General features: G+C 62.2%; 53 protein-coding genes (2 of these 53 running past the window's edge). 14 read left to right on the top strand and 39 right to left on the bottom strand.

Features of this window, described 5'->3' with window-relative positions; all coding sequences use genetic code 11:
• Nucleotides 1-391, top strand: partial view of an MFS transporter gene (locus tag KFK14_RS04695; RefSeq protein WP_212610048.1) — the final stretch only. 920 nt of this gene lie to the left of the window's left edge; the window shows 391 of its 1,311 coding nt (coding positions 921-1,311); its start codon lies beyond the left edge, outside the window; its stop codon occupies nt 389-391.
• A 10-nt stretch (nt 392-401) separates the two neighbouring features.
• Nucleotides 402-2,507 (top strand): PQQ-dependent dehydrogenase, methanol/ethanol family, encoded by a 2,106-nt coding sequence (locus tag KFK14_RS04690; protein ID WP_212610047.1) that lies wholly within the window; start codon nt 402-404, stop codon nt 2,505-2,507.
• 59 nt (nt 2,508-2,566) lie between these two features.
• Here the strand turns inward: KFK14_RS04690 and KFK14_RS04685 are convergent, their stop codons facing one another.
• Genes KFK14_RS04685 through KFK14_RS04675 form a run of 3 tightly spaced genes read right to left on the bottom strand, consistent with a single transcriptional unit; the run spans nt 2,567 to nt 5,365 of the window.
• Nucleotides 2,567-3,373, bottom strand: a complete 807-nt coding sequence (locus KFK14_RS04685) for an SDR family NAD(P)-dependent oxidoreductase (protein WP_212610046.1) — start codon at nt 3,371-3,373, stop codon at nt 2,567-2,569.
• Nucleotides 3,370-3,831 carry a nuclear transport factor 2 family protein gene (locus tag KFK14_RS04680; protein ID WP_212610045.1) on the bottom strand — a complete coding sequence of 154 codons (462 nt, stop codon included), beginning with the start codon at nt 3,829-3,831 and terminating at the stop codon, nt 3,370-3,372. Before KFK14_RS04680 ends, KFK14_RS04685 begins: the two co-directional genes overlap by 4 nt.
• 43 nt (nt 3,832-3,874) lie before the next feature.
• Complete coding sequence (locus KFK14_RS04675) at nt 3,875-5,365, bottom strand: aldehyde dehydrogenase family protein (RefSeq protein WP_246524882.1); 1,491 nt, start codon at nt 5,363-5,365, stop codon at nt 3,875-3,877.
• 175 nt (nt 5,366-5,540) lie between these two features.
• Here KFK14_RS04675 and KFK14_RS04670 point away from each other — a divergent pair, with 175 nt between their 5' ends.
• The gene (locus tag KFK14_RS04670; protein ID WP_212610044.1) at nt 5,541-5,936 is read left to right on the top strand and encodes a nuclear transport factor 2 family protein; all 396 of its coding nucleotides are present in this window, start codon (nt 5,541-5,543) and stop codon (nt 5,934-5,936) included.
• Between the two features lie 400 nt (nt 5,937-6,336).
• Here the strand turns inward: KFK14_RS04670 and KFK14_RS04665 are convergent, their stop codons facing one another.
• From KFK14_RS04665 to KFK14_RS04610, 12 genes are all read right to left on the bottom strand, one after another.
• The gene (locus KFK14_RS04665; RefSeq protein ID WP_212610043.1) at nt 6,337-7,524 is read right to left on the bottom strand and encodes a cytochrome P450; all 1,188 of its coding nucleotides are present in this window, start codon (nt 7,522-7,524) and stop codon (nt 6,337-6,339) included.
• Between the two features lie 70 nt (nt 7,525-7,594).
• Nucleotides 7,595-9,973 (bottom strand): TonB-dependent receptor, encoded by a 2,379-nt coding sequence (locus tag KFK14_RS04660; protein ID WP_212610042.1) that lies wholly within the window; start codon nt 9,971-9,973, stop codon nt 7,595-7,597.
• A 157-nt stretch (nt 9,974-10,130) separates the two neighbouring features.
• Complete coding sequence (locus tag KFK14_RS04655; protein ID WP_212610041.1) at nt 10,131-12,542, bottom strand: TonB-dependent receptor; 2,412 nt, start codon at nt 12,540-12,542, stop codon at nt 10,131-10,133.
• A gap of 174 nt (nt 12,543-12,716) precedes the next feature.
• Nucleotides 12,717-13,487 carry an SDR family NAD(P)-dependent oxidoreductase gene (locus KFK14_RS04650; RefSeq protein WP_070153723.1) on the bottom strand — a complete coding sequence of 257 codons (771 nt, stop codon included), beginning with the start codon at nt 13,485-13,487 and terminating at the stop codon, nt 12,717-12,719.
• A gap of 32 nt (nt 13,488-13,519) precedes the next feature.
• Entirely contained in the window at nt 13,520-14,290 is a 771-nt protein-coding gene (locus KFK14_RS04645; RefSeq protein ID WP_212610040.1) for an SDR family NAD(P)-dependent oxidoreductase, read from the bottom strand.
• A gap of 43 nt (nt 14,291-14,333) precedes the next feature.
• The gene (locus tag KFK14_RS04640; RefSeq protein ID WP_212610039.1) at nt 14,334-14,822 is read right to left on the bottom strand and encodes a PaaI family thioesterase; all 489 of its coding nucleotides are present in this window, start codon (nt 14,820-14,822) and stop codon (nt 14,334-14,336) included.
• Nucleotides 14,819-15,712, bottom strand: coding sequence for an isocitrate lyase/PEP mutase family protein (locus KFK14_RS04635; protein WP_212610038.1), 894 nt, complete (start codon nt 15,710-15,712; stop codon nt 14,819-14,821). The genes KFK14_RS04640 and KFK14_RS04635 overlap by 4 nt, the downstream gene beginning before the upstream one ends.
• An 18-nt stretch (nt 15,713-15,730) precedes the next feature.
• Nucleotides 15,731-16,186 carry a nuclear transport factor 2 family protein gene (locus KFK14_RS04630; RefSeq protein WP_070153728.1) on the bottom strand — a complete coding sequence of 152 codons (456 nt, stop codon included), beginning with the start codon at nt 16,184-16,186 and terminating at the stop codon, nt 15,731-15,733.
• A 1-nt stretch (nt 16,187) separates the two neighbouring features.
• Nucleotides 16,188-17,813: an AMP-binding protein gene (locus KFK14_RS04625; RefSeq protein ID WP_139139198.1), complete on the bottom strand. Its 1,626-nt coding sequence runs from the start codon at nt 17,811-17,813 to the stop codon at nt 16,188-16,190.
• 62 nt (nt 17,814-17,875) lie between these two features.
• Entirely contained in the window at nt 17,876-18,661 is a 786-nt protein-coding gene (locus tag KFK14_RS04620; RefSeq protein ID WP_212610037.1) for an enoyl-CoA hydratase/isomerase family protein, read from the bottom strand.
• The gene (gene leuD / locus KFK14_RS04615; RefSeq protein ID WP_070153734.1) at nt 18,658-19,314 is read right to left on the bottom strand and encodes a 3-isopropylmalate dehydratase small subunit; all 657 of its coding nucleotides are present in this window, start codon (nt 19,312-19,314) and stop codon (nt 18,658-18,660) included. Before leuD ends, KFK14_RS04620 begins: the two co-directional genes overlap by 4 nt.
• Nucleotides 19,314-20,735, bottom strand: a complete 1,422-nt coding sequence (locus KFK14_RS04610; RefSeq protein ID WP_212610036.1) for a 3-isopropylmalate dehydratase large subunit — start codon at nt 20,733-20,735, stop codon at nt 19,314-19,316. Before KFK14_RS04610 ends, leuD begins: the two co-directional genes overlap by 1 nt.
• 385 nt (nt 20,736-21,120) lie before the next feature.
• Between KFK14_RS04610 and KFK14_RS04605 the strand changes: the two genes are divergently transcribed.
• Genes KFK14_RS04605 through KFK14_RS04585 form a run of 5 tightly spaced genes read left to right on the top strand, consistent with a single transcriptional unit; the run spans nt 21,121 to nt 25,634 of the window.
• On the top strand, nt 21,121-22,455 hold the full coding sequence (locus KFK14_RS04605) for a sugar MFS transporter (RefSeq protein ID WP_212610035.1): 1,335 nt from the start codon (nt 21,121-21,123) through the stop codon (nt 22,453-22,455).
• Entirely contained in the window at nt 22,452-23,198 is a 747-nt protein-coding gene (locus KFK14_RS04600; protein WP_212610034.1) for an SDR family NAD(P)-dependent oxidoreductase, read from the top strand. Before KFK14_RS04605 ends, KFK14_RS04600 begins: the two co-directional genes overlap by 4 nt.
• A gap of 11 nt (nt 23,199-23,209) precedes the next feature.
• Nucleotides 23,210-23,962: an SDR family oxidoreductase gene (locus tag KFK14_RS04595; RefSeq protein ID WP_070153745.1), complete on the top strand. Its 753-nt coding sequence runs from the start codon at nt 23,210-23,212 to the stop codon at nt 23,960-23,962.
• Between the two features lie 17 nt (nt 23,963-23,979).
• Nucleotides 23,980-24,375: a nuclear transport factor 2 family protein gene (locus tag KFK14_RS04590; protein ID WP_070153748.1), complete on the top strand. Its 396-nt coding sequence runs from the start codon at nt 23,980-23,982 to the stop codon at nt 24,373-24,375.
• Between the two features lie 26 nt (nt 24,376-24,401).
• Nucleotides 24,402-25,634, top strand: a complete 1,233-nt coding sequence (locus KFK14_RS04585; protein WP_212610033.1) for a cytochrome P450 — start codon at nt 24,402-24,404, stop codon at nt 25,632-25,634.
• 41 nt (nt 25,635-25,675) lie between these two features.
• Here KFK14_RS04585 and KFK14_RS04580 read toward each other — a convergent pair whose 3' ends face one another.
• From KFK14_RS04580 to KFK14_RS04555, 6 genes are all read right to left on the bottom strand, one after another.
• On the bottom strand, nt 25,676-26,146 hold the full coding sequence (locus KFK14_RS04580) for a nuclear transport factor 2 family protein (protein WP_212610032.1): 471 nt from the start codon (nt 26,144-26,146) through the stop codon (nt 25,676-25,678).
• A 22-nt stretch (nt 26,147-26,168) separates the two neighbouring features.
• Nucleotides 26,169-26,942: an SDR family NAD(P)-dependent oxidoreductase gene (locus tag KFK14_RS04575; RefSeq protein WP_212610031.1), complete on the bottom strand. Its 774-nt coding sequence runs from the start codon at nt 26,940-26,942 to the stop codon at nt 26,169-26,171.
• A 26-nt stretch (nt 26,943-26,968) separates the two neighbouring features.
• A complete protein-coding gene (locus KFK14_RS04570) occupies nt 26,969-28,048 on the bottom strand; it encodes a phosphotransferase family protein (protein WP_212610030.1) in 1,080 nt (359 codons plus the stop codon).
• Nucleotides 28,038-29,396 (bottom strand): acyl-CoA dehydrogenase family protein, encoded by a 1,359-nt coding sequence (locus tag KFK14_RS04565; RefSeq protein ID WP_212610029.1) that lies wholly within the window; start codon nt 29,394-29,396, stop codon nt 28,038-28,040. Before KFK14_RS04565 ends, KFK14_RS04570 begins: the two co-directional genes overlap by 11 nt.
• Before the next feature lie 67 nt (nt 29,397-29,463).
• On the bottom strand, nt 29,464-31,629 hold the full coding sequence (locus KFK14_RS04560; RefSeq protein ID WP_246525018.1) for a CoA transferase: 2,166 nt from the start codon (nt 31,627-31,629) through the stop codon (nt 29,464-29,466).
• 131 nt (nt 31,630-31,760) lie between these two features.
• Nucleotides 31,761-32,513, bottom strand: a complete 753-nt coding sequence (locus tag KFK14_RS04555) for an SDR family oxidoreductase (protein WP_212610027.1) — start codon at nt 32,511-32,513, stop codon at nt 31,761-31,763.
• Nucleotides 32,514-32,659: 146 nt separating this feature from the next.
• On the opposite strand from KFK14_RS04555, the gene KFK14_RS04550 reads away from it, so the two are divergent.
• On the top strand, nt 32,660-32,857 hold the full coding sequence (locus tag KFK14_RS04550) for a ferredoxin (protein ID WP_246524880.1): 198 nt from the start codon (nt 32,660-32,662) through the stop codon (nt 32,855-32,857).
• 23 nt (nt 32,858-32,880) lie between these two features.
• Nucleotides 32,881-33,279 (top strand): nuclear transport factor 2 family protein, encoded by a 399-nt coding sequence (locus tag KFK14_RS04545; RefSeq protein WP_212610026.1) that lies wholly within the window; start codon nt 32,881-32,883, stop codon nt 33,277-33,279.
• A gap of 52 nt (nt 33,280-33,331) precedes the next feature.
• Here KFK14_RS04545 and KFK14_RS04540 read toward each other — a convergent pair whose 3' ends face one another.
• From KFK14_RS04540 to KFK14_RS04530, 3 genes are all read right to left on the bottom strand, one after another.
• Nucleotides 33,332-34,108, bottom strand: a complete 777-nt coding sequence (locus KFK14_RS04540) for an enoyl-CoA hydratase-related protein (RefSeq protein ID WP_212610025.1) — start codon at nt 34,106-34,108, stop codon at nt 33,332-33,334.
• Between the two features lie 32 nt (nt 34,109-34,140).
• Entirely contained in the window at nt 34,141-34,890 is a 750-nt protein-coding gene (locus tag KFK14_RS04535) for an SDR family oxidoreductase (RefSeq protein WP_212610024.1), read from the bottom strand.
• Nucleotides 34,891-35,008: 118 nt separating this feature from the next.
• Nucleotides 35,009-35,488 carry a MarR family winged helix-turn-helix transcriptional regulator gene (locus tag KFK14_RS04530; protein WP_171905774.1) on the bottom strand — a complete coding sequence of 160 codons (480 nt, stop codon included), beginning with the start codon at nt 35,486-35,488 and terminating at the stop codon, nt 35,009-35,011.
• A gap of 204 nt (nt 35,489-35,692) precedes the next feature.
• On the opposite strand from KFK14_RS04530, the gene KFK14_RS04525 reads away from it, so the two are divergent.
• The gene (locus KFK14_RS04525; RefSeq protein WP_070153781.1) at nt 35,693-36,925 is read left to right on the top strand and encodes a cytochrome P450; all 1,233 of its coding nucleotides are present in this window, start codon (nt 35,693-35,695) and stop codon (nt 36,923-36,925) included.
• Between the two features lie 54 nt (nt 36,926-36,979).
• Nucleotides 36,980-37,450 (top strand): VOC family protein, encoded by a 471-nt coding sequence (locus KFK14_RS04520; RefSeq protein WP_212610023.1) that lies wholly within the window; start codon nt 36,980-36,982, stop codon nt 37,448-37,450.
• A gap of 24 nt (nt 37,451-37,474) precedes the next feature.
• Here KFK14_RS04520 and KFK14_RS04515 read toward each other — a convergent pair whose 3' ends face one another.
• The 11 genes from KFK14_RS04515 to KFK14_RS04465 form a co-directional block, all read right to left on the bottom strand.
• The gene (locus KFK14_RS04515) at nt 37,475-38,524 is read right to left on the bottom strand and encodes an NADPH:quinone oxidoreductase family protein (protein WP_212610022.1); all 1,050 of its coding nucleotides are present in this window, start codon (nt 38,522-38,524) and stop codon (nt 37,475-37,477) included.
• Complete coding sequence (locus tag KFK14_RS04510) at nt 38,496-39,815, bottom strand: amidohydrolase family protein (protein ID WP_070153791.1); 1,320 nt, start codon at nt 39,813-39,815, stop codon at nt 38,496-38,498. The genes KFK14_RS04515 and KFK14_RS04510 overlap by 29 nt, the downstream gene beginning before the upstream one ends.
• Before the next feature lie 224 nt (nt 39,816-40,039).
• The gene (locus tag KFK14_RS04505; protein WP_212610021.1) at nt 40,040-41,305 is read right to left on the bottom strand and encodes a spinster family MFS transporter; all 1,266 of its coding nucleotides are present in this window, start codon (nt 41,303-41,305) and stop codon (nt 40,040-40,042) included.
• A gap of 44 nt (nt 41,306-41,349) precedes the next feature.
• Nucleotides 41,350-43,731, bottom strand: coding sequence for a TonB-dependent receptor (locus KFK14_RS04500; RefSeq protein ID WP_070153797.1), 2,382 nt, complete (start codon nt 43,729-43,731; stop codon nt 41,350-41,352).
• A gap of 96 nt (nt 43,732-43,827) precedes the next feature.
• Nucleotides 43,828-44,829 carry an acyl-CoA dehydrogenase family protein gene (locus KFK14_RS04495; RefSeq protein ID WP_070153800.1) on the bottom strand — a complete coding sequence of 334 codons (1,002 nt, stop codon included), beginning with the start codon at nt 44,827-44,829 and terminating at the stop codon, nt 43,828-43,830.
• A gap of 7 nt (nt 44,830-44,836) precedes the next feature.
• The gene (locus tag KFK14_RS04490) at nt 44,837-45,991 is read right to left on the bottom strand and encodes an acyl-CoA dehydrogenase family protein (protein WP_070153803.1); all 1,155 of its coding nucleotides are present in this window, start codon (nt 45,989-45,991) and stop codon (nt 44,837-44,839) included.
• Nucleotides 45,992-46,000: 9 nt separating this feature from the next.
• Complete coding sequence (locus KFK14_RS04485; protein WP_212610020.1) at nt 46,001-47,224, bottom strand: acyl-CoA dehydrogenase family protein; 1,224 nt, start codon at nt 47,222-47,224, stop codon at nt 46,001-46,003.
• On the bottom strand, nt 47,224-48,297 hold the full coding sequence (locus KFK14_RS04480) for an acyl-CoA dehydrogenase family protein (protein ID WP_212610019.1): 1,074 nt from the start codon (nt 48,295-48,297) through the stop codon (nt 47,224-47,226). Before KFK14_RS04480 ends, KFK14_RS04485 begins: the two co-directional genes overlap by 1 nt.
• Before the next feature lie 10 nt (nt 48,298-48,307).
• Nucleotides 48,308-49,066 carry an SDR family NAD(P)-dependent oxidoreductase gene (locus KFK14_RS04475; RefSeq protein ID WP_212610018.1) on the bottom strand — a complete coding sequence of 253 codons (759 nt, stop codon included), beginning with the start codon at nt 49,064-49,066 and terminating at the stop codon, nt 48,308-48,310.
• 13 nt (nt 49,067-49,079) lie between these two features.
• Nucleotides 49,080-49,658, bottom strand: coding sequence for a hydrolase (locus KFK14_RS04470; RefSeq protein WP_212610017.1), 579 nt, complete (start codon nt 49,656-49,658; stop codon nt 49,080-49,082).
• 27 nt (nt 49,659-49,685) lie between these two features.
• The gene (locus KFK14_RS04465; protein ID WP_212610016.1) at nt 49,686-50,840 is read right to left on the bottom strand and encodes an oxidoreductase; all 1,155 of its coding nucleotides are present in this window, start codon (nt 50,838-50,840) and stop codon (nt 49,686-49,688) included.
• A 268-nt stretch (nt 50,841-51,108) separates the two neighbouring features.
• Between KFK14_RS04465 and KFK14_RS04460 the strand changes: the two genes are divergently transcribed.
• Nucleotides 51,109-51,891: an SDR family NAD(P)-dependent oxidoreductase gene (locus tag KFK14_RS04460; protein ID WP_246524878.1), complete on the top strand. Its 783-nt coding sequence runs from the start codon at nt 51,109-51,111 to the stop codon at nt 51,889-51,891.
• Between the two features lie 92 nt (nt 51,892-51,983).
• Here KFK14_RS04460 and KFK14_RS04455 read toward each other — a convergent pair whose 3' ends face one another.
• Both KFK14_RS04455 and KFK14_RS04450 read right to left on the bottom strand, forming a co-directional pair.
• The gene (locus tag KFK14_RS04455; protein WP_212610014.1) at nt 51,984-52,754 is read right to left on the bottom strand and encodes an SDR family NAD(P)-dependent oxidoreductase; all 771 of its coding nucleotides are present in this window, start codon (nt 52,752-52,754) and stop codon (nt 51,984-51,986) included.
• 72 nt (nt 52,755-52,826) lie between these two features.
• The gene (locus tag KFK14_RS04450) at nt 52,827-55,049 is read right to left on the bottom strand and encodes a TonB-dependent receptor (protein WP_212610013.1); all 2,223 of its coding nucleotides are present in this window, start codon (nt 55,047-55,049) and stop codon (nt 52,827-52,829) included.
• A 329-nt stretch (nt 55,050-55,378) separates the two neighbouring features.
• Between KFK14_RS04450 and KFK14_RS04445 the strand changes: the two genes are divergently transcribed.
• Nucleotides 55,379-56,197: a phytanoyl-CoA dioxygenase family protein gene (locus KFK14_RS04445; RefSeq protein ID WP_212610012.1), complete on the top strand. Its 819-nt coding sequence runs from the start codon at nt 55,379-55,381 to the stop codon at nt 56,195-56,197.
• Nucleotides 56,198-56,215: 18 nt separating this feature from the next.
• Here the strand turns inward: KFK14_RS04445 and pldA are convergent, their stop codons facing one another.
• Together pldA and KFK14_RS04435 are read right to left on the bottom strand one after the other, a co-directional pair.
• Nucleotides 56,216-57,001, bottom strand: a complete 786-nt coding sequence (gene pldA, locus KFK14_RS04440) for a 4-pyridoxolactonase (protein WP_212610011.1) — start codon at nt 56,999-57,001, stop codon at nt 56,216-56,218.
• On the bottom strand, nt 56,994-57,671 hold the 3' portion of the coding sequence (locus KFK14_RS04435; protein WP_212610010.1) for a cytochrome P450. The gene runs 564 nt beyond the window's last position; 678 of the gene's 1,242 nt are visible here — the last part of the coding sequence; its start codon lies beyond the right edge, outside the window; its stop codon occupies nt 56,994-56,996. The genes pldA and KFK14_RS04435 overlap by 8 nt, the downstream gene beginning before the upstream one ends.

The following is a 57,671-nucleotide window of genomic DNA, read 5'->3' as shown; positions in this document are numbered from 1 at the left end:
CATAGGCAGGCGGCGTTCGCTCATCATGTCGTTCGGCGCGACGGCCCTGTGCACTGTCCCCGTGATGCAGGCGCTGAGCACGGCGCGCCATCCGGCGGAAGCATTCGCGCTCATCCTTGTGCCGTTGCTGCTTTTCTCCGGCTACACCGCGATTGGCGCGGTCGTGAAGGCCGAACTCTACCCGGCCCATATCCGCGCACTGGGGGTCGGCCTTCCCTATGCGCTGGCCAACGCAATGTTCGGCGGAACGGGCGAGTTTCTCGCTTTATGGTTCAAGCGCGTCGGGCGTGAGGACATGTTCTTTTACTATCTGGCCGCCGTGATGCTGGCGGGTCTCATCGTGGCGCTGCTCCTGCCGGAGACGCGCGACCACGGCCTTATCGAGGATTGAGGATATGCTGATGAAAGCAGATCGGTTGGGGCGGTTCCTGCCCGGCGTGGCGGCGATGGCGATGGCCATTGCGGCTCTGGGCGGATGCAGCGGCAGCCCTGCAATCGACCCCGCCGGTGATGGCGGCATTGGCCTTTCGCCGAATGACTGGCCTTCCTATGGCCGGACGGCAGGCGAACAGCATTACAGCCCACTGGAACAGATCAACACCGGCACCGTGGACAAACTCGGTCTGGCCTGGTCATTCGACCTGCCCGCCGCGCACAGCCTGTCTCAGCCTATAGAGGCTGACGGCATTGTCTACACCGCGACCGGCCACAGCTACCTCCGCGCCTTTGAGGCTACGACCGGCAAGCTGCTGTGGGAATATGACAGCAAGGCCGCGGAAAAGTCGGGCAAGAAACTGCGCCAGGGTTATGGCAGCCGCGGGATCGCCTATTGGGGCGGCATGGTCTATCTGCCGACCCATGACGGCCGCCTGATAGCGCTCAATGGCAAGACCGGTGCGGTCATGTGGACAGCGATGACGACCGACCCCGCCGACAACCGTTTCATCACGGGCGCGCCGCGCGCATTCGACGGCCGCGTTATCATCGGCCATGGCGGCGCGGACGGCGGCGGCGCGCGGGGTTATGTCACCTGCTATGACGCCAAGACGGGCAAACAGCTTTGGCGGTTCTTCCTGGTGCCCGGCAATCCGGCGGTGGACCATGACGAAACCACCCAGATCGCGGCCCGCACCTGGAAGGGCGAATGGTGGAAGGAAGGCGGCGGCGGCACCGCATGGAATTCCATGATCTACGACCCGGAGCTGAAGCGCTTCTATATCGGATCGGGCAACGGCTATCCCTATAATCATGCGCTGCGCAGTCCGGGTGGCGGCGACAATCTGTTCCTTGCCTCAATCGTCGCGGTGGACGCGGCGACCGGCAAATATATCTGGCACTATCAGATCAATCCCGGCGAACAGTGGGATTACAAGACCACGCAGGACATCACGATGGCCACGCTGTCCATCGATGGGAAGCCGCGCAAAGTGCTGATGCAGGCGCCCACCAACGGCTTCTTCTATGTTCTGGACCGGACCACCGGGAAACTGATCTCTGCAGAACCCTATACCAAGGTCACCTGGGCGTCGCGCATCGACCTGAAATCAGGTCGTCCGGTGGAGAATCCCGGCGCGCGCTATCATGAATATGGCAAGCTGTTCGAAATGTGGCCAAGCATCACCGGCGGCCATAGCTGGCTGCCCCAAAGCTACAGCCCCAAGACTGGCCTTGTCTATCTGCCAGTCCTGGAACGCGGCATGATCATCGGCGACCAGGGCGTCGATCTGACGAAAGAGAAGCGCTCTACCCAGCCGGAGAATATCAGCGCGGGCATGGGTATCACGGGCGATTTCCAGCCCAAGCTGAAAGAGGGCAAGAAAGCCTTCCTGAAAGCATGGGACCCGGTAACGCAAAAAGCGCGCTGGACGGTGGCATTGCCCGGCGACTGGCCCGGCGGGACTATGGCGACGGCAGGCGATCTGGTGTTTCAGGGGCGGATCGACAATCGTTTCGCGGCTTATGACGCTGCGAAGGGCACGTTGCTCTGGGCATTCAATACCGAAAGTCCGGTTGTCGCCCCGCCCATCACCTATTCCGTCAATGGCAAGCAATATGTCACGGTGATCACGGGCAGCGGCGGCGCTGGCGGGGGGTATTTCGGCGAGGGCACGAAGTCCTTCAACATCGATTATCGGATGACGCCGCGCCGGGTCCTTACCTTCGCTATCGGGGGCAAGGAGAAGCTGCCCGCCACGCCGCCGCCAACGCCTCCCATCGCGCCGAGCGACCCGGATTTCGTGCCGAATGCCGCCGTCGCGCTACGCGGGAACATCATGTATCACGCCGCCTGCGGCATCTGCCATGGCGGCCGGGGCCTGGCTTCCGGCACGGCGCCGGATCTGCGCGCATCCTCGGTTCCCGCCCAGAAGGAGGCTTTCGACGCAATCCTGCGAGACGGCGCGCTGGTGCCGCAGGGCATGCCGCGTTTCGAGGACATGTCCGATGCGGATCGCGAGGCGGTGCGGCAATATCTGCGCACGATCGGTCAGGAATTGCCGAAGAAATAAGGCTTTAGCGAACGGACCAACCGGCAGGATGTGCTGGCTGGTCCGTCGCAAAGGCCATTTCAGGGAAGGACGTCCGGCCGGTCGTCCAGCCAGTCCGGTTCCCCCACGATGGTTGCGCCACCGTCAACGGGCATGGATATGCCGGTAATCAGGGACGCAGCGTCAGACGCCAGGAAAGCCACGGCTTCGGCCGTTTCGTCCGGCTGTCCGACACGCAATATCGGCATGCGCCGGGCGCAGATGTCGACATAGGATTGCGGAACCTGCGCGAACGCGGCGGTGATCGTCGGGCCGGGCAGCACCGCGTTCACCCGGATATTCTCCCGCCCATAATCCATCGCCATCTGCCGGGTCAGGGCGCATACGCCGCCCTTTGCGGCCTGATAGGCGGCGAAACCCCGGAAGCCCGTTATCGCATGCATGGACGCCGTGTTGACGATCGCGCCGCCGCCGGATGCGCGGATATGCGGGATCGCATATTTCGAGCCGAGATAGACGGATTTAAGCGTGACGTTCTGCGTCCTGTCCCAATCCTCCTCCGCCAGTTGCTCGACCGACCCAAGCACCTGAAAGAAGGCGTTGTTGAACAGGATGTGCAGGCCACCAAAATGATCGGCGGCCTTGTCCATCAGGGCCTGCAATTCGCCGGACTTGCCCACGTCTACGGACAGGGCCAGCGCGCTGCCGCCGTTGTCCCTAATCCGTTTCTCCACGGCCTGGGCCGCGGGAAGGTTGATGTCGGCGACAATGACATCGGCCCCGCGCGCCGCCATCAGTACGGCGGATTCAGCACCGATGCCGTTGCCGCCCCCTGTAATGACGGCGACCTTGCCGGTCAGCGAGAGGCGGTCAAAGCCGCCTGTCACTGAGCCTCGGCCAGCGCGTTGAACTGGTCGCTGATGGTCATCTTGCGGAACACCTCATTGGTGTCGAGGTCCAGCTCCACCCGGCGGCGATGATAGCGCCAGCCCTCATCGGTGCGGCGCAGTTCGTCGATGTACCAGCCGGTCGCGACGAAATCATTCTTCGCCTTGTCCGGCGCGCGGTAGCAGGAGATGAAACGCACTTTCTGAAATGCGGTATCACCCTGAATATCGAGTTCCGTCTCGGTCGTCACATGCACCGTGACACTCGTCGCGGCGGCCGCAGACGCGATCTCCGCCCGCCCCCGATAAATGCGGTTGCCGACGATATTGAATTCGGCGTCCACGGTGTAGAGGCTGGAATAAGCCTGACCGTCGCCAATGTCCGCATAGCGGTTATACAGGGCGTTGAGCTGCCGGATATCGACATAGTCCGACAGATACTGGATGTCATGCGCCACAATTTCTCTCCATATCGCTGTTCTTGATCGGCAGGACGATGGATCAGCCCGCGCGGAACACGATCGATTTCAGATCGGTATAGGCGTCCAGTCCCTCGGTTCCGCTCTCCCGGCCGTAGCCGGACCGCTTGAAGCCGCCGAACGGCGCCGCCGGATGCTTGGCGCCGGGGCCTTCATTATTGACGATGAAGCCCGCATCGAGCTGCAGCGCCATTTCAAAGGCGCGGCCGCGATCCGAGGAGATGACGCCGCCGCCAAGGCCAAATTCGGAATCATTGGCGATCGCCAGCGCCTCCTCATCGGTGTCGAAGCCCATGACGATGCCAACCGGGCCGAATATCTCCTTCCGTGCGATCACCGCGCTATTGTCGACATTGGTCAGAAGCGTCGGCTCGTAGAAAAAGCCCTTGTCCAGATGCGCCGGACGCTTGCCGCCGAATACGACCTTCGCGCCGTCAGCGACCGCCGCATCGACCATGCCCGCGACGCGATCGCGCTCCTTGGCGCGGATCAGCGGACCGACGGTGACGGCGGGATCGCTGGGATCGCCGACATTTGCGGTCGAGGCCATAGCCGTCATCTTCTCAATGAAGGCGTCTTTGATCTTGTTGTGGACGATATGCCGCGTGAACAGGCAGCAGCCCTGGCCTGTTTCGCAGGTGATGTTCCAGAAGGCGGAACCCGCCGCGACGTCGAGATCCGCGTCCTCCCGCACGATCAGCGCCGACTTGCCGCCCAGTTCCAGTAGCAACCGCTTCAGCGTGGGCGCGGCCTGCGCCATGATGGCGGAGCCAACGGCGTCCGACCCGGTGAAGCTCACCATGTCGACGCGGGGATCGGTCGTCAGCAACTGCGCAACATCGACCCCGCCCGTCACCACGTTGAACACGCCCGGCGGGAAATCCAGTTCGCGGATGGTTTCGGCCAATATCCACGCCTGGAACGGCGTGTAGGGGGACGGCTTCAGCACGACGCTGTTGCCAGTGATGAGCGCCGCGGAGCTTTTCACGACATTCAGAAAGAAACCCGCATTGAAGGGCGTGATGGCGGCGACGACGCCGACAGGCACGCGCTGCTTGACGCCAGCGCCAAGCACCTTGTCCCCTCCCCAGCCCGGATTGACCATATAGGGCAAGGGCTGCACTTCCTCACGGCGATACGCCTCCTCTATGTCGGCGGCGAGCTGCTGCAGCGGAATGGCGAACAGCAGGCCGGCGGCCTCTGCGCGGGCGCATCCCGCCTCCGCAATGATCATGTCGATGATCTCGTCGCTGCGCGCCATCAGCGCCGTGTGGAGCTGCTCCATCTTGCGCGCGCGGTCGCGGAAGGACATGCGCCGCCAGGGACCGGTGTCGAACGCCTTGCGCGCCGCCGCGATCGCCTTGTCGCAATCCTTGACGCTGCCGACGGTTGCGACGCCATAGACGGCCTCGGTCGCTGGATTGATGATGTCCTCAAACTGCCCGTCAACAGGTTCGGCCCAGTCATTGCCGATGAACGAGCCGGTCATCCGGCGCAGCGTTGGCATATCCATAATCATCCTATCCCAGATTGCGGGGCAGACAGCGGCCTGCCTTCTCGAAGCTGTTTCGAATCCACCATATTACATGCAATAATATGCGTCTAGAGCGAGTTACTCTTGAGGAACCGGATAAAGCAAGCTAGTTTTGCATGCAAAATAGGATTGCAGCACCAAGAGAGGAAATATCATGAGCCATCCCAGCCCCCGTGACGTCGCAACGGGCTTTTTCGAGGATGTCAGCGCGGGCCGCGTCGCCGAAGCATGGGACCGGCTGGCGCCCGATGTCATATATGATGTCATCGCTCCCGCTCCGGTCGGCCGCCGGGTGGACCGCGACGGTCTGGGCGCCATGTATGCCGACGGCGTGATGGCGGCGCTCGCCGAACCGCTGCGGCTGGAGATCAAGGGCGTCACCGCCGAGGGCGAACGGGTCGCGGTCGAAGTGGAATCCCATTCCGTCAACAAGCGCGGCATGATCTACAATAACCGCTACCATTTCCTGTTCGTAATCCGCGACGGCAAGATCGTCGAGGGCCGCGAATATCTCGATTCAGCGCATCTGATCGACATTCTTGACGTATAGTCCAACGGGCCAGCACAGGCTGGCCCTCCTCCAAAACCCCACCGAAAATCCAACGAAGTTGCGGAAGTTGCGGGTTGCCATTGCATCCCGCAACTTTGCGTTTGAGAGGGTGTGCGGCCGGTGAGTCCGGGCGTGCAAAATCAACCGTCATGGCGTGACGAAAATATGCCATTTTGTTGAAACGCAGCATCGCCGATGTCCCCGCGCATCGTTGTACCGAGCGGAGACTAGCGGCCGCGGAGGGGTGTAGGACAGGCCGCGCCAGTATCTCGTCACCCCGGCCCTGAGCCGGGGTCCCGCTGCCTTTTTCATCGTCTAACTGGAAGGGGAAAGCGGGACCCCGGATCAAGTCCGGGGTGACGAAAATCAGAAGTCCGCCTCCCCCCAATACCGGCCGCCCCTACCAGGCCAATGGCAGATGCGTGACAGCGTTGGCCCGGCCCGACTGGACTATCGTATCCTTGCCCGGCGCAATGCCGAAATCGGGAATCCGCGCGAGCCATTCCTGCAGCAGAACCTTGATCTGCACCCGCGCGAAATTTGATCCCAGGCAGCGGTGAATGCCCGCTGCGAAGGTCAGGTGGTTCTTGTCCGGCCGGCGGAAATCGACGGACAGGGAATCCGGGAAACGGCGCTCGTCCAGATTGTAGAGCGCGGTCGGGATCATCACCAGGTCGCGCTCCCGGAATACGACATCGCCGAACGCCATCTCTTTCTTCACCAGCCGGGCGGTGTTGAAGATGCCATGGCGGCGCAGCAATTCCTCCATCGCCTCATCGATCAGCTCAGGATCGTCGACCAGTTGCTGCCGGTGGCCGGGATTGCGGGCGAGGAAGTTCATGAAGAAGCCCATCGACGCCGTGACCGTATCGAGACCGCCGAGCAGCACATTGAGGGAGCAGACGCGCGCTTCGTGCGGCGTGATTTTCCGATCGCCAATATCGGCGTTGACCAGACGGCCCAGGAAATCGTCAACCGGCGTCTGCCGCCGCTCCTCCAGCCGCGCATCGAGATAGGCCTGGACAGCGCCCAGCGCTTTCGAGAATGCCTCAAAATCTCCGCTACGCCCGATGATCTCCACATCCGGCAACAGGACTTCGCTGTCCTCCTTCGGCAAGCCAAGGAAAACCAGGAAATTGTAGATCGGCATGCGGTGGCCGATGGTGCTTTGAAATTCGCATTCCCGGCCGTCGACCAGCCCGTCGATCAATTCGCGGGTCAGCTCCCGCGCCTGCTCCTCGAACGCCCTGATGCGGCGCGGTGAAAGCTCCGGGTTCAGATGCTTGCGGAAATCGCTGTGCATCGGGGGATCAAGTTCCCCTGGGATGAAGCGCGCCTCGCCCGGCTCGCGGAACAGCGCGATGCCGCTGTTCGAGAAATTCTCATAGTCGCGGAATATCTCATAGATATGGTCCGCGCGGGTGACGACCCAATGCCCGCCGTTGCGCGGCGTGTAGAATATCTCCGGCCCGTCGAAATAGCGTTTCCACCCGGCGTGCAGGTCGCCATCAACCGGTTTCACATCGAAGAAATCGAAATCCACGATCCGGTCGGCCGATACATCCGGTAACGGCCATGCTTCTGTCATTGTATGCGTTCCCTTCCCCGCCGCAAATTGGGTGGCCGCGCCGGAGATGATCCGGCGCGGCCACGATATTTTACATCTTGTAGGTCAGACGCAGGCCACCGTAACGGCGATAGTCGCGTCCGAAGTTACCAAACTGCTGACCGATGAAGAAATCGGCCGTGTTGAGGTTCGAATAGTAGAATTTATCGGTCAGGTTCTTGCCGAACAGGGTGAGCGACCAACGGTCGTTCAGATCGCCTACGCCGATCGACGCATCCAATATGCCATAGGACGGATGACGGGTCAGCGGGTCCTGCTGCAACTGATACTGGATGCTGCTGCGCCAGTTGTATGCGACGCGCAGCGACACCTTCAGGCTTTCGTTGACCGGTACGTCATAGGCCGCGGACGACACGACTTTCCACTTGGGCGACCCGATGGCCTGCTTGCCATTGAGGTTCTGAACACCCGCAGCGCCATTCGGACATTCCGCCGTTATCGTCGGTCCGCAGGTGAAGAAGATGTTGTCGCCGCTATAATAGGCGTCGTTATAGACGATGCCGGCGTTCAGGCTCAGCCCGTCAACCGGACGCAGGGTCAGGTTGCTCTCGAAGCCCTTGATCTTCAACGCGCCCGCATTGATCAGGTCAACCGTCACGCCGCCCGTGATCGAGCTTTGCTGGATATTCTTGATCTTCTGCTTGTAGAGCGCGATGTCGAAGGTCAGCAGGCCATCGAAAAGACGCTGTTTCGCGCCGATTTCGAACGCATCGGCGATTTCCGGATCAAGCAGGGCCGTCGCCGCATTATTGGCGGCGCGACCCTGATTGGCGGCTGGCCCCTTATAGCCGCGGTTATAGGATGCATAATAGTTGAGGCCCGGCGCCGGCTTCCACTGGACGCCGATGCGGCCCGAAAGATTATTGTCGGTGCGCTTTGACCGGAAGGTGATGTTGCTGATCGGCGGTGCGCTGTTCGTCACCGTGATCGGATCGAAGAAGCCGGCCGCCGGATTGAAGAATGCGTCGTGATAATAGTCGAGCTGCAACTTTTCATTGGTGTAACGCAAGCCGCCAAAGACATTGATTGTCGGCGTGATCGCATAGGTCACGTCGCCAAAAACGGCGATGGTGTCATCCGACAGCGCCGAATGCAGCGTGTCGCTGACATAGAAAGGCACCCCGGCCAATGTGGGGTCCTGAAGAACGAACGCCCCGTCGAAGATGAAAGGCAGCAGCAACTGCCGCGTTTCATTGTAATTCTGGTAATAGGCGCCCGCGACAATATCCAGGCCGTTGCCGCTATATGCCAGGCGGACTTCCTGCGAGAAATATTTGTAGATCTCGACCTGGTGCTCATCCTCGGTGGCTACATATTGAATGGGGTAGCCCAGCGGATTGGGTGAGAAGCCGCGTCCGGGATTGATGCCGACCGGACCAGTATCGACGTCGATTTCGACGCGGTTGTTGGAATTGCGATAACCGGTGATCGACACAAGATGCAGCTCATCGGTCAGATCGGCATTAAGTTCACCGACCAGGCTGTAGAGCTTGTTCTTGGAATAGGACACCGTGTCCTGGTTCGCCACGTCCACGCCCCAGCCGATCGGCCCGAAAACCGCACGCTGGAAGTCAGAGAGCGGCGGGGAGTTCGGGGTAATGACGAAGTTGTTGCCGAAGGTGCTGTAGCTCTTGTTATAGCTTCCCGACAGCAGCAGGTTGACCGTGTCGGAAAAGTCCAGAAGCAGCTTCGCCTGACCGCCATAGGACCGCTGCCCATGCAGGTCGGGACCGGCGAGATTCTGCACCATCGGGTCCAGATAATGATAATATCCGGTAACGCGCAGGGCGGCCATGTCGGAGACGGGCGCGTTGATCGTGCCTTTCGCGATCACTTCCTCATCGGACGTGCCGGTCAGCTCAACATTCACGCCAAATTCGTGCTTGGGCCGCGCGGAGATGATGTTGACGACGCCCGCCGTCGAGTTCTTGCCGAACAAGGTGCCTTGCGGACCGGACAGGACCTCGATGCGATCAATGTCGGCCAAGTCAGCGATGAATTCGCCCTGGCGCGCCACCGGCACACCGTCAATGACCACGCCGACGCTCGGCTGAATACCACCCTCATTGGCGAGCGAGGCCGCACCGCGGATGACGAGCGATGTCGTCGTCGGGGAATAGCCGGCGGTGAAGTTCAGCGCAGGGGACACCTGCTCCAGGGCGCGGGAGTCCGTGATGCCCGCCTTGGTCAGCGCTTCTCCGGTCTGCGCCTGCACGGAAAGCGGCACGTCGCCCAGGCGCTGTTCGCGACGCTGGGCCGTAACAATGATGTCGCCGGACGTGACGTCATCCGCAGCGGCCTGCTGCGGCGCTGCGTCCTGCGCAAAAGCCGTGCCCCCCAGGGCCGTCGATGTCATGAGAGCGGCAAAGATGATATTGCCGCATTTCCACAGATTGCGATTGCTTTGCATTCAATCCTCCCCTTTAAATTCTTATTTCCGGGTATGTCTCTATATCGCGGCTAATTTTTGCATGCAATATGAATTGCGTGCAAAATGCATCTGTTTTTGCCCTAATAGGCGAATGCTGCGCCATCGCGTGTGACGATGGCGCAGCATTTCAACCGGATTACATCTTGTAGGTCAGGCGCAGGCCGCCATAGCGCTTATAGTCGCGCGTCAGGCCGCCAAACTGCCGGCCGATGAAGAAATCGGCCGTGTTCAGATAGGCATAATAGAATTTGTTGGTCAGATTCTTGCCGAAAATCGTGAGCGACCAACGGTCATTATCGTCGCCCAGCCCGATCGACGCATCCAGGATGCCATAGGCCGGCTCTTTGGTGAGCGGATCCTGATAAAGCTGGAACTGGTTCGAACTGCGCCAATTATAGGCCGCGTAAGTGCGAATCTTCAGCGGCCCTTCCAGGTCAATGTCATAGGTCGCGGACGTCACCACCTTGACCCGCGGCGAGGAAATGGCGCGGCGGCCGTTCAGGTTGATCAGGCCATTTGCGCCGCACTGGCCGACACCCGGCGTCGCCGAAGGTCCGCACGGGAAGAAATTGTCGCCTGAATATTGCGAGTCGTTATAGACCAGCGCAGCATTCAGGGTCAGGCCGTCTACAGGCCGCAAAGAGCTGTTCAGCTCGAAACCCTTGATCTTCAAATCGCCCGCGTTGACGAGTTGCGTCGTGACCGTCCCCGGAAGCACAGCCGTCTGCTGGATATTCTTGATCTTCTGGGAATAGAGCGCGATGTCGATCGATAGCGCGCCGTCGAAGAAGCGCTGCTTCGCGCCGATTTCGAACGCCTCGGCAATTTCCGGCGCGATCAGCGCGTCGGCGGCATTGCTGAGGCCAGTACCCTGATAAGCGGCCGCACCCTTATAACCGCGATTGAAGGACGCATAATAGTTCAGGTTGCGCTGCGGCTGCCACTGGATGCCGACGCGGCCCGAAATATTATTGTCGCTGCGGGTCGCATTGTCGACGTTGAAGGTGCCAACCGGCGGTGCGCTGTTGATCTGCGTCACCGGATCGAAGAAACCGGCGACGGGGTTGAAATAGGTCTGCTTCGCATAGTCGAAATTCAGCTTTTCGTGCGTGTAACGGATACCCGCAAACACCTTCACGGTCGGCACGATTTCATAGGTGACATCCGCGAAGGCGGCGATCGTCTTATCCTTCAGCCGCGACTGGGTGCGCGTGTCGTTATAGAAAAGAACCCCGGCCAGCGACGGATCGGCAAGCGCGAACGCCCCGTCGAAAACGAACGGCAGGATCAGGTTCCGCTTTTCCTCGAAATCCTGGAAATAGCCGCCGACAACGGCGTCAATGCCATTGCCCGTATAGTTCAGCCGGACTTCCTGCGAGAAATATTTATACTGTTCCGGCAGATGGTCGTCATCAAAGGCCACGTAGGAAATCGGATAGCCCAGCGGATTGGGCGAGAAACCGCGACCCGGATTGACGCCGGTCGGCCCGTTATCGACCTCAATCTCCGTCCTGCTGGAGAAATTGCGATAGCCGGAGATGGCGACAAGCGACAGGGAGTCGCTCAGTTCCGAATTCAGCTCCCCGATAAAGGCATAGCTGCGCGACTTGTTATAGGTCTGCGTATCCTGATTGACGACATCGACGCCGCGACCGACCAGGCCCAGCAAGGTCTGGGTCTGCAAGGTGCCGATTGGTTCGGAAATCGGTGTGATGACGAACTGGACGCCGGCCGAGCTGCGCGACTTGTTGTAATTGGCGGTCAGCAGCAGGTTGGTGGTGTCGCTGATGTCGAACAGCAGCTTGCCCTGCATGCCATAGGACCGCTGGCCCCAGAGGTCGCCGCCGGTGCCGAGATTCTCGATCAGCGGGCTGAGATAATGGTAATAGCCGTTGACGCGGGCCGAGACGCGCTCACCCACCGGCACATTCAGCATGCCCTTGGCGATCACTTCCTCGTCGGTCGTCCCGGTCGCTTCGAACGATGCGCCAAAGTCCCTCTTGGGACGGTTGGTGATGATGTTGACGACGCCGGCGGTGGAATTCTTGCCGAACAAGGTTCCCTGCGGACCGGACAACACCTCGACCCGGTCGATGTCCGCCAGATCGACGATAAATTCCGCCTGACGGCCGACCGGCACGTTATCGATGACGACGCCGACGCTGGGCTGGATGCCGCCTTCCTGGGCGAGCGACGCCGCGCCGCGAATGACCACGGAGGTTGCGGTCGGCGTGTATCCGGCGTTGAAATTCACGGCCGGTGAAATCTGTTCAAGGGCGCGGGAATCCGTGACGCCCGCCTGCGTCAGGGTTTCGCCGGTCTTGGCCTGCACGGAGAGAGGCACATCGTTCAAACGCTGTTCGCGGCGCTGCGCGGTGACGATGATGTCTCCGGCGGCGGAACCCTGCGCGTCATCGGCCTGAGGCGCCTGCTGCGTGGCGGCCGGGCTTTCATCCTGCGCCTGCGCCATACCGCAAAAGGCGGTCGTCAGCATCAGCGCAATACCGCCACTGAGGCGCTTACGGCCGATATATGACCTAGGTTGCATTCAATAACCTCCCCATATTCTTCTGAATTGACAATTTATGTCATATTCCACCCCAGTTTTGCATGCAATAGTTATTGCATGCAAAATGAGTCGTCTCGTCCCATTCCCGGAATGGCGGCCCAATAAAAAACGGGGCGGCATATACCGCCCCGTCCCCCTTTTATCTTCAGCCGCTCAGGCGAGCGTGCGCGGATGGCCCAGCAGGGAATTGCCGCCGCTGTAATTCCAGATCTGGCCGGTTTCGAAAAACTCGTCCCGCACCATCATGTAGACCATGCCGGCAATATCCTCCGGCCGGGACAGACGGCCGAGCGGCGTCAGGTCGATGAACGGCTTGGTGAAGGTATCGAAATCATAGCCATATTCATCCAGCCCCTTGCGGAGCATGTTGGTGTCGTTGGTCGACGGGATGATCGCATTGATGCGCAGGCGCTTTTCCCGATATTCGACGGCGGCCGCCTGCACGAAACGGTCGGCGGCGCGCTTGGCCGCGGCATAGGCGGTGATGCCCGACAGCGTGTCCCACGCGGACAGCGACGAGGTGGTGACGATCGCGCCGTAATCGACGATCCGTTCGGCCACCTGCTTGATGAACCACACCGTGCCGAAATAGTTGATCTTCGTCATCTTCAGCAGATGCTCCTCGGTGAAATCCCGGATGGAGCAGCGATCCGAAAGACCGGCGTGATTGACCGCGATATGCAGGCCGCCATAAGTGTCGGCCGCAAAGTCGACCAGCGCCTTCACCTCCGCTTCCTTGGTGATGTCAGCCTCGAAAGCGGCGCCGCCGATTTCCTTGGCCAGCGCCTCCAGATTATCCTTGCCCAGACCCGACACGACGACGGTCGCGCCTTCCTTGGCCAGCCGCTTTGCGGTGGCCTCGCCCATGCCGCCCTTGGTCGATGCGCCCATGACGATGGCGATCTTGCCACTGAACTCACCCATGTCCTTCTCCTTTCGCGATTGGATTGATTATGTCAGGCGTAGATGCGCGGTTGTCCAAGCAGCGCATTGCCGCCCGAACAGTTGACGGTCTGGCCGGTTTCGAAAAATTCGTCGCGCAACATCATATAGGCCATCGCCGCAATATCCGTGGGTTGCGAGATACGGCCCAGCGGCGTCAGGTCGACGAAGGGCTTGATGAACTCCTCGAACTTTCCGCCAAATTCCTCAATGCCCTTGCGCAGCATATTGGTGTCGTTGGTGGATGGAATGATCGCGTTTATGCGCAGGCGCTTGTCGCGATATTCGACGGCCGCCGCCTGGACGAAGCGGTCGGCTCCACGCTTGGCAGACGCATAGGCGGTGATCCCGGAAATCGGATCATGCGCCGACAGCGAGGAAATGGTGACAATCGCGCCATAATCCTCGATCTGCTCGGCGACCTGCTTCACGAACCAGACAGTGCCGAAGAAATTGATCTTCGTCATCTTCAGCAGATGCTCCTCGGTGATGTCCCGGATGGAGCAACGATCGCAAAGTCCCGCAAGATTGGCGGCGATATGCAGGCCGCCATAGGTATCGACCGTATAATCGACCAACGCCTTTACGGCCGCTTCGGACGTGATGTCCGCCTCAAAAGCCGATCCGCCGATATCCTTGGCCAGCGCTTCCAGATGCGCCTTGCCCAGACCTGAAACGACGACCTTCGCGCCTTCCTTCGCCAGGCGGCGCGCGGTCGCGTCGCCCATGCCGCCGGCGGTCGATGCGCCCATGACAATGGCGACTTTACCCGTGAACTCTCCCATGCGTCATCTCCCGCTTGCCGCCCTTTGGCGGATATCCAAAATATTATGTCTTGAAGATCAGGCAGCTTGCCGAACCATGCGCGTAAAGGCGGCCTTCCTCATCCTTGATCGTGCCGGTGGCGACGCCCGTCTGGCGGCCGCCATGCACAACCCGGCCCTCGATACGCAGCCGGGGGGCGTCGGCCCGAATGCCGCGCACTGGGCTGATGTTAAGCTGGATGGTGGTGCAGCCCTGCCCCTTTTCCAGCGTCGTCATCACCGCGCCGGACATGGCGCTGTCCAGCAGCGTCGCCATCACGCCGCCATGCACCAGCCCTGCGGCGTGGAGCAGATAATCCTTCGGTTCGAACAGCAGGCTGAGATAGCCCTTTTCCACCACATCAATATCCCAGCCGACCGTCTGCGTGATCGGCTGCTCCGGGATAGATCCGTCCTGCAGCCCCTTGAAAAACTCCACGCCGCTGCGATCGGCGAGCGGCGGGCGCGACATGTCGACCACCGAATACTCATAGCTGCGCGACCGGCTCGTCACGGATGGCCGGCCTTGCCCGCAAGACGGGACATGTAGCGGGATTCCAGCGCGAATATCTCATCCAGGCCCAAAAGGCGCTGCGCCACGCCGAAACCACACAGCAATTCCTCATAGCCCTCGATGCTGCCCGCTTCCTTCACCCGCGCGAATACAGTCCGCAGCGATTGAACCGCCGCCTGCATCGCCGTGGAGGGCAGGCTGACACGAGCAACCCCCAATTCCTGCAGCATTGCGAAGGTCAGGGATTTAGGCGTCTTGCCGCCCTCGACAAGGTTGATCGCGACCGGTCCGTCAATCTCCGCCACAGCCTTTCGGATCGCATCGACGGAATCCGCGCCTTCCAGGAAAACCATTGTCGCGCCAGCCTTCAGGAAGGCGTTGCCGCGGCGGATGGCTTCCTCAATGCCGAACACGCCCAGCGCGTCCGTGCGAGCGTTGATGACAAAATCCTTGTCCTGGCGCGCGTCGCAGGCGGCCTCCACCTTGGCGACGGCTTCGTCGAAATCGAGCAGCACCTTGCCCTCAAGATGGCCGCACCGCTTGGGCACGACCTGATCCTCGATATTGATCCCGGCGGCGCCGGCGCGCTCGAACTGCTCGACGGTCAGATAGGCGTTGACCGCATTACCGAACCCTGTGTCGCCGTCGCCCATGACCGGGACATCCACGGCCCGCGCGATCCGGCCGGTATGCTCCGCCATTTCCCGCGCCGACACCAGGCTGTAGTCCGGCACGCCGAAATGACAGGCGACGATGTTCGCGCCGGACGCCTGGATCGCCTTGAATCCAGACTCCTCGACAATCCGCGCGCTCAGCGCATCATAGGCCCCCGGCATCACGAGCAATTCGCGATCCTCTATCAGGCGCCGAAGCTCCGTGGTCTTACGCACGCTTTTTCTCCCCCGCCGTCATTTTGGCTCCGCTTGGCTGATGGCGTCGTCCATCGGCCCGCAGAGCAGATCATTGGCATGAAACATGTCGCAATATTCGCGCCGGTGACGGATCAGCCCGTCGCGAACCGTGAAGATGAAAATATAGCTGTTATTATAGGGGCGGCCGTCCCGGCGGGTGCCGTGCGATTCCGCCTCGACAAAGACGCGATCGCCCTCCGCCACGGCCCCGTGGACGGTGAGTTTCAGCCCGGCGGGAAAGCGGTCGCGCACCATATCGGTCAACGCGCGCATGCTGTCCTTGTCATAGGTGCCGCCGATGGGCCAGCGCCCCTCCCCCACGACCCACCATGTCGCGTCCTCGGCGATACGCGCGCGCGCGGCATCGTAGCGCGCGGCGGAGATATCCTCGAAATAGCCAAGGACTATCGCCTTGGCGTCATCGAGCGAGGCAGAGGGCGCGCTGGCCGACATCTTACCGGCGCTCCACCTTGATGCCCGCCTTTTCCATGTCCCAGGTGGCGGGCGTGCAGCCCTGATCGCGCAGCTCGAACTTCAGCACGCGGCCGACGGGGTTGCGCGGCAGTTCGGCCCGAAACTCGATATAACGCGGGATCGCGAAATAGGGGACCTTGTCGAGGCTCCAGCGGCACAGCTCCTCCTCGCCCAGGCTTGCGCCGGGGTGCAGCACGGCTGTCACCTTGATGTCGTCCTCCGACGCATCGGACAGCACGGCGTGCACCGCGACCTCGGCAATGGCGGGATGCTGGCCGAACACGGTTTCCATCTCGAAGCTGGAGATATTCTCGCCCCGGCGGCGCAGATAATCCTTCTTCCGGTCGAGGAAGTAGAACCAGCCATCCTCGTCAAACTTGCCGATGTCGCCCATGTGCATCCACAGGTTCTTCAGCACCTTCATCGTGTCCTCGGGCCGCTTCCAATAGCCCTCGAACATCACATGCGGCTTGCGGGGGCGGCAGATGATCTCGCCGGGGGTGCCGGGCGGCACTTCATTGTCATCATCATCGACGATCAGCACCTCAAAATCGTCGTTGCGGCGGCCTGAGCTTCCCGCGGGAACCTCGACCGATGCGGAAACGCTGGTGACAAGGCATGCTTCGGTGATGCCATAGAGACGGGCAGCGATCTGCGACTTGATGCCGAAGCGGCTGCGCCAGGTTTCGGCGACTTCCGTCGGCCAGGGCGCGCCCTGCACGGCCCGCAACTGACCGAAGCACGCCTTGGACGCGGGATTGTCGTCCGCCTTGGAAATGAACACCGCCATGCTGCCCAGCACGCTCGCGATGGTGGCGCCGGACCGCTGGATTTCCGGCCAGAAATTGGTGACCGAGAATTTGGGGACGATCGCGACGCGCGCGCCGACCAGCATGGCCGACATCAGCGTCACGGAAATGGCGTTGAAGTGGAACAGCGGCAGGCATGTCCACAGCACATCCTTTGATGTGTTGTCATATATGCCGTTATTCTGGCGAGCCAGGTTGCAGGCATAATTATGGCTGATCATGCAGCCCTTCGCCATGCCGGTGGTGCCCGACGTGTAGATGAGGCAGGCCAGGTCCGACGGCTTGACCGGCACGCCGGTCGGCGTTTCGTCACTGCCGCGATATTCGTCCAGCGGCGCGATGGGGATGTCGCAGCCGCCCATGTCGGGCTTTGCGCCGCGGTAGAGGATCAGCTTCACGTCCGGGATGGCGTCGGCAATCTGGGCCAGCCGCTCAGCATAGTCGGTTTCGGCGATGACAATGGCCGCGCCGGCGTCCGTGACGAGGTGGCGCAGGAACGCGCCGCGATAGGCGGTGTTGATCGGTACGGTGATCGCCCCGGCCTTGTTGATGCCGAACCAGCAGGTCAGCGCATCGATACTGTTGTCCAGGAAGCTGACGACCGTATCGCCGGGCTTCACGCCCAGTCCGATCAGCGAGTTGGCGAAGCGGGTCGATACCGTATCGAATCCGCCGAAGGTGACGACATCGCCCAGAAAATCGATGAAGGGTTTTTCCGGCCAGGCGGCCACGGCGCGCTCCAGCGCGGCCACCATCGTATCCTGTTCGTCGGAAGTCCATTGCGTGTGGGCTGTCATCGTCACCATTCCATTGGGTTCCGGCCGCGACGCGGCCATTGATGGCTTTGGCCCGTGCGCATTCATCGCGCGGTCCATTTGATCTTGGGCATGTTGGCGCGGTCGATCTGCGCTTCGCCCAGGGGATTGCCGACCTGCCAGTAGCGGACGGCATGCTTGAGCGCCGGGGTCAGGCCCATGTCGAGCGACTCCCAGATGGCCCGCACCGTGCCCTGCGTCGCGGCGCTGGGCTGGCTGGCGACTATGCGCGCCAGTTCGTCGGCACGCGCATGCAATGCGTCATTCGCGGTCACTTCGCTTACCAGGCCGATGCGCAATGCGGTCTGCGCGCCTACGCGCTCATGCGATCCGAGCAGGGCCATGCGCAGCACGTCGCCCAGCAATATCCGGCGCGAAAGACCGATAGGCTCCAGCGCCGCGACCATGCCGAAGGTGACATGCGGATCGAAGAATTGCGCATCCTCCGAACAGATGGTGATGTCGGCCTCGTTGAACCAATAGAAGGCTCCTGCCGCGACCAGCCCGTGCAGCGCGCAGATGACCGGCTTCCACACCTCATTATGCTTGGGTCCCAGCTTTTCGCCCGGATCGCCCTGCCGCCAGATATTCTTGTGGCGCAGCATTTCCATGCCTTCGCTCACATCAATGCCGGTGCTGAAGGCGCGGCTTTCCGGCGCGCCGCGCAGGACGACGGCGTGAATATCGTCATCCTCCCGGACCCGCCGCCACACATCCACAAACTCATCCGCCATCGTATCGGTGAATGTGTTCAGCCGGTCCGGCCGGTCGATCGTGATTGTCGCGACATGGTGGTCGTCCACCGCGAACCGTAGCTGCGTATAGCTCATCTTACCTTCTCCATCGTGCGGGCGAGTTCAGGCATATCCTGATACACCCATGGCCGTCGCGCACGGTCTTGCTGACGGAAGGCTTCGATGAGATGTCTTTTTTGCAGGGTGAGGTCGATTTCGTCCGCGCCGTTGAGCAGCATCTCCCGCTCCAGCGCGCCGATCTGAAAAGGATATTCCGCGCCGTCCGGCCCGTGGATGGTCTGGGCGTCCAGATCGACCGAAATGATCGGGTCCTGCGCCTGATCCTGCAACTGGTCGAGCAGCAGTTCAACCGTCGCCAGCGGCATGATGATCGGCAGGAGGCCGTTCCGCACGCAATTGTTGCGAAAGATCGTGCCGAAGCTTTCGGCGATGACGCAGCGAATGCCGAATTGCGAAAGCGCCCACACGGCGGCTTCCCGCGACGATCCGCACCCGAAATTCCGCGCGGCGACCAATATACAGGCGCTGTCGAACGGCGCCTGGTTCAGCACGAAATCAGCGTTGCGATCGCGCGTGCCGGGCGCATAGCGCCAATTGGCGAACAGCTTCTCCCCATATCCGGTCCGGGCGACGGACTGGGTTTCGCGGGAAGGGATGATGGCGTCCGTATCGACATTGTCGATCGGAAGCGGCGCAGCGACGCCCTTGATGCGGACAAACGGCTCCATCACTGCACCGGATAATCGCGCGGGTCGGCGATATGCCCGGCGATGGCGGACGCCGCCACCGTCAGCGGACTGGCGAGGTGGGACCGCACGCCAACGCCCTGCCGGTTTTCGAAGTTCCTGTTGGTTGAGCTGATGACCCGCCGCGCATCCCCGAAACTGTCGCCTCCGGCATAGAAGCACAGGGAGCATCCCGCCTCCCGCCATTCGAAGCCTGACTCCACAAAGATGCGGTCCAGCCCCTCCGCCTCCGCCTGCCGCTTGACCGGAGTCGAGCCAGGCACGCAAATCGCCTTGACGCCCTTCGCGATGTGCCGCCCGCGCAATATGCCGGCGGCGGCGCGCAGATCCTCGATCCGGCTGTTGGTGCAGCTTCCGATGAACGCCGCCTCGATCGGCAGACCGGCGATCGGCTCTCCGGGGACGACGCCGGTATAGCGCAGCGCCTTTTCCGCCGACGCCTTGGCGACCGGATCGATGATGCCGCCGGGGTCGGGTATGGTGCCGCCGATGCCCATCGACTGTTCGGAACTGGTGCCCCAGGTCACTTGCGGCGCGATGGCCGATGCATCGATCCTGATGTCATGATCGAACACCGCGCCTTCATCGCTGTGCAGCGTCAGCCACCAGGCTTCGGCCGCCTGATTATAGTCCTGCTGCGGCGAGAAGGGGCGGTCGCGCATGAATGCAATCGTCTTTTCGTCGGGCGCGACGACGCCCGTCCACGCCCCGAACTCCACCGCCATGTTGCACAGGGTCATCCGCGCTTCGCAGGACAGGTCGCGAATGGCGCTGCCGCAAAATTCGATCGCCGCGCCCTCGCCGCCCCGCGCGCCATATTGGCTGATGAGGTACAGGATCATGTCCTTGGCGGTGACGCCGGGCAGCAACGCGCCTTCGAATGCGACGCGCATCAGGCGCGGCTTCTTGACCGCCAGGCATTGGGTGCTGAGCACATGCTCGCCCTGCGTGATGCCGATGCCCCAGGCGAGCGCGCCGATCCCGCCCATCGTGCAGGTATGGCTGTCGCCGCAGACCAGCGTCATGCCCGGCTGGGCAATGCCCAGTTCCGGCGCGATGACATGGACGATCCCCTGATAGGGGTGATCAATGTCGAACACGCCCACCCCGGCCGCCGCAGCGCCGTCGCGAAACTGCTTGATGAACTCCGGGCCGCCGGGAAATTTCGTGCGGTCCGTGCGCCCCGGATCAGTGTCGATGATATGGTCGACCGTCCCGATCACCATTGACGGATCGTAGACCGGCCGGCCGCTGGAGGCGACGCCTTGTAGCATCCGCCCGCCGGAACGCTCATGAAGAAACAGGCGGTCGATGTGGAGCAGCGCCGTATCGTCGCCAAGGTCAGCGACCTTATGCGCATTCCATAATTTTTCGACCAGACTGATCGGCCCGCTCTGCACCATCTTCCTACCAACACTTATCGACGAGCCGACTCCCGGAGGGCGTCAAAACGTCTCTCGAACACTTGTTGAACTCATATTGCATGCAATATCATTGTTAGCAAGCCGACTTGGTTGGAAATGGTGAAGTTATTGATAGAAATGCATGGAATCCCAAAATTGTGTGCAAAATTCGGGGCTAATGCCGCCTGCGTTCCGGCCCGCGTCCGCCTATTGACGGGCCATCGTCCCGGAATTTGACCGAAATCGGGAAAAGCGCCTCGCCAATCCGTGGATTCCATGCATATTGCTGTAATGAATGCAGTTTCATGCCGAGTTTTAGCTAGACTCGCGCATTTTTGCATGCAATTTAATCCGGTCGGTCGCTAGATGCCGATTTGGAGAGACTATGGCCTTTCTGGCTTCAGCCATTGACGACGATGGCGGATCGCCCGTGCCCGAACCGGCGGCGTCGCGCACGCGTTGGCTCATCACGTCCCTGTTCTTCACCTTCGGCATGGTCATCAGCATGAACGACGTGCTGATCCCCAAGCTCAAGAGCCTTTTCGACCTCGGCTATGGCGAGGCGATGCTGATCCAATTCTGCTTTTTCATCGGCAATCTGATCGTGGCGCTCCCGGCGATTGCGCTCATATCCCGCATCGGCGCGATGCGGATGCTGCTGGCCGGGGGACTTACGGTGGCAGCCGGCTGCCTGATGTTCGTCCCGGCGGCATGGGCGGCGAGCTATCCCATGTTTCTGGCGGCGCTGCTGATCCTGTCTGCGGGACAGGTCCTTTTCATCATCGCCGCAGCGCCCCTGATGATCCGGTGCGGACCGCCGGAAACCGCGCATAGCCGCCTGTCCTTCGGTCAGGGCTTCAACTCGCTGGGCATGACGATCGCGCCCTATATCGGAGCGGTCGTCATATTGGGTTCGATGAGCGAGGCCGATACCGGCGGCATGAGCGCCAGCGCCCTGGCCGCGTTCCGCTCCAGCGAATCCGCCGTGGTTGCGAAAACCTATATCTCCATCGCCCTGCTGCTGGGGGTGATCGCCATCCCGATCTGGCTGAACCGGAACCTGCTGGGTGCGGTGCGGCCCATGTCCGTCAATCCGCTCCGGTCGCTCGACCTGCTGCGCGGCCGGCGCTTCGCGGGCGGGATGCTGGCGATGTTCTGCTATGTCGGCGCGCAGGTGACCGTCGGCAGCATCATGGTCAATTATCTGATGCAACCGGGCGTGCTGGCGCTGGATCACCAGACCGCGGGCAAATGCGTGGCGCTGTATTGGGCGGGGGAGATGGTGGGCCGCTTCGTGGGGGCGGGCATCCTCCGCCATGTCCGGGCGGGACAGGCATTGTTCGTTGCCGCCAGTGGCGGAATGGCCCTGATCTTCCTGTCGGGAACCAATGGCGGGATGCTTGCGGCGGTCACGCTGATGGCGCTCGGCCTGTGCCATTCCATCATGTACCCGACCATATTCGCGCTGGCGACGGAGGGGCTGGGCACCCGCACCAACGAAGGCTCCGGCGTGATCTGCCTGGCGATCACAGGCGGCGCGGTCGTTCCCCTGGCTGCGGGCTACCTCGCCGACATGACCAGCCTGTCCTTCGCGCTGCTGATCCCCGCCCTTTGCTATGCGGGCATCGCCGGCTTCGCCTGGTTTTCGCGTCAGACATCACCGGCGGGGCGACCCGCGCAAAGAGAGGGCGTCGGCGCCTTGCACATGGAGACAACATGAAAAGACTGGACGGGAAAACCGCCTTCATCACTGGCGGCGCGCGCGGCATAGGCGCCGCGCTGGCAACCGGCTTTGCGGCGGAGGGCGCGCGCGTCGTCATCGCCGACATCGATCTGGCCAAGGCGCAGGAGACCGCCGCCAGCCTGGGCGAATCGGCATTGGCTGTCCGGTGCGACGTCCGGGATCGCGCATCGATCGGCGCGGCGCTGGCGGAAACCGCCAGGGCGTTTGGCGGCACCGACATATTGGTGAACAACGCCGCCCGGCATCAGGTGGAGTTCAACAAGCCGCCCACCCGCCTGTCGGAAGACCAGTGGCGCACGATCCTGGACACCAACATCATGGGCGTGGTGAATTGCTCCACCCTCGTCGCGGAGGAAATGCGCAAGCGCGGCGGCGGCGTGATTCTGAACATCACATCGGTCGCAGGCTATGAGGTCGACACCGGATATGGCGTGACCAAGACGGCGGTGCGCGGCCTCACCCTCTCGCTGGCGCAGGATCTGGCGGAGGACGGCATTCGCGTCGTCAGCATCGCGCCGGGCCTGATCGATTCGGAAACCGTGATGGCGGAGCTGCCGCGAGAGGTCACGGACATGTTCATCAATGAACGGCAACTGATCAAACGGCAGGGGCGGACGGCCGATATTGTCGGCCCCGCCCTGATGCTCTGTTCGGACGAAGGCGCATTCATCACGGGCGAAACGCTGCTCGTGGGCGGCGGCTATGGCAAGCGCGTGTGAAGGGGGGAGAGATGCAGTTCAAAAATAAGGTCGCGGTGGTAACGGGTGCAGGCGGCGGCATCGGCGAAGGTTACGCCATGCGCCTTGCCAGCGAGGGCGCGGCGGTCGCCATCGCGGACATTGACGAGGAAGGCGGAGAGCGCGTCGCGAAGGCGATCAACGCCGCGGGCGGCAACGCGATCTTCTATCATTGCGATGTATCCTCCCCCTCCGATGCGACGGCATTGGCGCAGGCGGTCGAGGCGCATCTGGGTGGGGCCGACTTCCTCGTCAACAACGCGTCCATCTTCGGCAAGATCGAATATATCCCGCTGATGGATGTCGACCTGGACTATTATCTGAAGGTTCAGTCCGTGAACATGAACGGTGCGCTGATCATGACGCGGGCCATAGCCCCGCTGATCGAGCGGCGCGGCGGCGGCGCCATCGTCAATCAGACGTCGACCGCCGCATGGGTCAAGAATGGCGGATATTATGGCGTGTTCAAACTCGCCATGAACGGCCTGACCACGAATCTGGCGATGGAGCTGGGACCGCGCAACATCCGCGTCAACGCCATCGCTCCCGGCCCGGTGGGTACGCCCGCGATGCTGGCGACGGTCGATCCGGACATGATAGAAGGGATCATACAAGGCGGCGCGGTGAAGCGCATCGGCAGGGTGGAGGATATGGCGGACGCCTGCGTCTTTTTGCTCTCCGATCAGTCGAGCTGGATCAGCGGCCAGATATTGGCCGTCGATGGCGGCTTCATCATGCGCGCGTGAAGGAGAGAGGAGAGATCATGAGTGCAGAAGACAACAAGGCATTGCTCCGCGCCTATTTTCAGGATGTGTCGGACGGCAGAACCGCCGACGCCTGGGACAAGCTGGCCGAGGATGCGCTGTGGACCGTGCCGGGCCATTCGCCTCTCGCGGGAACCTACACCAAGGATGAGCTGGCCGCGCTGACCGAGCGCACCATCCTTGCCCGGCTGAAGGACGGCATGACCATCACCGTCAAGGGCATGGTGGCCGAAGGCGACAAGGTTGCCGTCGAGTTTGAAAGCCGTGGCGAACGCGAGGACGGCAAGGTTTACGCCATGCCCTATCACTTCCTGTTCACCGTCAAGGACGGGAAGCTGTGGCGCTGCGTCGAGTATCTCGACACCCATCATTATGTCGACGTCATCCTGAACTGACGCGGCGGAACTGCAAGGAAACCGCAATGACCGATACCGCACTTGCCATGGAAATTCCCGGCGACGTCCCAGCGCATGTGCCGCCGGATCTCGTCATCCCCTTCGATTTCTACAGCGACCCGAAGTTCAAGACCGATCCGTTCGGCGCGATCCGCTGGCAACAGACGGAGGCGCCCCGCATCTTCTATTCGCCGACGCATTATATGATGCCGGGGTGCTGGGTGATCACCAAGGTAGACGATATCCGCCATGTGCAGCAGCGGGCGGACCTGTTCTCCAGCCGGGGACAGCTCAGCTTCGCGGCGCTGATCGGGGAGAGCTGGGACCTGATCCCGGTCGAACTCGATCCCCCGGAGCATGGCGCATACCGGGCGATCCTCAACCCGCTCTTTTCGCCCAAGGAAGTCGCGAAGATGGAGGCGGGCGTGCTGGACGCCGCATCCTCGCTGCTGAACAATCTGGATGGCAAGACAGGCTGCGAATTCATCGAGGGGTTTGCCCAGCCCTTCCCCGTATCCGTGTTCCTTCAGCTCTTGGGTCTGCCGGTCGAGGAGATGCCGATGTTCCTTTCCTGGGAACATGGCCTGCTCAAAAGCTTCAGCCTGGACAAGCGCAAGGAGTCCGCGCGCAACATCGTCGGCTATCTGCGCAACGCCATCAAGGAACGGCGCGCCAATCGGGGCACGGACCTGATCAGCTATGCGACCCATGCGGAAGTCGATGGCCGCAAGATGACCGATGACGAGATTATCGGCATCTGCTTCCTGCTGTTCATCGCGGGTCTGGATACTGTCGCTTCCTCGCTCGGTTTCCATTTCAACCATCTGGCGACCGATCAGGACTTGCAGGCGAAGCTGCGCGCCGACCGCAGCCTGATCCCCAACGCCATCGAGGAGTTTCTGCGCCTCTATTCCGTCATCATCAGCCATCGCCGCGTTGCGCAGGATACCGAGATTGGCGGCGTGCTGATGAAAGCAGGCGACTGGGTCAGCGTGCCGACCGGCAACGGCAGTCGCGACGCGAGCGAATTTGCCGATCCCGACACGTTCGACCTCAACCGCAATGCGAACCGCCATGTCGCCTTTTCCTACGGCATGCATCGTTGCATCGGATCGCATCTCGCACGGCGCGAATTCGTTGTCGCGATGAACGCCTGGTTCGACCGGGTGCCGCAGTTCCGCAAGGACATGGACGCGCCCTATCGCACCAATGGCGGCGCGGTGTTCGGCGTCGAGGAACTGCATCTGCGTTGGGACTGAGCCGACTTAGAGGGCAGGCGGCGCTGGACGATGCCGCCTGCCTACCGGCCGGGGAAGTCCGTCCCCGCACTTTCAATCTCCGCGATGCGCAGGCTGAATCGCCAGATGCCGTCCGCGCACCGCTCCAGCCGGTCGAGATAGCGCCCGAAAGCGAATATCCGCCTGTCCGCATCATCCGCCAGCAGCAGTTCGAAATAGCTGCTTGCATCGGCCCGATCGCCGGACAGGTCGATCAGCGGAACGGCGATCACATGCTTGTGCTTCGTTTTCGGCGCGCGCGGGTGCTGCGCAATGAAGGCCGCAAGTTCGCCACGCCCGCTATACCGGGCGCTTTCCATCCCCTGCCCGGCCGCATATCGCGTGTCGAAAACACCTTCCGAAGTGAAGCAATCAACCCATTCGCTCTCAACTCCATAATCAATCGCATGGCAGTAGCGGTGCAGCGTTCTCAGGACGGCGCGTTCATCCTCCAACCTGCCCAGCCGCGCCAGCACATCGTCCCGATCCGCCATGGAAGCCGCCTCCACAAGGGCTTCAGGACAGCATCATCAGCCCGCCGTCGATCTTGATCGTCTGCCCGGTGATGAAGCGCGCGCCATCCCCCGCCAGGAAAATCATATAGGGCAGGAAATCGCGATCCGGGTCGCCCAGCTTGCCGCCCAAGGGGATGATCCGCGCCATTTCTGCATCATGCTGCGCCAGCCGTTCGGGCGTCATGTTGGCGCGCGTCTTTTCATACATCGGCGTCCAGATGCCGGGCGCAATGGCGTTGACGGTGATGCCATATTCGCCCCACTCCATCGCGATGCTGCGGGTCCAGGCCAGCACCGCGCCCTTGGATGCGGAATAATGCGCCTTGCGCGCCTGACCGTTGACGCCCGCCGCCGACGCGAAATTGATGATCGCCCCACCCGCATCGCGCAGCAGGGGGAAGGCCGCCTGATTGCTGAGGAAGGTGCCGCGCGCATTGATGGCGAACACATCGTCCCAATCCTGAACCGTGATTTCATGGGATGGCGCGCCGGGGGCGATACCCGCCGCATTCACCATCACGTCGAGTCCGCCCAGCCAGGCGGCGGCCTCGGCAAAGGCCCGGTCAACCTCCGCCTTTTGCGACACGTCGCACCGGAAGAATTGCACCAGCGGCGCGGCCTCGGCGCTCAGCGCCTGCAACACCCGCTCTCCGGTTTCATTGCGGTGGAAGGCGGCGACCTTTGCGCCCTCCTCCGCAAATCCGCGAACCATGGCCGCGCCCATCCCGCTGGCGCCGCCGGTCACGATGATCCGCTTGCCCGTCAGACTTCCCATCCTATCTCTCCTGTCAGCCAGACGGCCTATTTTTCAGATCGCGCGATACGGTCATGGGCGTCCGCGATCAGGTTCACGACCATGGGCGCAAACCGGTCGCCGGCCGCCTTGGGCAGAGCGCCGGTCATGGACGCCGCCACCTTATATTCCAGGATGCACGCAAGCCGGAACTGCGCCAGCGTCAGATAATAGTCCGCGCGCGATACGTCCCGGCCGCTCTTGCGCCCATAATAATCGATCACCTCGCCACGGGTCGGATAATGGGTGGAATCGAAATAGGCCGCGCGCGGGATGACATCCGGCCGGGCATCGTCCCGCAAATTGATGGCCAGCAACGCGACGTCCATCATCGGATCGCCGATGGTCGCCAGTTCCCAGTCGATAAGGGCGGCGACGCGCACCGGTGGATCATTGGCGAAAAGCACATTGGGCGGACCAAAATCGCCATGCACTATGCCCGGCGCGCCCATTGCGGGGATGTCCTGCCCCAGCCAGGCGGCGACCGTGTCGAACCCCGGAATGTCCCGCCGCCTGTAACCGGGATAGCGCGCCTCATACCCCTCAAACTGTTTCCGCCAGCGGGAAACCTGCCGGTCCAGGAACCCGTCGGGATGTCCGAAATCGCCCAGCCCCGCCGCGCGATAATCCACCGCCTGCAACGCGACCAGCGCGTCGATCAGGGCAAAGGCCAGAGGGCGCTTTTGATCCGCCCGGTCAAAGGGCGGCGGATAGAGACAGTCCCCCTCCCCCAGTTCGGCCGCCCAGCCATCCACATGCTCCATGATGTAGAATGGCGCGCCGATTATCGACGGGTCCTCGCTGAACCCGAACAGTTCGGGATGCGGCACGCCCGTCCCGCCAAGCGCCTTGAGCGCCTGCGCCTCCCGCATCATCGCCTTCTCGCTGTTGGGCGGCGGATTGAGCGGCGGGCGGCGCAGCACCGCGCGGCGGCCGTTCCGTTCCAGCGCGATGATGGTGTTGCTTGTGCCGCCATGCAGGAAGCGCGCCTGCAACGGCCCGCTCCCCAGCGCGGGGGCGTTGCTGTCCAGCCAGGGCACCAGCCGGTCGGACCGGAGCAATTCTTCTACTGCCGGATCAAAGGGCATTGGCGTGCCCTTCCGCGCGGAGTTGCTTCACATAGTCGATCCACGGACTCTTGTCGCCCGGCAGCGCGAGTTCGGCGGCATAGCGGTCCATCGCCGCGCCCACGCCCTTCACCAGATGCTCGGTCGGGAACAGGTCGTTGGACGGCTGATATTGCCGCAATATCTGCTTGGCGATCACCACCTTGTGCACGGCGTCCGGCCCATCGGCGGTGCCCATCACGAAGCCGCGGAACAGCATGTCCCCGAACGGCATCTCGTTGGAAATGCCGAGCGCGCCGTGGATCTTCATCGCCTTCATCACGGTGTTGACGACAACGCGCGAGGCCAGCGTCTTGGCGGCGGAGATATCCTCCTTCACCCTTTTATAGTCGTTATATTTGTCGATCTTCCACGCGGTGCGCAGCACGAACAGCCGAAACTGCTCGATCTCCATCCAGGCGTCGGCGATCATCTCCTGCACCATCTGCTTTTCGGAGAGCTGGCTTCCCTGGGTGAAGCGGCTGAGCGCCCGCTCGCACATCATGTCGAACGCCTTGCCCGCCTGCGCGACGCTGCGCATGGCGTGATGCACGCGGCCGCCGCCCAGCCGGAATTGGGCTATGCGAAACGCCTCGCCCTCCTTGCCCAGCAGATCGGCATCGGTCAGCGGAACGCCGTCAAATTCGATATAGCCCTCGCTGCCGGTGCCGGGCAGGTCGAACGTCGTGCCAACATTGCGCAGGATGCGTACCCCGGCGCGTTCCGCCGGGATCACGAACAAAGATGCGCCCTGATAGACCGGCACATCGGGATCGGTGATTGCGAATACGATCAGGAATTTCGCCCAGCGCGCATTGGACGCGTACCATTTGCGGCCGGAGAGCCGCCAGCTTCCGTCCGGCTGGCGGACCGCGCGGGTGGTGAACTGCTTGGGATCACCGCCGCCCTGCGGCTCCGTCATGGCGTAGCAGGACACGATATCGCCATCGAGCAGGGGCTGCAGATACTCCTGCTTCTGTGCCTCCGTGCCGAAATGCGCCAGTATCTCGGAATTGCCGGTGTCGGGCGCGGCGGTGCCGAAGATGGTGGGCGCGAACCAGGACCGGCCCAATATCTCATTCAACAGGGCCAGCGGCACCTGTCCATAGCCGCTGCCGCCAAGCGCCTTGGGCAAATGGCATGCCCACAGCCCCTGTTCGCGCACCTCCGCCATCAGCGGCTTCATGATCGCCCGCAGGCTCTGATTGTCGACCACATAGGTCTGGTCCTGATGAAACAGGCAATCGATCGGCTCGATCTTCTCACGCACGAACGCGCGCACCCAGTCCAGCTTCTGCTGATACTCCGGTTCCGTTTCAAAGGACCACATGACGCCACTCCCGAAAGTTATGGAGCTTATTTGTCAAAATGACAACAATACGTCAATATGGAATAAATCAGGCAACTACGCCCGCATCGCGCAGAGTGCCGATTTCAGAGGGTGAAAAGTCGAGCATCGCCAGAATCTCGTCCGAATGCTGGCCCAGCACGGGCGGCGCGCGATCCATCACGCTGGGTTGATCCCCGAAATGCCAGAAGGACCCGGCCTGCTCCAGCAGACCGAAGCGAGGATGCTCATAGGCGGCGACAAGCCCGCATGCGCGATTCGCCGGATCGTCGAAGAAACCGGCCGCGCCCCGCTCCCGCACGATGTCCGCCAGGCAGCCATTGTGGTGCAGGAAGGCGATGGCCTCCGGGGCGGAAAGGCGGCTCAGCGCCGTCTCCAGAGCCTGACCATCGAGCGCGGCGATCATCCTCTCCCATGCCGCGTCATCCTCGGCCATGACCGCAACCCAGCCATCGGCGCAGGCGTAGAGCCGATCCCGTTCCGATATGCCGGTCTGCGCACCGTTCAGCCGGGCGAAGGGGGTAAGGCCGCCATCCGCGAGCGCGATTGTCTCCGCGGTGAAGGCGGCCGCGCCCAGCAGGGATGCGCTGACAAAGGCTCCCTCCCCGGTCCTGTCGCGATTCCGCAGGGCGTTGAGCGTCGCCTGCAGGGACGACATGGCGCAGAGATGATCCATCATGCCGAACCGCAGCCAACTGGGGCGATTGCCCGCGCCGCCGCTTTCGACTTCCCATCCCGACATGGCCTGGAATAGCTGGTCATAGCCCGGCCAGTCCTTGCGCGGCCCCGTCGCGCCGTAGGAATTGACGTGGCAATAGATGAGCGCCGGGTTGATCGCCCGCAACGCATCATAGGACAGGCCAAGCTTGGTCGCGGCGGGCATGCGCAGATTGTGGTGTGCGACGTCCGCCCAGGCGATGAGCCGCTCCATGACAGGCTTTGCGCGCGGGTCCTTCAATTGCAGGGCCAGCGCGCGCTTGCCCCGCTGACAGGCGTTGAAGCCCCAGTCGATCCAGCGCATCTGGTCGCCGGTCGTCGCCTCCACCTTTATGACATCCGCGCCAAGGTCCGCCGCCAGCAACATGGCGAAGGGACCGGCCAGGAAATTGCCGAGATCGATGATCTTCACGCCTTCCAGCGGCCGGTTGCCGGCCGCTCCACGCGGGGGAGGCACGGGTTGCGGTTCCGCCACGGCCGAAGTCCGCACGATGAAGGGGGCCGCCGGTTGCCTTGTCATCCCAAGAACGGGATCATCCCTCTCAACGATCATCCCCTGCTCCAGCAATTGCGGATCGCTGTAGAGCGCACCCATTGGCAGCACCGGCTGCGCCGCAATGTCCGCCGCCCAGAAAGCGTCGAGCCACGCCTGCGCGGGGCGAGTCAGGAACGCCTTGCGGTTCGCGGGCAGCAACGGGAACAGCCGCCGGATCGTGGTTGTCGGCGGCACCGGCTGCCGCTCCGCTTCGGGCAGCGCATCCAGCGCCGCCTTCATCAGCGGCACATGGTCGGCATTGGTCAGGATGTGAATCCACCGGCCATCGCCACATTCGAACAGCGACGCCTCGCTGGTCTTGGGCAAACCATCGATCAGCGATTGCGACGGCGTTTCCGCGCGATACCAATACATGGCCAGCGACGTCAGCGCGCCCTGCACCAGACTTGTCGAAATGGCATGCGCGCCAGCGCCCCGGTCCCGCGCCAGCAGGCGCGCCGATGCGCCGACAGCGGCCAGATAGGCCGCGGCCCAGCTCCCAAGCGGGAAGCGCAGATAGATGGGACCATCCCGGCCAATCGGGGCCTGTTCATACAAGACCCCGGCGTCGCCCAGGGCGAGAAAATCGCGAACGGCCATTTCCGCCTTCGCATGCGGCGCGGGATAAGCGCCGATCGCCACCGCGATCAGTCGCGGAAAGCGCGCCTCCAATGTGGCGGCATCGATCCCGATCGCGCGGGCCTGCTCCGGCGTATAATCATGGATCAGGATGTCGGCCTGCGCCAGAAGGCTGGATATCTTCTCGCGCCCCCCCGGCGTGGCCGGATCGGCGGCAAGGATATGCTTCCCGCGATTGCGCAGCGCCAGCAGGGGTTCGGCGTCGGCGGTGCACGGCACCGCTTCGACACGGGTGACGTCCGCCCCGGCCTCACCCAGCAGCAGCGCGGCGATCATGGCCGCCGTGCCGCCCGCCAGTTCGACCACCCGGACGTCGGAGAGCATGGTCACGCCCGCCGCCTTTCTCCTATGCGAAAGGGGGGCGGCGCATTCTACCGGCGCCGCCTACCCCGGACAGGGCGCAGCACCATGCCGCGCCCCAATAGCTTCAGGCCAATGACTTCAGGCCAACGACCTTAGGGGCGCATGATGAAGCCGCCATCGACGCAGAGAATCTGCCCCGTGATCCAGCTTGCTTCATCGGACAGCAGGAAATTGCAGGCGTCGGCCATGTCCTTGACTTCGCCCATGCGCGCCAGCGCCAGCGAAGCGACGATGCTGTCCACCAGCCCCTCGCTCGTCGATGTCCGCGTCGCTTCGGTATCGGTCGGTCCCGGCGCGATGCCGTTGACCCGGATCTTCTTGGGGCCAAGCTCCATCGCCAGATTCTGCGTGATGCCGTTCAGGGCCAGCTTGGCGATGCCATAATAGCCCGCGCGCGGCAGCCAGGCGGCGCTGGACGACTGGTTGACGATGGAGCCGCCGCCGCGCTTTTCCATATGCGGCGCAACCGCCCTGGTCACCAGCAGGCAGCCGTCCATGTTGACCGACATGAATTTCTGCCAATAGGCATAGGGCACATCCATCAGCGAATGCATTTCCATGCCGCCATAAATGGCCGCATTGTTCACCAGGAAATCGATGCCGCCAAATTCCGCGACCACTGCATCGGCCATCGCCTTGCAGGATTCCTCTTTCGACACGTCGACCTTGACCGAGAAAGCCTTGCCGCCCGACGCCTTGATTTCACCCGCCACGCGCTGCGCGCCCGCTTCGTTGATATCGGCGATGGCGACGGCAGCGCCCAGCGCGGCTATCGATTTCGCATAGGCTTCGCCGATGCCACCGCCGGCTCCGGTCACGATTGCTACCTTATTGGAAAAATCCACTCGTCCCTCCTGGTTCAGACATTATGGAAATCGCTATATTACATGCAATCATGCCCGTCCAGATCATTTCCGGTTGAGAAATCCCGGATATTTTTTTAGAAATGCATGCAAGTTAGAGCATTCGCAGAATCGCGAGGGAGGATTACGTGCTGAAAATCAAAGTCGACACAAGCCTATGTTCCGGTCATGCGCGCTGCGCCGCCATTGCAGGGGACATATATCGCCTGGATGACAATGGCTATTGCATCGCCGATGGCGATTCCGTGCCGGAGGGTCAGGAAGCTCTGGCGCAGCGGGGCGCGCGCGCCTGCCCGGAACGGGCGATCACGCTGGTCGAAGAATGAGCGCGGTTGCGGAGGACAGGCAGGTGTCACAGGAAGCGGAAAACAAGGCGCTCGTCACGGCATTCTTTGCCGATGTCGATGCCGGGCGCGCCGACGCCGCCTTTGCCCGCCTTGCCCCGGACGTCGCATTCGAGCTGATCGCGCCCGCGCCGCATGGCGGCCTGTATGACCGGGACGGACTCAGCCGTTTCTTCGCCGAGGTCATGGCCCCGGCCATGGCTGGTCCCTTCAGCGTCAAGGTGACGGGCATGACCGCCGAGGGTGAACGGGTCGCGGTGGAAACAGTGTCCGACTGCGTGAATGGCAGCGGCATGCTCTATAACAACCGCTATCACAGCCTGTTCGTGATCCGGGACGGGCAGATCGTCGCCCTGCGCGAATATCTGGACTCCGCGCATCTGCTGGCGTTCATCGCCGGATAGCGCTCAAGTAACGTGGGAGGCTTCAATGCGAAGCCTCCCTTATTTCCTGGGATCAAACGCCCGCCCAGCGCGGCTCCCGCTTCTCCGCAAAGGCGCGCGGCCCCTCCAGAGCATCCTGCGACGTCCGCATCGCGATGATTTCGGGATAGTCGAGATGGCTCAGCATCGCGGAGGAAATATCCTGCTCCAGCGCGCGCTTCATCACCGCCTTTGATGCGCGAGTCGACAGGGGCGCCGCCTTCGCGATTTCATCGGCCAGCGCCAATGCCCCCTCCAATGCGCCACCGGCGGGCGTCACCCGATTCACCAGGCCAAGCGAGAGAGCCTCCTGCGCCGAAATGCGCTTGGCCGTCAGCACCAGCTCCATCGCGCGCTTCGGCCCGATATGCCGCGGCAGGTGCAGCAGGCCGCCGCCCATCGCGGCCAGGCCCACCCGTACCTCCGGCAGACCGAACGAGGCATTTTCCGCAGCGACAATCAGGTCGCACGCCAGCGCCAGTTCAAATCCGCCGCCAAGCGCCAGGCCATTGACCGCCGCGATGACCGGCTTGGTCAGGTCGAAACGGTTGGTCAGGCCGCCGAAGCCGGTGTGCGGAACGATCGGTTCCCCTTCCGCCAATTCCTGTTTCAGGTCGTTGCCCGCGCAGAACGCCTTTTCCCCCTGGCCGGTGATAATTGCGATCCACTGGTCAGGATCTTCAGCGAATGCATCGAAACCGGCGGCGAGTTCGAAATTGGCCTTTGCATGCAAAGCATTCATCGCCTGGGGGCGTGCGATCGTGAAAATCGTCACCCTGCCCCGCCGTTCCATCTCGTAGAATTCAGGCATCGTCTTTCCCCGGCATCAATATATGGTCTGAATTATTGCGTGCTGCGCACGGTGATATGCTCGACATTCGCGCGGTGCGGCAATGCGAGCACTGCGACGACCGCATCCGCCTGCATGTCGGAGGGCACGCCCTCGCCGGCATAATGGCCAAGGCCGGTTGTCTGCAGCACCTTGTAGAATTGCGCGCGGCGCTCCTCGCTCCACAGCGCCTGTGAGGAGGTTTCCTCCATATAGCCGGAGCGGAAGGTGATGACGCGGATATTATCCGGCTTCAGTTCCGTCCGCAGGCCAAGCGAGAGCGTTTCCAACGCCCCCTTGGTCGCGGCGTAGATCGTCAGCATCGGGAAGGGAGTCCCCACCGAATCCGAGGTTATGTTCATGATTTCGCCGCCGCCCTGCGCCCGCATGAACGGGACCACGGCCCTGATGCAGAAGATCGGCGCCATGAAATTGGTTTCCACCTCGCACCGCACATCCTCATCCGACACATCGTCGATCGGGTTGAGCAGGCACATCACGGCATTGTTCACCAATGTATCGATGCGGCCATAATGCGCGGCGATCTCGGCGAATACGGCGCGGATGCTGTCGGGCGATCTCAGGTCGCAGGGAAAGGCGCGCGCGCCATTGCCGATTTCAGCGGCCAAAGCCTCCAGCGCCTCGCGCGACCGCGCAACCAGCGCCACCTTCGCGCCCGCCTGCGCCAGCTTGACCGCAATGCTGCGGCCAAGGCCCTTGGAGGCCCCGGTGACAACCGCGATGCGTCCGTTCAGAGATTCCATGCCTCACCTTTTTCTCGCTATCGGACGGGCGCGCTCCGGCGCGCCTCGTCAACATTGCATGCAAAATAGCAAAGTCATGCCGGTTGCAACAGAAAAAGCGCGAACAAGCCCTTGGCGGCTATTGCGATCGGGCGTCCTGCTCCAGATTGCGGCGCAGGGACTGCAGCAATTGCCGCGCCTCGCGGATCGCTCCGGCGTCAAGGCCCGCGCTGACCCGCCTCATCCAGATCGCGCCCTCCTCATCGGCCATTTCGAACACCTTCCGCCCCTCCCCGGTCAGGATCAGCCGCTTGGCGCGCTTATGGTCCGGATTGTCGATCCATTCGACCAGCGCATTGCCGACCAGATCGTCCGCAACGCGCTGAATCCCCTGACGGGACTGGCCCAGCGCGCGGCCGATGCGCGGCACGGTGGGCGGCTCTACCGCGCGGGCGATAGCGGTAAAGACGATCCAGTGGGTGGGGCGCAGGCCAGCCACGCGAGTCGTCATCTTGTTTGCGGCGACCAGCCGGCCATTGAGCCGGTAAATCTCGTCGATCAGACCGGCGAAATCATCGACAGCGGAATCATTGGCGGGGTCAGGGGCTGTGTCAGGCATATGTAGACGGCTGTCAAAATGACGCATTATTGTCAATATCGATCCCGCAATGGGACTGGCGCGACATATCGCAACCGGCCTTTCACCTATCTATTGCATGCATAATCCCAATGACATAAGATTGCGAGGTCGTCGACAGTCGGATTTCCGGGCGAGACTTCGACATTTGCATGCAATATGAGAGCGAGTTTAGAGGAGCGTTTGATGGGTGACCCTGTTTTGGCGATGAATGACGGGAACAGCGCGCCTGCACATGTTCCGGCCGAACTGGTCATCCCGTTCGATTTTCACAGCGACCCTCTTTTCAAGACGGACCCGTTTGAGGCGGTGCGCTGGCAGCATGAAAATGCGCCGCGCATTTTCTATTCGCCGACCCATTATCTTCTGCCGGGCTGCTGGATCGTCACCAAGGCGGAGGACATCCGCTACGTCCTGCAATCGCCGGAGATATTTTCCAGCCGCGGCCAGGTCGGCTTTTCCTCGCTGATCGGCGAAAATTGGGATCTTGTCCCGCTGGAACTCGATCCGCCACACCATGCGCCGCTGCGCGGCCTGCTCAATCCGCTATTCTCCCCCAAGGAAGTGGCGAAGATGGACGCGGGCGTGCGGGAGGCCGCATCCCGTCTGATCGCGAAGATTGAGGGCGGGAAGGAATGCGAATTCGTATCCACCTTCGCTCAACCTTTCCCGGTCTCCGTATTCCTGCAACTGCTCGGCCTCCCGCTGGAGGAGATGCCGATGTTCCTGGAGTGGGAGGCGGGCCTGCTCAAAAGCTTCAGCGCCGAAACGCGGGTAAAATCCATCCGCTCCATCGTCGATTATCTGCGCGGCGCAATTCAGCAGCGCCGCGAAAATCCCGGCACTGATCTCATCAGTTTCTCCGTTCAGGCCGAAATCGACGGGCGCAAGCTGACCGAGGATGAAATCATCGGCATCTGCTTCCTGCTCTTTATCGGCGGTCTCGACACCGTGGCTTCCTCGCTGGGCTTCCATTTCCATTATCTTGCCACCCATCCCGAACTGCAGGCGAAGCTGCGCGCCGACCGCAGCCTGATCCCCGCAGCGGTTGAGGAATTTCTCCGCCTCTATTCCATCGTGATCTCACACCGCCGGGTGACGCAGGATACGGAGATTGGCGGCGTGCTGCTGAAGGCAGGCGACTGGGTGTCCGTCCCGACATTCAACGCCAGCCGCGATCCGGCGGAGTTTTCCAACCCCAACGATTTCGATCTCGACCGGGCAGCCAACCGGCATGTGGCCTTTTCCTATGGTCCGCACCGGTGCATCGGGTCGCACCTTGCCCGCCGCGAATTTGTCGTCGCCTATAATGAGATACTCGACCGCATCCCGCCTTTCCGCATCAAGGAAGGGACAGAGGTGCGCACAAATGGCGGCGCGGTGTTCGGCATCGACGAAATGCACCTCGCCTGGGATTGAGGCCGCCGCCAGCATAAAGGCTCCCATAAGGAGCGGGTGGGAAGGAGAAACGCCGTGGCGGGTCCGCTCTATGGCCGCGCATTCCAGACAGCCTATGTCACGCGCGACCTGGATGGCGCGATCGCGCGCTATGCGGCCGCCTTCGGGGTGCGCAACTTCATGGTCTTTGACACGGCGAACGGCCCCTATGCGTTGCGGGTTGGGCTGGCCTGGGCCGGCGACCGGATGGTCGAGATACTCGATCCGCAGGGGGAGCCTTCGCCGCTCTACGCCGGGACCTTGCCTGACCAGCCCGATGGCCTGCGCTTCCACCATATCGGGCACCTGATCGAGGATGCGGACCAGTGGCGCGAAGTGGAGCAAGCCATAGCGCGGACGGCCACCCCGGTCGCATCGACCATTTCCGTGCCCGGCCAGTTTGAGATCATCTATACGGACAGCCGCAGTGTCGACGGCCATTATCACGAATATGTCTATGCGATGCCGGACGGGATGCGCTTTTTCAGCGAAGTGCCGCGCAATTGACGGTTCTGGACTGACGCCGGGCGGTCAGTCCTTGGCGTCCATCATCAGCGCGATCCGGCCAATCGCCTTTCCGCCGGAGGCCAGGTCGAGCGCCTCCTGATACGCCTCCATCGTGAAGCAGGCCCCGACCCTGGGCCTTATCTCCCCGGCGGCATACAGGCTCATTATCTTCGCCAGATTGGCGGCCGCCTGCACTGGCGCAATTTTATTGAAGCGCCCGACATTCACCCCCACCAGCGATGCCCCTTTCAGCAGCGCGATATTCGCCTTGATCGCCGGGATCGCCCCGCCCGCAAATCCCACCACCAGATGCCGTCCGCCCCAGCCGAGCAGGCGGAAGGCCGCATCGCTGACATCACCGCCCACGGGGTCCAGAACCACATCCACGGGCGACAGTCCGGCCTGTTCCCATGCCTCGCGCAGCCCGCACCCGGAAATGTCGATCACTGTGTCGGCACCTGCCGCCAGGGCAGCGGCCCGCTTGGCCTCGCCACGCACAGCCGCGATCACGGTAGCGCCAAGGATTTTTCCCAGCTCGATGGCCGCCTGCCCCACCGATCCCGCGGCGCCAAGCACCAGAAGGCGCTCCCCCGCCGCCAGCGCGCCGCGATCCTTCAGGGCATGCCAGGCCGTCGTATAGGCGACGCGCAGCACCGCCGCCTCAGCCCACGCCACGCCGGGCGGAAGCAGCGCGACTGCATCCTGATCGACGCACAGATATTCGGCGAAGGGACCGCCCCAGGCGAGCGCGCATACCGCATCGCCAACCCGGAAACCGGTAACGTCCGGACCGATGGCGTCGATGATCCCGGCGCATTCGCTGCCCGGCACATAGGGCAGGTCAGGCGTCACCTGATATTCGCCGCGCGCGGTCAGCGCATCGACGAAGCTGACGCCACACGCCCGGACCCGGATGCGAATCTCTGTCGCACCCGGATCCGGGACGGATGCCTCCTCCAATGCCATGCGGAGGGGCGCGAAAGACCGCACCACCACCGCACGCATGGTCCGCTCGCTCTGCACTGCGACCGGGCCGGAGAGAAGCTCAGGCGGGTTCTTTTTCCTCGATCGCATGCGGGAACATCTTCACCACATCGCCGGAGGTGACGACGCGCTTCACGCCCTGCTCCAGCGGGCTTGCGCCGCCATGCGCGCCATAGGCCTTCAGGCTGATGTCCACGTCGCGGGCCTGCTCGCGCAGCGCGCCGACCGTGCAATTCTCGCGGCCCAGAATGGCGAAGGGATCGTAGTGGAACGCCTTCATCGCATTCTTGTGAGTCATCAGGTCGATCTCGTCATCGGGAATGCCTGCGAAGCTTTCGATCAGCCATTCCGCAGACTTCGGCCACAGCGAGTCCGAATGCGGATAGTCGCATTCATAGGTGATCGTCTCGATCCCGATCTCATGCCGGTTCGCGATGCCGAACTTGTCGTCGATGAAACAGGTGATGAAATGCTCGCGGAAGATTTCGCTCGGCTTCTTGCCGCCGAAATCGGCATGCGTCCACGCGCCATGCTGTTGATGCGTGAAGTCGGCGCGCTCCAGCAGATAGGGAATCCAGCCGATGCCGCCTTCCGAAAGCGCGATCTTCAGATTGGGATAGCGCTGCAACGCCTTCAGGTGAATCCAGTCGGCGGCGCTCAGGGACACCGAGATCGGCATGCCGATGATCCAGGCGTCAATCGGCGATTCCATCGACGGATGCTGCGGCACATTGCCGGTGCCGATATGGTTGCAGATCACCACGTCCAGATCGGCGCAGACCTTCCACATCGGCTCCCAATAATCGGTGTGCAGGCCCGGCAACCCCTTCTTCGACGGATTGTCGGTGAAGCTGATCGAATGGCATCCCTTCTTGGAGACGCGCTTGATCTCCTCGACGATCAGGTTGACATCCCACATCGGCGTGATCGCGGTGGGGATGAAACGGCCGGGATAGGCGCCGCACCATTCGTCGATATGCCAATCATTATAGGCCTGCACAGCGACCAGCGCGCCATTCTTGTCCTTGGCGCTCAGGAACAGGTCGCCCGAAAATCCGGGGAAGGTCGGAAAGTTCAACGAACCGAGCAGGCCGTTGGCGTTCATGTCCTGAACGCGCGCATGCACATTATAGGCGCCAAGGCGCATATGCTCGTAGCAGGCGGGCTCGCAGCCAAATTCTTCCGGCACACGGCCAGCGACAGCGTTCAGGCCGGGATTGGGGAGCTTGCGCCCCTCATAGACCCAGTGGTCCGCGCCATCGGTATGCACGACATGCGGCACCAGCGACTTCTGCGCAGCCGTCACATGCTGGTCGAACATGTCTGCAGGCTCAACGATATGATCATCGACGCTCACCAGAATCATGTCTTCAAGCTTCATGCCATCTCTCCTTGCAAGGCTTGCGCGCGGTGCTGCGCAGCCGCATTCACATTCCGGGCGCCGCCCGTTTTCTGCGACCATAATTGCCCCAACTTGCCCTGGATGGCAACAGGATTCGCATACAATTACGTGAAATCTGGAGCGGTATTTTTTTCAATATCCCAAATTTAGGTGCATTTTTCATCTAATATTGGAAATTTTGCATGCAAAATAGCAATGCTCGGTCAATGCGACACCGTGGCTCCTCTCGCACCCGACTCCGCGTCACCCTCTGTGGGGCCATGCCGGAACGCCTGCCAGAAATGGAACGCCGCCCAGATGTTGAACAGCATCGTCAGTGCAAGCGCGGGCCGGAGCGAATATTCGCCCCCTATCGCGTCGCTGAACAGGCCGACGACCACCGGGCCAAGTCCCGACCCCAGCAGGTTGATAACCAGTTGCACCGCAGCCGCGACGATCCCGCGCATGCCCGGACTGACCAGGCCCATCGCCATGCTGTAACCGGGCGCCAGATATCCGCCCATCGCGACGCCGGTGCAGAACAGGCAGGCCAGCGCAACCGGCAGCGTCGGGGCATAGGCGAAACCGATGCCGAAGGGCACGCAAAGCAAACTCGTCACCAGCGGCACCAGCGCCAACCGGCGGCGCGATCGCGTCACCAGCCGGTCAGCGATCCGGCCGCACAGGACCGAGCCGATGGCCGAACATGCCGCGCCCGCCGCAACGACGACGCCGGCCTGGCCAAGCGGAAGCCCGTGCACGCGGATCAGCAGCGACGTCGCCCAGACCCAAAGCGCCGTGACCGTCAGCGAGGTCAGCGCCATCGCGATGCCCAGATGGATCAGCGCGGGCGTATGGCGCACATGCCGCAGAACCTCCCGCACGGTGGATGCGCCATGATGCGCCTGCTCGTCGAACCGGCCGCGCGGCGGTTCCCGCAGGGTCAGAATGATCAGCAAGGCGACCGCAATGCCCGGCAGGCCCGCGACGAAGAACGCCGCCCGCCAGCCGAAATGGGCGGCGACCACGCCCCCGATCAGGAAGCTCGACGCCACGCCGACCGCGGCGCTGAGGTAGAAAAGGCCGATCGCGGTGCTTCTTTCGCGGACCGGGAAGCTGTCCGAAATCAGGGACAGGCATAGGGGCTGCGCGCCCGCCTCCGCCGCGCCGACCCCCATCCGCATCAGCAGCAGGGTCATATAATGGCCGGCGAAACCGCACAGGACGGTCAGCCCGCTCCATATGGTGAGGATGATGCTGAACAGGGTCCGCCGCCGCACCCGGTCGATCAGCCAACCCATCGGCAGGCAGGCCAGCGCGAACGCGGTGGTGTAGGCAAGACCGCCCAACACCCCCATGCCGCTGTCGCTGACCTGAAATTCCCGCTTAATGGGTTCGATGACGACGGCGATGACCTGACGATCTATCGAATGGCAGACATAGGCGGTGGCCAGCAGCGCCAGCGCGTACCAGCGATGCGCGTCCGGCACAGGACCCGCCGGAGGAGTTTCGCTGGCCCGCGCCTGGCTTGCCACTACATCGCGACCTTCACAGAAATCCCCCCATAGCGCTTGGAATCGCGGGATACGCGCGCCCAGGACCGTGCAATGAATCCATCGGTCTGGCCCAGATTACCGTAATAAAACTCGTTCGTCAGGTTTTTGCCGAACAGCATGACCCGCCATTTGCGATCCGGGCTTTCGTAACCGATCGACGCATCAACCAGCCAGTGGCTCGGCTCCAGCGTCAGCGGATCGTTGAGGAGCTGATACTGGATCTTGTCGATCCAGCTTGCCCCGACATGGGTGAACAGGCGGCCGCCATTGTCGATGCGATGCTCATAATCGGCGGACATGTTCAGCGAGACCTTCGGCGTCTCCTTTGCCGGATGGCCGGTAAGCGACTGAGTTTCGGCGATTCCGTCATTGTTGAGGTCAAGGGTGCAGCCGCCCTGCAGCCCGGCGCGCTGGGACACATTACAGGTGACCAGACCACCGCGATATTCGGCATCGGTATAGGCAATGCCGCCCGCCAGGGTCAGGCCGCGCGTCGCCCGCCAGTTGAACTGCATCTCCACGCCGCGCGACTTGATGTCGCCGGCATTCTGCAACTGCGTGGCCAGGGTCGTGGAGTCCGGCACGGTGGTCGCCTGCTGCACATCCTTCACCTTCTGCGCGTAGAGCGCCAGGCTGAAGTAGAGCTTATTGTCCAATATGGTCTGGCGCGTGCCGACCTCAAACGCGGTGGCGATTTCCGGCGCGGCAAAGACGCGGGCGGCGGGGGTCCAGCCCGACGACAGGTCGAGCGCGGCGCCCTTGAAGCCGCGATTGAACGAGACATAATAATTCTGGTCGCGGGTCGGCACATATTGGATGCCCGCGCGGCCGGACAGATTCTTGTCGCTGCGATCCTGATCATAGGCGAAGCGCGCGACGGGCGCGGCGTTGTTGACGCCCGTTACCGGATCGAATGCGGCAACCGGGTTGTTGTAGGGCGTGCGGACATAGGTGCCGCCAACACTTTCCCATGTGTAGCGCAGGCCGCCGAACAGCTTGAAGCTGTCGATAAATTCCCAGGTCGCATCGGCGAACAGGGCCTTGCTGTCATTGCGGTAATCCGCCGTCAGCGCCGCGCCGTCGATATAGAAGCCGTTGCGGATGAAGGGGCTGGAACCGGCCAGCTCCTCCCGGTAGCGCTGGTAGAAACCGCCCGCCACCACGTCGAAACTGTCGCCGGAATAGGCGAAGCGCAGTTCCTGGGAGAAGTAATGCGAGTCGGACGGCTGGCGCGGAAAGCCCCGGTCGATGTAGGAGATGGGGTAATTATTGGGGTTCGGCGCAAAGCCCCGTCCCTTTAGCCAGCCGGTCGGCCCCGCATCGATATCAGTCGAATTATCGAAGCTATATTCGCGATAGGCGGTAATCGACGTGGCGGTCCACTTGTCAGCGAAGCGCCAGTTGACCGTTCCCGCGACGCTCCAGCCCTCCGATTCCGTCAGACTGTTGCCGTCGACATTGGTGACGTCGACACCCCGGCCGATCGGCACGCCCATCGTCACCCGCTGCAAATCGCCAAGCGCCCCGGAATTGGGCACCAGGATCATGGCGACGCCATAGGTATTCTCACGATGGCGGTAATCGCCCGCGATCAGCAGGTCGAGATCGGGCGACAGGTCCACCGCCAGCTTGCCGGAAAAGGCGTAGGTCTTGCTCCCGCCGACTTCACCGCCGATGCCGACATTGCGAATGATGGGCGACTGGTCGTCATACAGGCCGTTGAGCCGCAGGCGGACCGCATCGCTCAGCGGCAGGTTGACTGTGCCGCGCAGGACGATCTCGTCATCGGTGGTATAGTCGGCCTGCCCGGTCACCTCCAGATCGCGGCTCGGATTGCGGGTGCGGATATTGATAACGCCCGCGGTCGCATTCTTGCCGAACAGCGTGCCCTGCGGTCCTGCGAGAACCTCGATCTGCTCAATATCCATGAAGTTGGACAGGAACTCGCCCTGCCGTGCAATGGGCACGCCGTCGATCACCAGCGCCAGGCTCGGCTGAATGCCGCCCTCCTGCGCCGTCGAGGAAATGCCGCGCATGTTGAAGCTGGCGCCGCGATCCGCGCTGCCTTCGGAGAAGGTCAGGGATGGAGAAATCTGGACAAGCTGGCGGCTCTCCACGATTGCCTGCCGCTCCATCGTGACGGGCGAAAGCACCGACACGGAAACCGGAACCTCGGTAAGCGTCTGCACACGCTTTTGCGCGGTAACGATGATGTCGCCATTGGCGGCGCCGTCATCGGCCTGCGGCTGAACTTGCGCCCCTGCCTGCGCCTCGGCCTGGGTTTGGGCCAGAGCCGCCGGGGCCATCGCCGCAGCCACTGTCCATGCGGCCGCGCAGGCCATCCAACGATTTGCCTTCATTCACTCTCTCCCCAATGATTCTTTTTATTGGGGAGAGAGTAGATCACACCCATATTGCATGCAATCTAAAATGACATTGGCCGAAAATTCAAATAATCAGGCATTAAGGGCGAACAAATCGTCCAGTTGCAATGCAATTCGTCCGCCAACCTGATCCAGAAGGTGCGCCCGCTTCAGATAGAAGTGGACGGGATATTCGGCGGCGAACCCCATCCCTCCATGCAATTGGATCGCCGCCGCCGCGTTGGAAAGCGCGGCATCGAGCGCGACGATGCGCGCTGCAGTCACCTGAAACTCCGCATCGTCGCCGGCGTCCCGCACGACCACGGCGGCCAGCTTCGCCTGCGACAAGGCGGCTTCGCATCGCACGGCCATATCGGCGCAGGGATGGCTCACCGCCTGGAAAGTCCCGATCTTCTGGCCGAATTGCGTGCGCTCGCTCGCGTGCGCCACGGACAGGTCGCGGACCGCCTCCGCCGCGCCAACCAGCATCGCCGCGATCAGCAGGGATATGTGCCGGAACAAAGGTTCGGCGTCGCGGCCGCCCACCTGCAGGCCCGCCGCGCCGGAATCCAGCACTGCGCTTTCCAGCGTCACGGTGGGATCAAGGCTCCGTATCGCGCTGCGGTTGGAAAATGCGGAAGGGTCGAGCAACGTCACGCTGTCATGATCAACCAGCAAAATACGGTCGCTGCCTTCCGCATCGATCAGGAAATAGCCGCTGCCGCCAGCATCCGGCACAGCCAGCGACACCGTCGCATTCCCCGTCGCAATCGCCGCCGTCAGATCGCTCTCCCCCAGCGTCGCGGCGAGGCGCGCGGCGATGACCGATGCGAACAGAACAGGCGTCACCAGCGCCCGCCCCACTTCCCGGAACAGCAGCATTTCCTCCGTCGCGCCAAATCCGAAGCCGCCATGCTCCTCGGAAAGGCCGAGCGCTATCCAGCCCAGTTCCGCGCATTGCGGCAACAGGGCGCGATCGGCCGCCTTGGCCGGTCCTTCCTCCCATCGCAGATAATCGACCGGCAGCTCCTTCGACAGCAGCCCGCGCGCCATGTCGATGATCTGTTCTTCTTCCGGCGAAGGCATCAGGTCCATAAATATCCTATCGGCTGCGCGGCAGGCCCAGGACCCGCTCGGCGATGATGTTGCGCTGGATTTCGGCGGTGCCCCCGCCGATCGTCCGGGAGAAGGAGTAGAGATAGGGGCCGGTCCAGCCTTCTTCGGGGTCGGTCAGCTCAAGGCTTCCCGCGCCCAATATCTCCATCGACATGCGGCCCAGGCGCTGCGTCAGCAAACCGTGATAAAGCCGCAGGATGGAGGCTTCCGCGCCAGGCGCGCCGCGCCGCTCGTTCAGGGAGATGCTGGAATAGGTCATCGCCTGCAGCGCGGCGACCTCTGCGCGCAGGCGCGCCAGACGGCGCTGAATGTCCGTATCGCGGGCCAGATCCACCCTCGCTTTCACCGTCGCAATCAGGGCCTCCAGATCGGTCGCGAGCCGCACCTGCTCCGCCATGAATCCGGTGCCGCGCTCAAACCCCAGCGTCGACATCGCCACGCGCCAGCCATTGTTCAGGCCGCCCACGACATTGGCCAGCGGGATGCGGACGTCATCGTAAAACACTTCGCAATATTCGGGGTGCCCCGCGATCGTCTTGATCGGGCGGACGCGGATGCCGGGGCTGCGCATGTCGCATATGACCCAGCTTATGCCCTTATGCTTGGGCGCGTCCGGATCGGTGCGCACCAGCAATTCCTGAAAGTCCGCAAACTGGCCGAAGCTGGTCCATATCTTCTGGCCGTTCACCACCAGATGATCGCCATCAATCTCGCCGCGCGTGCGGAGCGACGCCAGGTCGGAGCCTGATCCGGGTTCGGAAAAGCCCTGACACCACACTTCCTCGCCCTTCAGGATGCGCGGCAGATGCGATGTTTTCTGTTCTTCCGATCCATTGGCGATCAGGGTCGGCCCGCCATGCAGCAGGCCGACGAAATTGACGCCGACATAGGGCGCCCCGGCCCGTGCATATTCCTGATACCAGATCAGTTGCTGGATCGTGCTGAAGCCCCTGCCGCCATATTCCTGTGGCCAGGCGATGCCAGCCCAGCCGCCGTCATATTGCCGCTTCTGCCAGGCGAGATCGAACGCCTTCATGTCCGGCCCGTCCGCAGGGCGCACCTCGCGCGGAACATTGTCCGCAAGCCAGGCGCGCACCTCCTGCCGGAACAGATCATCCTCTGGCGTGAAATCAAGGTTCATGGCGTATACTCAGCTCGACAATTGGTTGAATGGAATGCCGCGGTCGAGCCGCGTTTCCTGCGGCAGTCCCAGAACGCGCTCGGCGATGGTGTTCCGCAAAATCTCGTCCGTGCCCCCGGCGATGCGCAGGCCGGCGGCATAGAGCCACGCCTCCTGCATCTCGGTCAGTTCGGGATCGCCCTGACGGTCGACGATGATTCCGGCTGGCCCGCGCATCTCCATCGCGAAACGGGCCATGTCCTGAATATTCCGGCCAAGGACGAGTTTGCCCATGGCGGCCTCCGGCCCCGGTTCCTCGCCCTGCGCCAGACGGGTCAGCATGCGATAACGGCTGTACCGGACGCCAAGGCTGCGGACATACAGGCTGGCCAGGCGGGACCGCGACGCCGCATCGTCGATCGGCCGCCTGCCGTCCGCCTGCGGCTTCCGCGCCATCGCCACCACATCGTCGATAGTGATGTTCGCAATGTCCGCCTCGTTCACGGACATGCGCTCATTCAGCAGTGTCGAGATCGCGACCTTCCACCCGCCGCCGACTTCGCCGAGACGCTGGCTGTCGGGAATGCGGACGTCGGTCAGGAACACTTCGTTGAATGCGGCATGGCCGGACGCCTGGCGGATCGGCCGCACCTCGACGCCGGGCGAGCGCATATCGAACCAGAAATAGCTGAGGCCCGCATATTTTTCCGCACCCGGATCGGTGCGCACCAATATCGTGCCCCAATCCGACACATGCGCCCCGGTGGTCCAAACCTTCTGCCCGGTGACGATCCAGTCATCCCCGTCACGCACCGCGCGGGTGCGGACGTTGCCAAGGTCCGAACCGGCCGAGGGTTCGGAAAAGAGCTGGCACCATATTTCCTCGCCGCGCAGGGCGGGCGCAACGAAGCGCTCAAGGACTTCTGGCGCGGCCCAATTCAGCAAGGTGGTTATGCACATGCCAAGGCTGATGCCGAAGGCGTCCGGAGGCAGAGGGAAGCGACGCTGCTCCTCGTCGAAAATGACCTCCTGAATAACGCTCCCGCCACGGCCGCCATAGGCGACCGGCCAGCCGATCCGGGCATATCCGGCTTCCGCCTTTGCCGTCTGCCATTGCCGGGCAAGCGGCAGCAGGGCAAAGCCCTCCGCATCGGCCTCGCCGGGCGGCGGCGCGTATCGCGGCGCATGCTTCGCTAACCATGCACGAACTTCGGTGCGAAAGACGGCGTCCTCTGGGGTATCGTCGAAATCCATCAGGCCGCCTCCCGCCTGTCCAGCGCATCGGCCAGCCGGTCATGCCACTGCGCTATCGGGCCAAGCGCCTGCGCCAGCAGCCGGGACCTGCGGTAATGGAGGTGGCAGTCCGCTTCCCAGGTGAACCCGATACCCCCGTGGATCTGAATGCATTCGGCCGATGCGAACTCATAGGCTTCGGTCGCAGCAATGCGTGCCGCCGCCGCCGCAAGCGGCAGTTCCGGCGCGCCAGTGGCGAGCGCCCATGCCGCATAATAGGCGTTGGATCGCGCGACCTCTGTCGCGACATAGATATCCGTGAGCCGGTGCTTGATCGCCTGATAGCTGCCGATGACGCGCGCAAACGTCTTGCGCTCCCGCACATAGCCGAGCGCCATTTGCAGGCAGGCTTCAGCGCCGCCCAATTGCTCGAACGCCACCAGGACCGCCGCGCGCGACACGATATGATCGCCAAGCGCGCTGCCGTTGCGCGCGCCCAAAGGTTCCGCCTCCACCGCATCAAATGTGATCGCCGCATGCGGAACGCTGTCGTCGATCGTGTTCAGCACCGAACGGGTCACGCCCGGCCGCGTCAGATCGACAAGATGCAGGCCGTCCGTCGCCGAGATAATCGCGACCCCCGCCTCCGCGCCATAGGGCACTGGCGAGACGGAGCCGGTCAGCCTGCCGTCCCGCACTGTTATCGCACCCGGCGTCAGAAACGCCGTGCCGATAATCTCCCCACTCGCGAGCGCGGGCAGCCACCGCTGCATCTGCGGTTGAGTGCCAGCGGCGGCGATGGCTTCGGCCGCAAGGTAGATGGATGGGAGCATGGGCAGGGGCGCGACCGCCCGGCCAATCTCCTCCGCCAGCGCACATAGCGCGACGTGGCCGAACTCTATCCCACCCTGGCTTTCGGGAATAGCGACCGCTGGCCAGCCGAGCGCGGAAATTTCCGTCCACAGCGCCTCGCGGCGATCCGCCCCCTCTCCCTCCAAAAGCGAGCGAATCAGTGAGGGCGGCGACTTGTCCGCCAGCAGTCTGCGCGCTTGCTCGGCCAGCGCGCGTTCTTCCTCTGTATAATCGAAATTCACGTCCGCGCGCTCAATAGAAAATCCTGCCGCCGTCGATCGACAGGGTGGTGCCGGTGACGAAGGAGGATTCAAAACTGGTGAGGAACAGGATCGCCTCGACGATCTCATCCGGCTGGCCCATGCGGCGGACGGCGTAAAGATTTTCGATGCGCTTGATCTGCGCTGGATCGGTGAAGGTTTCCCGCACCATCGGCGTATCGACCGCGCCCGGCGACACGATGTTGCAGCGGATGCGCGGCGCCAGTTCCATCGCCAATACCTTGGTGAAGGCATGCACTGCCGCCTTGGAAGCGGAATAGGCGGCACGGCCGGAAAGAGGGCTTAACGCCACGGCGGACCCGACATTGACGATCGTCGCCGCATCGTTGCGCCGCAGATAGGGCAACGCCGCATGGCAGGTGAGGTAGATGCTGGTCGCATTGCCGTCCATCGCCCAGTGCCAGTCCTCCAGACTGGTGTCGGCGAAGGGGCGGGACAGGCTGACGCCCGCGTTGCACACCAGGCCATTCATCCCGTTCATCAGGCGAAATGCCTCATCGACCGCTTCCGTCGCCGCCACCGGATCGAACAGGTCGGCCGTGACGGAATAAGCGCCGGTTTCTTCCGACACTTCCGCAAGCGTCTTTGGGTCGCGGCCCAGGATCGTAACCAGCGCCCCTTCCTTGACGAACCGGCGCGCCGCGGCGGCGCCGATGCCGGAATTGCCCCCGGTGATCAGGATTTTCCGGCCTGCGAGGCGGCCGGTCGAGACTTTCTTGCGGGCCTTCATGGCCTTTGTCCCTTCACCCTGCCAGAACGTCGAGGACCTGCTCGGTCGAACGGACACGCCCCATCCGGCCGAACAGGGTGAAGCTGTGCTTATGCGCTTCAGCGTTAAGGGCCGATGTCGCATCCTCCACGAAAATCTGGTCGAAACCCCGCTCATAGGCATCGCGCGCAGTCGATTCCACGCCGATATTCGTGGCGATCCCGGTCAGGATGATCGTCTTTATGCCACGGCGGCGCAGGTGCATCTCCAGGTCGGTGCCGTAGAAGGCGCCCCACTGCCGCTTGGTGACGATGATGTCGCCATCCTTGATGTTGAGCTTGGGAACCAGTTCCGCCCAATAGCTGGGCCGCGGCGGCGCGACGGGGGGAACGATGTCCGTGGTCGGCGACAAGGCGTCCGCGCCATCCTCGCTGTTGGTGACCCGCACGAAAATGGCGACGCCGCCTTTGTCGCGCAAAGCCTTTGCTATCTTTGCTGTATTGGCGACGACATCGCTCGACTTATGGGGAACCGCCTCCAGATTGACGATGCCATGCTGCAGGTCGATCGCAACCAGCGCCGTGGTTGCGGGATCGAAAACGGTGTCCACCATATAACCCTCCGGAAAATTCTTGCTTTGTCAGACGATAGCGGACTGCGCCGCACATTCCAGACGCTCCGCCACGGCGGCCGCGTCATAGGGGCGAATGGCATCGAAACGGCCGGCCCGCACCAGACTGGGCCAGTCCGGGTTGGTCAGCACGATACGGCCAAGAGCCACCAGATCGAAATCGCCGCGATCGAACATCTCAACCAGCCGCCGCAGATTGGCGGTGGACACATCCGCGCCATTCATCTCGCCGATCTTGGAAACCTCCAGCGGGCTTTCCAGGCCGACGGAGCCGACCGTCATTGACGCCTTGCCCGTGACCTTCTTCGCCCAGCCAGCGAGGTTCATGTCGCTCCCCTCAAATTCGGGAAGCCAGAACCGCCGGGTCGAAGCGTCGAATATATCGACGCCCGCATCGGCCAGCGGCGTCAGCCATGCTTCGAGTTCCTGCGGCGTGCGCGCGACCTGCGCGTCATATTTTGCACCCTTCCACTGCGAAAAACGCAGCATGATCGGGAAGTCCGGGGCGGTCCGCCGCCGCATCTCCGCAATCACCTCGACCGCGAAGCGCACGCGATTTTCTATCGAGCCGCCATAATCATCCGTGCGCTTGTTCATCGGCGGCCAGAAGAACTGGTCGGGCAGATAGCCATGCGCCCCGTGAATCTCCACGCCGTCAAAACCGATTTCATAAGCATGCGCAGCGGATGCGGCATAGGCGTCCACAACATCTTCAATGTCGCGCGTGGTCATCGCACGGACCGAACCGTCATCCTCGCCAAGAATGGATGCCGCAATCGACGGCTCCTGCGGATTGAGCGTATCTTCACGGCCCCGGTACAGACCCGTGTGCCAGAGCTGCGCAAAGATTGCGCCGCCCTTGGCATGCACTTCTTCCGCAACGCCTTTCCAGCGGGGCAGGCTATCCCCGTAGAAATTGGGCACCCGGCTACTGGCATGAGATACGGGGTGGGCGATGGCCGAACCCTCGGTCACCACCATCGCGCACCCGCCAGCAATGCGGCGCGCATAATAAGCGGCAGCGCCATCGCCCAGCAAATTTCCGGGCGACATTTCCCGCGTCATCGGCGACATTACGAACCGGTTGGAAAGACGCAGCGAACCACATTCAAACGGCGTGAACAGAGGCTCGATCGAGACTTCCCCTTCAGCGACTGACGACATGTCCGGCATCTCTTCCTAAAAATTCGCTCGAATCAATTTCGTAATTCGGCTGCGCATAAGGCTTGCGATCTTTTGCATGCAATTTCAAGCTTGGCAAGATTGGAAAGCCTTCCAGACTTTTCAAAACCCCTGCTCGCCCCAACCAATTCCCAAGCAAATGCCGCCATTTCTTCAAAAATTTCGCGCTGAAGGCGCAAGCTGCGGGAGAAATATCGTTGCGCCGCTACCGCAGGACATCTATGCATTTTGCATGCAATTGGCGCCGATCTTGGACCTTAAGCAGCGCCCTGCGCTTGTTACCGGTGCGGGCCAGGGAATCGGCCGGTCGATTGCGCTGCAACTCGCCGCGCACAATGCGGGCGGCGTGGTCATCAATGATTTCCATCCGCAGCGCGCAGAGGAAGTCGCAGATGAGATACGGAGCATGGGATTTGACGCAATCGCCGCTCCGGCCGATGTCTCTGATGCACAACAGGTTCGCGCCATGCTGTCCATCGCGCGCGACCGGTTTGGCGAAATCGGCATATTGGTCAACAACGCCGGAAATGCAGGACCATCGCAGCGCCCGGATATATCCGCTGCGCCCTTCTGGGATGTTCCGGCTGCCGACTGGGATCGATGGTTCTCGGTCAATCTTTACGGCGTGATGCACTGCTGCCATGCCGCCCTCCCCTCAATGGTGGCGCGCGGTGGAGGCGGCCGCATCATCACCATCCTGTCGGATGCTGGACGGGTTGGAGAAGCGGGACTGGAAACCTATTCGGCGGCGAAGGCCGGGGCCGCAGGATTTCTGCGCGCGCTTGCCAAATCCACCGGCCGTCACAGCATAACGGTCAATATGATCTCGATGGGCGCAACCGTCACGCCAACGTCGGAGGATGCGCTTTCCAATGAAGACCTGCAGAGAAAAATGCTGCAGCATTATGTCATCCGCCGCCTCGGCACGCCCGAAGATGCGGCAGCGATGGCGACGTTTCTGGCATCCGAGGCGGCCGGATGGATCACCGGGCAAACGATACCGGTGAACGGCGGCTATTCTTTCGCCCTTTAGCCCGATTTCAGGAAGAAGCGCGGCAGAAACGCAACCTCAAAATGACTAGACGAAAAGGCGCCGGATCATAACCGATCCAGCGCCTCTCCAAATCAGAAGGGCGTTGCCGCGCCGATACTCTGGCCACCATCCACGACGATCGTCTGTCCAGTTATGTGGGCAGATTCCGGCGAGGCCAGGAACAGCAGCGCCTGGGCGATATCCTCGGACGATCCGGCCTGTCCGCGCGGAATGATGGCGGCGAACGCAGCGCGTTGTTCTTCCGACAATGTGGCGAGAGCGCCCTCGGTAAAGGTCACGCCCGGTTCGACCCCGTTGACCGTCACGCCCATGGATGCAAACTCGAAGCCCGCCTGCCGGATGAAGCCGTTGAGACCCGCCTTTGACGTGCCATAGGCGGCATAGCCGGGATATGCCTGCCTGTTGCCTGTAATGGAGGAGGTCAACAAAAGACGGCCGGCGTCACTCTTGCGCAGGTGGGGCAGACCCTCGGCGGCAAACCAGAATGCCGCCTTCAGGTTCACGGCCAATATCTCCTCCAGCTCCGAATCCTTCAGATCGGCGATGGACGACGCACCAAATGCGGCGGCGTTGTGGAGAATGACGTCGATCTTGCCGAACCGGGCGATGGTTTGCGCAATAAGGTCTGAGACCGCCTGCCGCGTACCGACATCCGTCGCGATCAAAGTCGCCGTTCCGCTCGCCGCAGTGATTGCGTCCACAGCTTCCTGCCCCGGGGCGGCAGTCCGCGTCGCGACAACGACCGATGCCCCTTCCCGCGCAAAAAGTTCTGCAGTGGCCCGGCCTATGCCGCGACCTCCGCCAGTGACGATGACAACACGACCCTTCAACCGATCCGCCATATCCGCTCCTGATGTTGCTTATTTTCGCAGGGTTAGCATGCATGTTTCCATGCGGCAAATTATTGCATGCAATTATTTCTCTGCGCCGAAACGCTTGCGGATGGCGATGCCATAAGTCCTTGGCTCACCCAGGAATGCGACATTGAAGCCGAAGGAAGAATCATAATCCGCGACCATGGCGTAATAATGCTTGTTGGTCAGATTCTTGCCGAACAGCGCGACCTCAATTCCGTGATCCTTGATTTCCAGCGCAGCGCGCGCACCAAGCAGGCCATAGGCTTTTTGCGTGACGCTCGCCTGATTGCGCGCCGTCGGGCGGAAATTCACGTCATCGATCCACGCATAGTCCGCATTGAAACGAAGGTCGCCCATCGACACCGGCACGACATAAGAGGCGTTGAGGCCGAAGGTGAATTCAGGAATGGAAAATGGCTCGCCGCTCCTGTCACCCAGAATGGCGTCGGGAAAACGGGTGTAGCGGGCGTGCGTCCACCCGCCGCTGGCGCTGAGGGTCAGTCCGGCTACAGGCACCGCGGTCACTTCAATTTCACCGCCATATATTTCCGCAGCCGCCGCATTGATCAGGAAACTGGTGATCCCGTTCGCTGTGTTCACATTGGTCGACTTCTGAATGTTGGCGTAATCTGTGTAAAAGAATGCGCCATTCACCCGCAGGGCGCGGTCGAGCATGTCGAGCTTGTAGCCGACCTCATAATTGGTCGCCTTTTCTGGACTGAACGGCGCGAAGGTTGCGGGGTTGGACGTGCCGCGCAGATTGAAACCGCCCGCCTTGTAGCCCCGGCTGGTGTTTGCATAGAGCAGCACATTGTCCGACGGCCGCCAATCGACGCTGGCCAGATAGGACCAGTTCTCGAATGTCTGCCGGAAGCTGCGTTCGCATGGCGCGCCGGGCGCAACGAGAGGTACGGTACATACGCCGGCGCTTGTCCGGTTGCGGGTCGTGAGAGCGCGAAATTCGTTGGTATAACGAATACCGCCAGTCAGGCGCACCGTGTCGCTGAGAGCGTAGATGACCTGCGCAAAGGCCGACTTATTCTTGTTGAGGACATCGCCGTCAGTGATGATCGGGTTGCCTGCGAAGAAGGTGGGGGCTTGCAGCAAGCGATTGCCCTCATGTCCGGTCTCGCGATTATAATAGAGGCCGGCAACCCAATCGAAGCCAATGCCGTCCTGCGAAGAGAGTTGTAATTCCTGCGAGAAGTTCCGTGCTTCGGTCGCGAGGTTCGGCTCAATCAACGTGTAGGGTGTTGCATCATAATCCGACAGGCTGTCGCGCTCAAAACCGCGATACGCCGTTATCGACTTGAGCGCCGCCCAATCAAAATCGATGTTCAACGTACCGGAAACGCCCCACACATTAACATTGTCATAGATGCGCTTGTCGGAGGGCATATCGTAAAAGGAGCCATTCTGCGTCGCCTCCAGCAACGCCTGGGCGCGGGAGATCGCATCAGGTGCTGCTGGGTTGATACCTTCCTCCGCCATGATCTGGCCAAGGACCGCCCGGTTCTGGATCGATCCGGCCGTCGCCTGCGGCTGGACATAGACGACCTTCAGGGCGGAGCCGGTATTGCGCATCCGCACATAGTCGCCCGACACAAGCAGGCTGATCCTGTCCGTCGGCGTGGCAAGGACATGCAGGCGGTAGCTGTCGGTATGATCGTCGTTCAGCTCCTGCCCAAGCAGGTTGCGCCCATATCCATCCTGCCGCCGCAACTGGACCACGCCGCGCACCGCCAGTTTTTCAGGAACAAGAGCGGCATTCAGCGCGCCCGTCAGAATCTTGCTGTCGTAATTGCCGTAGGAAAAATCCAGATAGCCGCCCCAATCGTCATAAGGCTTTTTCGTCTCGATCTGGAATGCGCCGCCTGTCGTGTTCTTGCCGAACAAAGTGCCCTGCGGACCGCGCAGCACGTCGATCCGTTCGATATCGACGAAGCTGGAGCGCAGGCCAATCACGCGGGGGATATTCACGCCATCGACATAGACGCCGACGGGCGCGTCGCTGGTCAGAGTGCCTTCAATGTCGCGCTGCCCGCGGATGGCGATTTCGGCGCGGCCGCCATTGGTGACTGACGAGATAAACAGGTTGGGAGCCAGCCGCTGAATTTCAGCGATGTCCTTGATCGAGGCGTCCTGCAGCTTCTGTGAGCCGATCGGGGTCACCGCGATGGGCACGTCCTGGACATTTTCAGCCTGCTTGCGCGCGGTGACGACAATATCCTCGATCCGGGCGGAGCCAGCATCCTGCGCGGACGCGGCGGATGGGGCCATGCCAGCCCCAGCCAAACCAGCCCCAGCCAAAAAGGCAAAAACGCTCATTCCCTGAATACAGGTTCTCATTGCACCTCTCCCAATCGCCGGCGTCATTTTACCCCGCTGCGAGTGCGGGCTGCCTGGCTGATGAGGAAAGCTAACAACAGGCGCGCGCCATTGCATGCAAATTACGGGCGATATTTGGGAGATGGGCAACTTGTTGTCAAAACCCATAATTTTCCCGCTCCACGAAGCCGCCGCCGGATAGACGATGAATTTCATTGCATGCATTCGGTGCGCATCTGGCCAGCAAAAATGCCCGCCAGCGCATAATCCGGGAGAATGATATGCCGCCGCTTTCCGCAGACGATGTCCGCCATTTTCAGGAGGATGGGCATTTGTCGCCCATCGACGCCCTATCCCCTGCCGAAGCCTTTCGGTTGCGCGAGCAGCTTGAAGATTTCGAAGAACGCCATGGGCCGATCGTCAAGAATTACAGCGTGAAGGCGCATATGGTCCTTCCCTGGCTCAACGACCTGGTGCGGGACCCTCGCATCTTGGATGCGGTGGAAAGCATCATTGGGCCGAACATCTTCGTGTGGGGCGCAAGTTTCTTCATCAAGGAGGCGCGCGATCCCGGGTTCGTCACCTGGCATCAGGATGCGAAATATGTGGGGCTGGAGCCGCCGCATACGGTGACCGCGTGGATCGCCTTTACACCCAGCAATGAAACCAACGGCGCGCTTCGGGTCATACCGGGCACCCATCGCGAATTGCTGCCCCATGCGGACAGCTTTCACGAACACAACCTGCTAAGCCGCGGTCAGGAAATCACGGTCGAGGTCGATGCCGACAGGGCGGTAATGATGCCCCTTGAACCCGGCCAATTCTCTGTCCACGACGCCAGGCTGGTGCATGGATCGGACCCCAACATGTCCGGCGACCGGCGCATCGGCTATGTCGTGCGGTATATCCCCACCTATATGAAGCAGACGCTGGGGGAACGCGACACGGCGTTGCTGGTGCGCGGTGTCGACGAATATGGCCATTTCGAGCATGAGCCCAGCCCGGCCATGGAGCTTGATCCTGAAACCGTCGCCTATCGGGCAGCACTGATGGGCGACCTCAACAAGATGCTTTTCAAGGACGCAAACAAGCCATCCTAAAAATCACCCGGTATCGCGTCAGCTATAATAGGCTGGCGCGATCCGGTAGGCGCCGAACTGTTCGATATCATGACCGTAGAACAGCTCCGCGTCATGGTCCTGCGCCAATATGTTCAGCCGCTCCAGCGAGCGGCAGGCAGCCACAGGGTCGACATGTGCGCTGGATATCGTCCTGGTTTCCATGCTGCGCGCGGTATAGGCCGCATCCGCCGTGAACAGCATCGGCCGCCGGTCCGACAGTTTAACCATCAGGCTGTAATGCCCGTTCGTGTGCCCTGGCGTTTCAAACAGAAATACGCCCCGCGCGATTTCCTGATCGCCGGTCAGCGTTTCGAACCGGGGCGTGTAGATGTCGATCTCTGGTTCCGACGCCCGCAGGCCGGGCGCGAAGCTTTGATCGGAATAGGCCAGCTCCTCGAACGGCTCAGGCGTACGCGCCGCCTCCAGTTCGCATGCATGGCAAATGGTCGTCGCGTGAAGGCAGTGCTTGTTCCCGCCACAATGATCGATGTGGTAATGGGAATTGATGACATGGGTGATGTCCGCTGGCGACAGGCCCAGATTGGCGAGTTGTCCGGGTATCGTCTGGTCCAGGCTTTGCTGCGCAATGCCCGGCATCACAAACTGATCAAAATGATGAAGGTCAAAACCCGTGTCGAACAGGAAACGGCCATCGTCATGCTCGATAAGCACGCTGTAGCAAGGCAGCGTCACCATCGCCTCGCCACCCGCGTTCCAATACATATGATATTCCTTCATCGCCAGCCGCCCGCCGTCGAGAATATAGACCTTCGTGTCAGCCATGCGCGCCGCCTTCCGCGCCCTGCGCATCCCAGCGGAGCGGGACATATTCGATCGAATTGTTGCGGCCGGAGACGCCCTTGACATCCTCGCCGGGGACCAGCGTGAATTCCGGTATCCGGGCGAACCATTCTTCCAGCAGCACGCGCATTTCCGTACGGGCCAGATGCGAACCGAGGCAGCGGTGCACGCCGCTGCCAAAAATCAGATGCGCCTTGTCCGCCCGGCGGAAATCAACCTTCTCCGGTTCGGGAAAGCGCCGCTCGTCCAGGCCATAGAGGGTGGTCGCAAGCACGATCAGATCACCCCGGCCCAAGGTAACATCGCCAACCTCCACCTCATGCCGGGCGACGCGCGCGAGATTGGTTATGCCGTGATACCGTAGCAGTTCCTCCACGGCGTCGGGAATGATTTCCGGGTGATCGCGCAGCTCCTGCCGATGCTCAGGGTGCGTGGCCAGAAACCGCATTGCAAAGCCCATGGCCGCGACCACAGTATCTAGCCCGGCGAACATCAGATTGGCGCTCATCGAAAGTACCTGTTCCCGGCTGGCCTTCTGCCCGTCGATATCGCTGTTGATAATTTGGGTAATGAGGTCGCTGCCCGGATTGCGCCGCCTGTCCTCAATCCTGCTGTCGAGATAGTCGAGCATCGCCTGAAAGGAATCGGCAAG

Origin of the sequence: Sphingobium phenoxybenzoativorans, assembly GCF_018286635.1 — a bacterium.
GTDB classification, from domain to species: domain Bacteria; phylum Pseudomonadota; class Alphaproteobacteria; order Sphingomonadales; family Sphingomonadaceae; genus Sphingobium; species Sphingobium phenoxybenzoativorans.
This window is presented reverse-complemented; position numbering and strand designations above follow the sequence as displayed.

Coding starts and splice junctions, on each gene's coding strand:
- pldA (WP_212610011.1), bottom strand. CDS start 57,001: ATGGCTGACACGAAGGTCTATATTCTCGACGGCGGGCGGCTGGCGATG.
- KFK14_RS04630 (WP_070153728.1), bottom strand. CDS start 16,186: ATGTCGGCCAGCGCGCCCTCTGCCTCGCTCGATGACGCCAAGGCGATA.
- KFK14_RS04595 (WP_070153745.1), top strand. CDS start 23,210: ATGCAGTTCAAAAATAAGGTCGCGGTGGTAACGGGTGCAGGCGGCGGC.
- KFK14_RS04465 (WP_212610016.1), bottom strand. CDS start 50,840: ATGTCGTCAGTCGCTGAAGGGGAAGTCTCGATCGAGCCTCTGTTCACG.
- KFK14_RS04560 (WP_246525018.1), bottom strand. CDS start 31,629: ATGCTCTCCGACGTCCGGGTGGTCGAACTGGCGGGCGGCACGGCGGCC.
- KFK14_RS04485 (WP_212610020.1), bottom strand. CDS start 47,224: ATGGATTTCGACGATACCCCAGAGGACGCCGTCTTTCGCACCGAAGTT.
- KFK14_RS04525 (WP_070153781.1), top strand. CDS start 35,693: ATGGGTGACCCTGTTTTGGCGATGAATGACGGGAACAGCGCGCCTGCA.
- KFK14_RS04620 (WP_212610037.1), bottom strand. CDS start 18,661: ATGAGCTATACGCAGCTACGGTTCGCGGTGGACGACCACCATGTCGCG.
- KFK14_RS04495 (WP_070153800.1), bottom strand. CDS start 44,829: ATGGACCTGATGCCTTCGCCGGAAGAAGAACAGATCATCGACATGGCG.
- KFK14_RS04575 (WP_212610031.1), bottom strand. CDS start 26,942: ATGGGAAGTCTGACGGGCAAGCGGATCATCGTGACCGGCGGCGCCAGC.
- KFK14_RS04530 (WP_171905774.1), bottom strand. CDS start 35,488: ATGCCTGACACAGCCCCTGACCCCGCCAATGATTCCGCTGTCGATGAT.
- KFK14_RS04490 (WP_070153803.1), bottom strand. CDS start 45,991: ATGAACCTTGATTTCACGCCAGAGGATGATCTGTTCCGGCAGGAGGTG.
- KFK14_RS04660 (WP_212610042.1), bottom strand. CDS start 9,973: ATGCAAAGCAATCGCAATCTGTGGAAATGCGGCAATATCATCTTTGCC.
- KFK14_RS04580 (WP_212610032.1), bottom strand. CDS start 26,146: ATGGCGGATCGGGACGATGTGCTGGCGCGGCTGGGCAGGTTGGAGGAT.
- KFK14_RS04500 (WP_070153797.1), bottom strand. CDS start 43,731: ATGAAGGCAAATCGTTGGATGGCCTGCGCGGCCGCATGGACAGTGGCT.
- KFK14_RS04600 (WP_212610034.1), top strand. CDS start 22,452: ATGAAAAGACTGGACGGGAAAACCGCCTTCATCACTGGCGGCGCGCGC.
- KFK14_RS04590 (WP_070153748.1), top strand. CDS start 23,980: ATGAGTGCAGAAGACAACAAGGCATTGCTCCGCGCCTATTTTCAGGAT.
- KFK14_RS04605 (WP_212610035.1), top strand. CDS start 21,121: ATGGCCTTTCTGGCTTCAGCCATTGACGACGATGGCGGATCGCCCGTG.
- KFK14_RS04510 (WP_070153791.1), bottom strand. CDS start 39,815: ATGAAGCTTGAAGACATGATTCTGGTGAGCGTCGATGATCATATCGTT.
- KFK14_RS04540 (WP_212610025.1), bottom strand. CDS start 34,108: ATGCCTGAATTCTACGAGATGGAACGGCGGGGCAGGGTGACGATTTTC.
- KFK14_RS04650 (WP_070153723.1), bottom strand. CDS start 13,487: ATGGGTGAGTTCAGTGGCAAGATCGCCATCGTCATGGGCGCATCGACC.
- leuD (WP_070153734.1), bottom strand. CDS start 19,314: ATGGAGCCGTTTGTCCGCATCAAGGGCGTCGCTGCGCCGCTTCCGATC.
- KFK14_RS04610 (WP_212610036.1), bottom strand. CDS start 20,735: ATGGTGCAGAGCGGGCCGATCAGTCTGGTCGAAAAATTATGGAATGCG.
- KFK14_RS04455 (WP_212610014.1), bottom strand. CDS start 52,754: ATGGCGGATCGGTTGAAGGGTCGTGTTGTCATCGTCACTGGCGGAGGT.
- KFK14_RS04535 (WP_212610024.1), bottom strand. CDS start 34,890: ATGGAATCTCTGAACGGACGCATCGCGGTTGTCACCGGGGCCTCCAAG.
- KFK14_RS04655 (WP_212610041.1), bottom strand. CDS start 12,542: ATGCAACCTAGGTCATATATCGGCCGTAAGCGCCTCAGTGGCGGTATT.
- KFK14_RS04445 (WP_212610012.1), top strand. CDS start 55,379: ATGCCGCCGCTTTCCGCAGACGATGTCCGCCATTTTCAGGAGGATGGG.
- KFK14_RS04625 (WP_139139198.1), bottom strand. CDS start 17,813: ATGACAGCCCACACGCAATGGACTTCCGACGAACAGGATACGATGGTG.
- KFK14_RS04690 (WP_212610047.1), top strand. CDS start 402: ATGAAAGCAGATCGGTTGGGGCGGTTCCTGCCCGGCGTGGCGGCGATG.
- KFK14_RS04515 (WP_212610022.1), bottom strand. CDS start 38,524: ATGCGATCGAGGAAAAAGAACCCGCCTGAGCTTCTCTCCGGCCCGGTC.
- KFK14_RS04475 (WP_212610018.1), bottom strand. CDS start 49,066: ATGAAGGCCCGCAAGAAAGTCTCGACCGGCCGCCTCGCAGGCCGGAAA.
- KFK14_RS04645 (WP_212610040.1), bottom strand. CDS start 14,290: ATGGGAGAGTTCACGGGTAAAGTCGCCATTGTCATGGGCGCATCGACC.
- KFK14_RS04565 (WP_212610029.1), bottom strand. CDS start 29,396: ATGTGGTCCTTTGAAACGGAACCGGAGTATCAGCAGAAGCTGGACTGG.
- KFK14_RS04675 (WP_246524882.1), bottom strand. CDS start 5,365: ATGGATATGCCAACGCTGCGCCGGATGACCGGCTCGTTCATCGGCAAT.
- KFK14_RS04450 (WP_212610013.1), bottom strand. CDS start 55,049: ATGGCCCCATCCGCCGCGTCCGCGCAGGATGCTGGCTCCGCCCGGATC.
- KFK14_RS04570 (WP_212610030.1), bottom strand. CDS start 28,048: ATGCCCTTTGATCCGGCAGTAGAAGAATTGCTCCGGTCCGACCGGCTG.
- KFK14_RS04585 (WP_212610033.1), top strand. CDS start 24,402: ATGACCGATACCGCACTTGCCATGGAAATTCCCGGCGACGTCCCAGCG.
- KFK14_RS04670 (WP_212610044.1), top strand. CDS start 5,541: ATGAGCCATCCCAGCCCCCGTGACGTCGCAACGGGCTTTTTCGAGGAT.
- KFK14_RS04470 (WP_212610017.1), bottom strand. CDS start 49,658: ATGGTGGACACCGTTTTCGATCCCGCAACCACGGCGCTGGTTGCGATC.
- KFK14_RS04665 (WP_212610043.1), bottom strand. CDS start 7,524: ATGACAGAAGCATGGCCGTTACCGGATGTATCGGCCGACCGGATCGTG.